At 69.5% G+C, this 45,759-nt stretch carries 39 protein-coding genes (1 of these 39 running past the window's edge); 31 read left to right on the top strand and 8 right to left on the bottom strand.

The genetic code is table 11. The annotated features are described in order from the left end of the window. Window positions 1-1,535: Ig-like domain-containing protein (locus BW991_RS24395; protein ID WP_139335969.1), on the top strand; the 1,535-nt coding region annotated here is incomplete at its 5' end. A 60-nt stretch (window positions 1,536-1,595) separates the two neighbouring features. Here the strand turns inward: BW991_RS24395 and BW991_RS20475 are convergent. From BW991_RS20475 to argS, 5 genes are all read right to left on the bottom strand, one after another. Next, the gene (locus tag BW991_RS20475) at window positions 1,596-6,413 is read right to left on the bottom strand and encodes an NAD-glutamate dehydrogenase (protein ID WP_076603970.1); all 4,818 of its coding nucleotides are present in this window, start codon (window positions 6,411-6,413) and stop codon (window positions 1,596-1,598) included. Between the two features lie 120 nt (window positions 6,414-6,533). Next, window positions 6,534-7,346 (bottom strand): SDR family oxidoreductase, encoded by an 813-nt coding sequence (locus tag BW991_RS20470; protein WP_212566929.1) that lies wholly within the window; start codon window positions 7,344-7,346, stop codon window positions 6,534-6,536. Between the two features lie 44 nt (window positions 7,347-7,390). Continuing rightward, complete coding sequence (locus BW991_RS20465; protein ID WP_076603969.1) at window positions 7,391-8,032, bottom strand: thiol:disulfide interchange protein DsbA/DsbL; 642 nt, start codon at window positions 8,030-8,032, stop codon at window positions 7,391-7,393. Window positions 8,033-8,130: 98 nt separating this feature from the next. Beyond that, a complete protein-coding gene (locus BW991_RS20460) occupies window positions 8,131-8,712 on the bottom strand; it encodes an SPOR domain-containing protein (protein ID WP_076603968.1) in 582 nt (193 codons plus the stop codon). A 15-nt stretch (window positions 8,713-8,727) separates the two neighbouring features. Next, on the bottom strand, window positions 8,728-10,506 hold the full coding sequence (argS, locus tag BW991_RS20455) for an arginine--tRNA ligase (protein WP_076603967.1): 1,779 nt from the start codon (window positions 10,504-10,506) through the stop codon (window positions 8,728-8,730). 190 nt (window positions 10,507-10,696) lie between these two features. Here argS and BW991_RS20450 point away from each other — a divergent pair, with 190 nt between their 5' ends. From BW991_RS20450 to BW991_RS20395, 12 genes are all read left to right on the top strand, one after another. Then, window positions 10,697-11,092 (top strand): hypothetical protein, encoded by a 396-nt coding sequence (locus BW991_RS20450; RefSeq protein WP_076603966.1) that lies wholly within the window; start codon window positions 10,697-10,699, stop codon window positions 11,090-11,092. Between the two features lie 200 nt (window positions 11,093-11,292). Beyond that, complete coding sequence (locus BW991_RS20445; RefSeq protein ID WP_076603965.1) at window positions 11,293-13,344, top strand: TonB-dependent receptor; 2,052 nt, start codon at window positions 11,293-11,295, stop codon at window positions 13,342-13,344. Between the two features lie 93 nt (window positions 13,345-13,437). Continuing rightward, window positions 13,438-14,967 carry a ubiquinone biosynthesis regulatory protein kinase UbiB gene (ubiB, locus tag BW991_RS20440; RefSeq protein ID WP_076603964.1) on the top strand — a complete coding sequence of 510 codons (1,530 nt, stop codon included), beginning with the start codon at window positions 13,438-13,440 and terminating at the stop codon, window positions 14,965-14,967. A gap of 240 nt (window positions 14,968-15,207) precedes the next feature. Beyond that, window positions 15,208-17,364: an ornithine--oxo-acid transaminase gene (gene rocD, locus BW991_RS24390; protein ID WP_076603963.1), complete on the top strand. Its 2,157-nt coding sequence runs from the start codon at window positions 15,208-15,210 to the stop codon at window positions 17,362-17,364. 146 nt (window positions 17,365-17,510) lie between these two features. Further along, window positions 17,511-18,980, top strand: a complete 1,470-nt coding sequence (locus tag BW991_RS20430; protein WP_076603962.1) for a high affinity choline transporter 1 — start codon at window positions 17,511-17,513, stop codon at window positions 18,978-18,980. A gap of 196 nt (window positions 18,981-19,176) precedes the next feature. Continuing rightward, window positions 19,177-19,791, top strand: a complete 615-nt coding sequence (locus BW991_RS20425) for a twin-arginine translocation signal domain-containing protein (RefSeq protein ID WP_076603961.1) — start codon at window positions 19,177-19,179, stop codon at window positions 19,789-19,791. 37 nt (window positions 19,792-19,828) lie between these two features. Then, on the top strand, window positions 19,829-21,397 hold the full coding sequence (locus tag BW991_RS20420; RefSeq protein ID WP_076603960.1) for a GMC family oxidoreductase: 1,569 nt from the start codon (window positions 19,829-19,831) through the stop codon (window positions 21,395-21,397). A gap of 42 nt (window positions 21,398-21,439) precedes the next feature. Continuing rightward, a complete protein-coding gene (locus BW991_RS20415) occupies window positions 21,440-21,835 on the top strand; it encodes a VOC family protein (RefSeq protein WP_076603959.1) in 396 nt (131 codons plus the stop codon). Between the two features lie 238 nt (window positions 21,836-22,073). Next, entirely contained in the window at window positions 22,074-23,729 is a 1,656-nt protein-coding gene (locus BW991_RS20410) for a sensor histidine kinase (RefSeq protein WP_076603958.1), read from the top strand. Next, complete coding sequence (locus BW991_RS20405; protein ID WP_084205172.1) at window positions 23,722-24,387, top strand: response regulator; 666 nt, start codon at window positions 23,722-23,724, stop codon at window positions 24,385-24,387. Before BW991_RS20410 ends, BW991_RS20405 begins: the two co-directional genes overlap by 8 nt. A gap of 173 nt (window positions 24,388-24,560) precedes the next feature. Beyond that, window positions 24,561-24,995, top strand: coding sequence for a hypothetical protein (locus BW991_RS20400; RefSeq protein ID WP_076603957.1), 435 nt, complete (start codon window positions 24,561-24,563; stop codon window positions 24,993-24,995). 237 nt (window positions 24,996-25,232) lie between these two features. Next, window positions 25,233-25,577 (top strand): hypothetical protein, encoded by a 345-nt coding sequence (locus tag BW991_RS20395; RefSeq protein ID WP_076603956.1) that lies wholly within the window; start codon window positions 25,233-25,235, stop codon window positions 25,575-25,577. Between the two features lie 13 nt (window positions 25,578-25,590). Here the strand turns inward: BW991_RS20395 and BW991_RS20390 are convergent, their stop codons facing one another. Next, window positions 25,591-26,694, bottom strand: coding sequence for a substrate-binding domain-containing protein (locus BW991_RS20390; RefSeq protein ID WP_076603955.1), 1,104 nt, complete (start codon window positions 26,692-26,694; stop codon window positions 25,591-25,593). Window positions 26,695-27,006: 312 nt separating this feature from the next. Here BW991_RS20390 and BW991_RS20385 point away from each other — a divergent pair, with 312 nt between their 5' ends. The 4 genes from BW991_RS20385 (at window position 27,007) to ubiT (ending at window position 30,502) form a co-directional block, all read left to right on the top strand. Then, the gene (locus BW991_RS20385) at window positions 27,007-27,831 is read left to right on the top strand and encodes an ABC transporter substrate-binding protein (protein WP_076603954.1); all 825 of its coding nucleotides are present in this window, start codon (window positions 27,007-27,009) and stop codon (window positions 27,829-27,831) included. A 223-nt stretch (window positions 27,832-28,054) separates the two neighbouring features. Next, entirely contained in the window at window positions 28,055-29,068 is a 1,014-nt protein-coding gene (gene ubiU, locus BW991_RS20380) for a ubiquinone anaerobic biosynthesis protein UbiU (protein ID WP_170879141.1), read from the top strand. An 8-nt stretch (window positions 29,069-29,076) separates the two neighbouring features. Beyond that, window positions 29,077-29,973: a U32 family peptidase gene (locus BW991_RS20375; RefSeq protein ID WP_076603952.1), complete on the top strand. Its 897-nt coding sequence runs from the start codon at window positions 29,077-29,079 to the stop codon at window positions 29,971-29,973. A 25-nt stretch (window positions 29,974-29,998) separates the two neighbouring features. Beyond that, window positions 29,999-30,502 (top strand): ubiquinone anaerobic biosynthesis accessory factor UbiT, encoded by a 504-nt coding sequence (ubiT, locus tag BW991_RS20370; RefSeq protein WP_076603951.1) that lies wholly within the window; start codon window positions 29,999-30,001, stop codon window positions 30,500-30,502. 92 nt (window positions 30,503-30,594) lie between these two features. Here ubiT and BW991_RS20365 read toward each other — a convergent pair whose 3' ends face one another. Continuing rightward, complete coding sequence (locus tag BW991_RS20365) at window positions 30,595-31,206, bottom strand: helix-turn-helix transcriptional regulator (protein WP_084205171.1); 612 nt, start codon at window positions 31,204-31,206, stop codon at window positions 30,595-30,597. A 483-nt stretch (window positions 31,207-31,689) separates the two neighbouring features. On the opposite strand from BW991_RS20365, the gene BW991_RS20360 reads away from it, so the two are divergent. From BW991_RS20360 to BW991_RS20295, 14 genes are all read left to right on the top strand, one after another. Then, window positions 31,690-32,841 (top strand): hypothetical protein, encoded by a 1,152-nt coding sequence (locus tag BW991_RS20360; protein WP_076603950.1) that lies wholly within the window; start codon window positions 31,690-31,692, stop codon window positions 32,839-32,841. Between the two features lie 25 nt (window positions 32,842-32,866). Beyond that, window positions 32,867-33,952, top strand: a complete 1,086-nt coding sequence (locus BW991_RS20355; RefSeq protein WP_076603949.1) for a hypothetical protein — start codon at window positions 32,867-32,869, stop codon at window positions 33,950-33,952. Window positions 33,953-33,989: 37 nt separating this feature from the next. Next, complete coding sequence (locus tag BW991_RS20350; protein WP_076603948.1) at window positions 33,990-35,255, top strand: hypothetical protein; 1,266 nt, start codon at window positions 33,990-33,992, stop codon at window positions 35,253-35,255. Between the two features lie 36 nt (window positions 35,256-35,291). Then, the gene (locus tag BW991_RS20345; protein WP_139335968.1) at window positions 35,292-37,274 is read left to right on the top strand and encodes a hypothetical protein; all 1,983 of its coding nucleotides are present in this window, start codon (window positions 35,292-35,294) and stop codon (window positions 37,272-37,274) included. A 33-nt stretch (window positions 37,275-37,307) separates the two neighbouring features. After that, window positions 37,308-37,925, top strand: coding sequence for a hypothetical protein (locus tag BW991_RS20340; protein WP_076603946.1), 618 nt, complete (start codon window positions 37,308-37,310; stop codon window positions 37,923-37,925). Window positions 37,926-37,952: 27 nt separating this feature from the next. Further along, entirely contained in the window at window positions 37,953-39,044 is a 1,092-nt protein-coding gene (locus BW991_RS20335) for a hypothetical protein (protein WP_076603945.1), read from the top strand. Window positions 39,045-39,068: 24 nt separating this feature from the next. Continuing rightward, window positions 39,069-39,902 carry a hypothetical protein gene (locus BW991_RS20330; protein ID WP_076603944.1) on the top strand — a complete coding sequence of 278 codons (834 nt, stop codon included), beginning with the start codon at window positions 39,069-39,071 and terminating at the stop codon, window positions 39,900-39,902. 15 nt (window positions 39,903-39,917) lie between these two features. Then, complete coding sequence (locus BW991_RS20325) at window positions 39,918-40,919, top strand: DUF4438 domain-containing protein (protein ID WP_076603943.1); 1,002 nt, start codon at window positions 39,918-39,920, stop codon at window positions 40,917-40,919. A gap of 124 nt (window positions 40,920-41,043) precedes the next feature. Then, window positions 41,044-42,123 carry a VanZ family protein gene (locus BW991_RS20320; RefSeq protein ID WP_076603942.1) on the top strand — a complete coding sequence of 360 codons (1,080 nt, stop codon included), beginning with the start codon at window positions 41,044-41,046 and terminating at the stop codon, window positions 42,121-42,123. Between the two features lie 74 nt (window positions 42,124-42,197). Then, window positions 42,198-42,512, top strand: a complete 315-nt coding sequence (locus BW991_RS20315) for a (2Fe-2S) ferredoxin domain-containing protein (protein ID WP_076603941.1) — start codon at window positions 42,198-42,200, stop codon at window positions 42,510-42,512. Between the two features lie 3 nt (window positions 42,513-42,515). Then, a complete protein-coding gene (locus BW991_RS20310; protein ID WP_076603940.1) occupies window positions 42,516-43,163 on the top strand; it encodes an alpha/beta hydrolase in 648 nt (215 codons plus the stop codon). A 28-nt stretch (window positions 43,164-43,191) separates the two neighbouring features. Continuing rightward, on the top strand, window positions 43,192-43,803 hold the full coding sequence (locus BW991_RS20305; RefSeq protein ID WP_076603939.1) for a glutathione S-transferase: 612 nt from the start codon (window positions 43,192-43,194) through the stop codon (window positions 43,801-43,803). A gap of 13 nt (window positions 43,804-43,816) precedes the next feature. Next, complete coding sequence (locus tag BW991_RS20300; RefSeq protein WP_076603972.1) at window positions 43,817-44,788, top strand: ATP-binding cassette domain-containing protein; 972 nt, start codon at window positions 43,817-43,819, stop codon at window positions 44,786-44,788. Window positions 44,789-44,800: 12 nt separating this feature from the next. After that, entirely contained in the window at window positions 44,801-45,598 is a 798-nt protein-coding gene (locus BW991_RS20295) for an ABC transporter permease (RefSeq protein WP_076603938.1), read from the top strand. Between the two features lie 11 nt (window positions 45,599-45,609). Here BW991_RS20295 and BW991_RS20290 read toward each other — a convergent pair whose 3' ends face one another. Then, window positions 45,610-45,759, bottom strand: partial view of a DnaJ family domain-containing protein gene (locus BW991_RS20290; RefSeq protein WP_076603937.1) — the final stretch only. It continues 186 nt past the right edge of the window; the window shows 150 of its 336 coding nt (coding positions 187-336); the start codon falls outside the window, past its right edge — the gene reads right to left on this strand; its stop codon occupies window positions 45,610-45,612.

Genomic DNA, 45,759 nt, shown 5'->3' with positions numbered 1-45,759 from the left:
CCGCCAGCGTCAGCGTCGCCGACAACCTGTACACCGATGCGGCCGGCAACCAGGGCACCGGCAGCAGCGACACCGTCCCGGTCGATCGCTCCAACCCGACCCTCGCAGTAGATATCGTCGATGCGGGACTCAACGATATCGATACCAGCTCGGCGGTGACCTTCACCTTCAGCGAAGCGCCGGTCGGATTCACCGCAACCGACATCGTTGCCGTCGGCGGCACCGTAACCGGCCTCACCGCCACGGCGAATCCGCTGGTTTACACCGCCACCTTCACTGCAGATGCAGGATTTACCGGCACCGCGAGCGTGAGCGTCGCCAACGACCTCTACACCGATACCGCGGGCAACCTCGGCAGCGGGGGCAGCGATACGGTACCGGTCACCCTCCCGCCGATCATCTACGACGGCTCCGACTGGCAGGTGCAGAACAACAACATCCAGCCGAAGGGCAACGGCAGCATCACCTTCACGGCCGGAGCCTCGATCCACTTCGACTTCCACGTCAGGGATGGCGATGCAGCACTCGCATTCGACGCCGCGAGCAAGTTCTATCTGAAGACCGGCATGACGGCAACGATCGACAAGATCTTCAACGACAGCAACGAAACGGTGTTCCGCGTCACGCTGACGAACACGACCGCCTCGCAGCTCTCGATCGGCAACAGCGAGCAACTGGGTCTGGTCTGGAGCAACGTCACCAATGTCGCCAACGATGTCTCGTTGATCAACTCCGACGAATACGTGCTGCTCAACAACGACGGCTCGTCGATCAAGGTGGCGACGACTTCGTTCCTTGACACTACCGCCGTCAGCGAAGGCCAGGACTATATCTGGCTGTCGAGCAGCAAGACCGGCCAGGAATTCGTCAAGACGCCGATCTCCACGGGCGAGTCCGGCCAGACGGTCGCGGCCAGTGGCGGTGACGACATCATCTATGGCAATCCCGGCACGAATACCGCCGGACCGACCAACGATACGCTCTCGGGCGGTGCCGGTAACGATCTGATCGATGGTCGTGCTGGCCACGACGTCATTGATGGCGGCGCGGGCGATGATGCGCTGATGGGCGGCTACGGCAACGACACGCTAACGGGTGGTGCGGGCAACGACAAGCTCTGGGGCGACGCAGGCAACGACACGCTTTCCGGTGGAGCCGGTAACGACACCCTGACGGGCGGCCTCGGCGCCGACACCTTCAAGTGGTCGCTCGCCGACGCCGGCACCTCCCCGGTGCCAACCGACACGATCAAGGACTTCAACACCGCGGCCTATGGCTCTGGTGGCGATCGCCTCGATCTGAAGGATCTGCTGGAGGGTCCGTCCGCCGCTACCGACCCGCTGGGGGATTATCTGCACTTCAGCTACAACGCCGGCACGAACTCGACGACGATCGAGGTGCATTCCGGCGGCACCAGTACGCCCGTCAATCAACTGATCGTTCTGGAGGGCGTCGATCTCACGAGCAACAACACACTGAGCGATCAGGCGATCATCACCGACCTCATGACCAAGGGCAAACTCATCACCGACTGACGCCCTGACGATTCGCCCGGTGGCCTCGCGGCCGCCGGGCTTTTTTTGTCCGTGCCCCGCTCACACCATCCCGCGCAGCTCCCTCAGCAGCACCGACAGCATCGGCATCTCGATCGCCTGCGCGATCTTCACGTCGGCGAGCAGGTGGCGGTAGCGGTCGATCTGCTGCGTACGGCGGGCTTCCCACGCGGCGATGAGGTCGTCGGGCTGGCCGAGGTCGGGCGAGGTCTTGAGGATGTCCGCCGCGAGACTGCGGGCGAGGTTCGACAGGTCGACGCGCAGCGCGCCGCGCGCGAGGTTCTGCCAGCGCGTGTCGGCCGGCAGGGCGGCGATCTGGGCGCCGAGCCAGTACAGGTCGAGGTGGCCGCCGAGGGTGAAGTACACCGCGGCCACCGTCCCCTCGGGGCGGCCGGTGTCGGCGACGATCTCGACGAGGTCGAGCGCTGAATACAGCTCGTCGAGCAAGGCGATGCGCAGCGCGAGCTCGCCGGGCACGCCGCGTTCGACGTAGCGCGCGGTCACGGCGTCGAGCTGCGCGCGGTAGTCGTCCGACACCAGGCGGTACAGGTGCTCGGTCAGGGCTTCGACGCCGGGACGGAACCGGGCGAGCGTGGCCTGCAGGTCGGCGAGCGATTCGCGGTGGCGCAGGAACCATGTCGTGCCGCGCTGCACGAGGCGGCCGCAGTCGATGATCATGGCGGTCTGGACGGCGTCGTCGACGCGGTTGTCGAGTTCCTCGATGGCGCGCCAGATCGGCACCAGACCGAAGATTTCGCGCGTGACGATGTAGGCGCGCACGATCTCCCCCGCCGTCGCCCCGAGTTCGCCCTGCAGCCGGCTGACGAAGGTGGGGCCGACGCGGTTGATCATGCTGTTGATGACGTGCGTCGAGATGATCTCGCGGCGCAGCGCATGCCTGGCGATGTGCGCGGCGAAGCGTTCGCGCAGCGGCGCGGGGAAGTAGCGCGACAGTGCGCTGCCGATATAGGGATCCTCCGGCACGTCGGACGCGAGCACCTCGTCGTAGAGTTCGATCTTGCTGTAGGCGAGCAGTACGGCGAGTTCGGGCGTGACGAGGCCGATGCGCGCGGCGGCGCGTTCGGCGATCTCGTCGTCGAGCGGCAGGAACTCGAGCTTGCGGTTCAGGCGTCCGGCGAAACTCAGGCGGCGGATGAACTCGGCCTGCTCGTCGAGCAGCGCCACGCCGCGCGCGCGCGTCACCGACAGCACCTGCGTCTGCGCGTAGTTGTCGCGCAGCACGAGCGCGGCGACCTCGTCGGTCATCTCGACGAGCAGGGCGTCGCGCTGCTTGCCGGTGAGCTCGCCTTCGGCGATCACGCTGTTGAGCAGGATCTTGATGTTGACCTCGTGGTCGGAGCAATCCACGCCGCCGGAGTTGTCGATCGCGTCGGTGTATAGCTTGCCGCCCTTCAGCGCGTATTCGATGCGCCCGAGCTGGGTCATGCCGAGGTTGCCGCCTTCGCCGATCACGCGGCAGCGCAGTTCGGCGCCGTTCACGCGCACCGCGTCGTTGGCGCGGTCGCCCACCGAGGCGTCGGTCTCGCTCATCGCCTTCACGTAGGTGCCGATGCCGCCGTTGTAGAGCAGGTCGACCGGCGCGCGCAGGATCGCGCGGATCAGTTCGGACGGCGTCAGCGCCTCGGCGTCGACGCCGAGCACGGCCTGCATCTGCGGCGTCAGCGCAATCGACTTGGCGCTGCGCGGCCACACCCCGCCGCCCGCGGATATCTTCGTGCGGTCGTAGTCGTGCCACGACGAGCGCGGCAGCGCGAACAGGCGTTCGCGCTCGACGAAGGACGATTCCGCATCGGGATCCGGATCGATGAAGACATGGCGATGGTCGAAAGCCGCAATGAGACGGGTCTTGCGCGAACGCAGCATGCCGTTGCCGAACACGTCGCCCGACATGTCGCCGATGCCGACGGCGGTGAAGGGCTGCTCCTGCGTGTCGATGCCGAGCTCGCGGAAGTGGCGCTTGACCGACTCCCACGCCCCGCGCGCGGTGATCGCCATCTTCTTGTGGTCGTAGCCGGCCGAGCCGCCGGAGGCGAAGGCGTCGCCGAGCCAGAAGCCGTACTCGGCCGCAACGGCATTAGCGTAGTCGGAGAAGCTCGCCGTGCCCTTGTCGGCGGCGACGACCAGATACGGGTCGTCGCCGTCGTGGCGCACCACGTCCGGCGGCGGCACGACGCGGCCCTGCACGAGGTTGTCGGTGAGATCGAGCAGGCCGTGCAGGTACAGGCGGTAGCACGCGATGCCCTCGGCGAGCACGGCTTCGCGGTCGGTCGGCGGCGGCGGGTTCTTGACGACGAAGCCGCCCTTGGAGCCGACCGGCACGATCACCGCGTTCTTGACGATCTGCGCCTTCACCAGGCCCAGCACCTCGGTGCGGTAGTCCTCCATGCGGTCCGACCAACGCAGCCCGCCGCGCGCGACCTTGCCGCCGCGCAGGTGCACGCCCTCGAAGCGCGGCGCATAGACGAAGATCTCGTACATCGGCATCGGCTGCGGCAGGTTCGGGATGCGTTTCGGGTCGAACTTGAAGGACAGGTAGGGCTTGATGCCGCCATGCGGCCCGCGCTGATAGTAGTTCGTGCGCAGCGTCGCCTTCACCATCGCGAGGAACTGGCGCAGGATGCGGTCCTCGTCGAGGTTCGCGACGCCGTTGAGCGCGTCGTCGATGCCCGCGAGCACCCTTGCCTCGTGGCGGGCGCGATCCTCGACGCGGGCGGGATCCATGCGCAGGGAGAACAGCTCGACGAGCTGGCGCGCGAGCCGCGGCCAGGCCGCGAGGGTCTGCTCCATGTAGGCCTGGCTGAACGTGAATGCCGCCTGCCGCATGTGCTTCGCGTAGGCGCGCAGCACCGTGATCTCGCGCCAGGTGAGGCCGGCCAGCAGGGTCAGGCGGTTGAAATCGTCGCTCTCGATCTCGCCGCGCCACGCGCGCAGGAAGGCGTCGTGAAAGAGCGGGCGCAGGGTATCGACGTCGAGCTCCTCCGCTCCCGCGTAGGCCAGCCCGAAGTCGTGGATCCACACGCATTCGCCGTCCTGACGCGCGATCTCGGACGGGCGCTCGTCGATGACCTTCACTCCCATGCGTTCGAGCATCGGCAGGCTCTGCGACAGCGGCACCGGCGCGCCGACGCGGTAGATCTTGAAGTTGAGCCGCCCGGCGGGCGCCTCGAGCGGGATGTAGAGGCTCATCGCGAGGCCGTCGCCGGCCACCGACTCCATCTGCTCGACGTCGAACACCGCCACGCGCGGCGAATACTCCTCGCGGTAGCCGGCCGGGAAGGCGCCGCCGTAGCGGCGCAGCAGGGCCATGCCGCGCTCCTCGCCGCAATGTTCGAGCAGCACGCGCTGTAGTTCGTCCTCCCAGCGCCGCGTCGCGCGCACGATGCGCTGTTCGAGCTCATGCACCTCGAAAGGCGGGATCTCCGAGCCGCGCGTACGCACGATGATCAACACGCGCGCGAGCGCCGACTCGAAGAACTGCACGTCGAAGTCCGAACTCGCGCCGTTGAAGGCTTCCATCAGCACGGCCTGCATGCGCAGGCGCTGGTCGGTGTTGTAGTGTTCGCGCGGCACGTAGATCAGGCAGGAGACGAAGCGGGCGAAGGGATCGCAGCGCACGAACAGGCGCGTGCGCTGCCGCTCCCCCAGGTGCAGGATGCCCATCGCCTGGTGGTAGAGCTCCTCGGTCTCGATCTGGAACAGTTCGTCGCGCGGATAGCGCTCGAGGATGGTCAGCAGCGCTTTCGCCGCATGGCTCTTGGGCATCAGGCCGGCGCGCGCGATCACCGCATCGACCTTGCGGCGCAGGAAGGGAATCAGTTTCGGACTCGCGCTGTAAGCGGTGGACGCCAGCAGGCCGATCACGCGATGCTCGCCGCATACATGGCCATCCGCGTCGAAGCGCTTGATGCTGAAGCGGTCGATGTAGCCGACGCGATGCACCGTCGAGCGCGTGTTCGACTTGGTGACGGTGAGCAGGATCGGCAGATTGGGCAGCGTCGATTTCAGCTCCGCCGGCAGGGCGCCGAACGAGCGCGACTGCCTGTCGCCCTCCTTTTCGCGCAGCAGCCCGAGCCCCGAGCCCGCGACGATGGACAATTCGGGCGTACCGCCGTCGGGCGCGGTCAGCGCATAGTCGCGGCAGCCGAGCAGGACGAGGTTGTCGTCCATCAGCCACTTCAGGAAGGCGACGCTCTCATCGATTTCCTCCGCGGGAACCGGCGGCGGCTTGTGCTCGATCTCGGCGATGACGTCCGCGACGCGCTGCTGCATCGCCGGCCAGTCGGCAACGGCGACGCGCACGTCGGCGAGCACACGCTCGAGGCCTGCGCGCAGCGCATCGAGATCCGCCGCGTCGGTACGCCGGTCCACTTCGACGTGGATGATGGATTCGTAGCGCCCCGCGTCCGCGTCGTCGGCGACGCCCTGGTAGATCCCTTCGGCATCGCGCAGCACGCGCATCACCGGGTGGATGATCAGGTGCAGCGTGAGCCCTTGGCGATTGACCTCCATCGCGATCGAGTCGACGAGGAAGGGCATGTCGTCATTGACGATCTCGATCACGGTGTGGGTCGATTCCCAGCCGTGCTCCTCGAGCTTGGGGTTATACACCCGCAGGCGTGTGCCGCCGCGGTGCTTGCGCGCGAAGTGCCAGTGGCTGAGCACCGCGCCGTACAGGTCGTCGACGGTGTAGTCGGCGATATCCTCGGGCGCGACCTGACCGAACCAGCGCCGGGCGAAGGCCCCGACGGACGCCGCCTGGTCGGCGGGCAGCTTGAGTTCGATCTGCTCCAGGATCGCTTCGAAACTTGCGGCACCGCTTTCTATGTGGCGTGTCTGCATCGCTGTCTCCCGCGTGACGGGGGCTGCGCCGCGACAGGCCGACCAGTCGGGCAACCGCCCACCTTATCCGGGCAACCATACCCGTATCGCGTGCCGCGGGGAAGGGCCCCTGCCGCGACGCTACAGCGGCAGCCCGCGCGGCTTGCGTCCGGCGCGGGCGAACAGGGCGTCGAACACGGGGTTCGGCAGGGCCCGCAGCACGCGCGCGACGACGCCCATCTGCCACGGCACGACGGCGTAGCCGCGGCCCGCATCGATGACTTTCGCCATGCGCCGCGCGGCCTCGTCGGCCTGCAGCATGAAGGGCATCGGATACCGGTTCACGGCCGTCATCGGCGTCGCGATGTAGCCCGGCGCGAGCGTCACGACGCGCACGCCGCTGCCACGCAGCTCGACGCGCAGGCTTTCGAGGTAGGCGATCGCCGCGGCCTTCGACGCGCTGTACGCGCCCGCCCCGGGCAGGCCGCGGATGCCGGCGACCGAGGCGATGCCGACGAGCCGCCCGGAGCCGCGCCGGCGCATCGCCTCGACGAAGGGCTGGAAGCTCGCGACCATGCCGTTCACATTGGTGCGCATGACGCGCTCGAAGGCCGGGAGGTCTTCGGGGCATTCGGTGAGCGTGCCGACCGACACGCCCGCATTCGCGATGACGATGTCGGGCACGCCGACCTGCGCGAGGTAGATTTCGGCCGCGCGCGTGAGGGCATCGCGGTCGCCGACATCGGCCGGCAGCGCGAGATGCGCGCCGGGCAGCTCGGCGGCCAGTTGCGCCAAGGCATCCGCGCGCCGCGCGACGAGGCCCAGCTGCGCCCCGCGCGCGGCGTAATGGCGCGCGAAGGCCTGGCCGAGGCCGCTGGAAGCGCCGGTCAGAAAAACGCGAAGTCCGGCCGGAGCCGGACTTGCGGAGGAAGCAGGACGGGAAACGTGCTTCACGAATATTGGCAGCGCGGGCGCGACAGCGTCCCGCTACGGGCCGGTCAGCCCTTGCCCTTCTCCGAGCGCGCGCGCGCGACCAGCTCGTTCACGGTCTTGAGCATGCCCTCGTGGCTGCCGGCGGTCGAGGCCGACACGATGAAGCGGCCATCGACGGCCATCATCGGCACTCCGCTGACGCGGTAGGCGGCGGCGATCTGGTTCGAGCGCTGCACGCGCGACTGCACGCCGAAGGACTTCCACGTGTCGCTGAAGCGCTTGGAGTCGGTGACGCTGCCAGCCCATTCGAGCAGCACGTCTTCCTTCTGCAGCTGGCGCTTCTGCTCGTGGATCGCGGCGAACACGGCCGGGCCCAGCTTCGCCGCCTCGCCCATCGCTTCGAGCGTGTAGTAGATGCGCGCGAGGTTGGTCCATTCGGGGCGGTTGAAGGTGATGGGCACCTTCACGAAGTTCACGTCGGCCGGCAGCGTCTTCGTCCAGTTGTTGAGCAGGGGCTCGAAGTCGTTGCAGTGCGGGCAACCGTAGGAGAAGAACTCGATCACCTCGATCTTGCCGGCGACCTCGGTCGGCACCTTGGTGGCCAGGGTCTGGAAGGGCTGGCCGGCCTTCTGGGCCCAGGCCGCGCCACCGAGGGCGGAGAGAGCGGTCAGGGCGGACAGCTGCTTGAGTGCGGCACGACGATTCATTCAGTACTCCCGAGTTGATGACAGGGCTTCAGACGGCAGACCCTGCGAGTTGTTCCCGAAATTCTATAAGCATATCCGCTGGCGGTGCGCCACGGGGCTCAGGGATTGCCCTTCACGACCGTGCCGGTGAAGCCGGCCTCGGACAGACGCGCGCGCACCGGATTCATGTCTTCCGGCTTCGCGAACGGGCCGATGCGCACGCGGTGCATGGTGCGGCCGTCCGGGAGCTGCGCGCGCTGCGCGCTCGCCTCGATGCCGCTCAGCGCGAGCTTGGCCTTCAGGTTGTCGGCCTCGGCCGGATTCTCGAATGCCCCGATCTGCAGGTAGAGCTTCTCGGGCGCGGCCGGTGCCGCGGCGGCGGGCGTTGCGGGCTTGCTCTCGGTCGGTGCGCCTTCGCCCTGCGGCAGGATCTTGTAGAACTCGAAGTCCGGCTTCACGACCGGGCGGTCGCCCGGCTTGCCCGGCAGCGACGCCGGCGGCTGATCGCCCGCGGGCGGACGTGCCGCGGCGGGCGCCGGCGCGGCGGGCGTCTGGAAAGGCGAATTGCGCGTGAAATACCAGGCGGCGCCGGCTGCGAACAATGCGCCGAGCACCAGCCCGATGAAGATGCCGACGATCACGCCGCCACGGCTCTTCGCCGGCCGACTCGATTTCCTGCTGGGCTTGCGGTCACGACTCACGGAGTTCTCCGGCGATTACATCGACTGCGGCGCCGACACGCCCAACAGCGCGAGGCCGTTGGCGAGCACCTGGCGCACGGCGGCGGCGAGCGCGAGGCGCGCGAGCTTCACGGCCTCGTCGTCGACCAGCATGCGCTCGGCGTTGTACCAGCTGTGGAACTCGCCGGCGAGATCCTTGAGGTAGAACGCGATCTGGTGCGGCGCGTAGTCGGCGGCGGCGCTCTGGATCAGCTCGGCGAAGGCGCCCAGGCGCGCGCACAGCGCCAGTTCGCGCTCGTTCTCGAGACGCGCGAGGTCTGCCGCGGCCAGCTCGCCGGCCTCGCCACCCCACTGCTGCAGCACCGAACAGACGCGGGCGTGCGCGTATTGCACGTAGAACACCGGGTTCTCGTTGCTCTGGCTCTTCGCGAGGTCGAGGTCGAAGTCGAGGTGCTGGTCGCTCTTCCTCAGCACGTAGAAGAAGCGGCAGGCGTCGTTGCCGACTTCGCGGCGCAGCTCGCGCAGCGTCACGAACTCGCCGGAGCGGGTCGACATCGCCGCCTTCTGGCCGTTGCGGTACAGCACCGCGAATTGCACCAGCGCCACTTCGAGCTTTTCCGACGGCAGACCCAGCGCGGCAATCGCGCCCTTCACGCGCGCGATGTAGCCGTGGTGGTCGGCGCCCCAGATGTCGATGATGCGGTCGAAACCGCGCTCGTACTTGTTGAGGTGGTAGGCGATGTCGGACGCGAAGTATGTATACAGGCCGTTGTCGCGCTGCACGACGCGGTCCTTCTCGTCGCCGAAGGCGGTCGAGCGGAACCACTTGGCGCCGTCCTGCACGTAGATGTGGCCGCGCTTCTCGAGCTCGGTCACCACGCGTTCGACGAGCCCGGTATCGAACAGGCTCTTCTCGGAGAACCACTTGTCGAAATGCACGCCGAACTCGTGCAGGTCGTCGCGGCCGTCGCCGAGCTGCTCGTTGAGCGCGAAGCCATGCACGAAGGGGTAGTCCTCGCCGAGCAGGCGCTTGGCGTTGGCGATCAGCACGTCGAGGTGTTCCTCGCGCTGCTGCTTGGCCTCGTCGTCCTTGCGCTCGGGCGCGGGCAGGCCCGGTGCGCCGTCGAGGATCTGCGCGACGGAGACCTTGGCGAAGCGGTCCTTGTGCCCTTCGCGCATCTCGCGCGCCATCTCGATGACGTAGTCGCCCTGGTAGGCATTGGGCGGAAAATCGATCTCGATGCCGTGGAAGGCGAGGTAGCGCAGCCAGGTCGACAGCGCGAGGATGTCCATCTGCCGGCCGGCATCGTTGATGTAGTACTCGCGCGTGACATCAAAACCGGCGAAGTCGAGCACCGCGGAGAGCGAGGCGCCGTAGGCCGCGCCGCGGCCGTGGCCGACGTGCAGCGGGCCGGTCGGGTTGGCCGAGACGAACTCGACCTGCACCTTGTTGCCGAGACGCGCGCCGCGGCCGAACTCGGCGCCGCGCGCGAGCACGTCGGCGACGACGGAAGTCTTCGCGCCGGAATTCAGCGTGAAGTTGATGAAGCCGGCGCCGGCCACCTCGGCCTTCGCGACCAGCGTCGATTCCGGCAGCTCGGCGAGCAGCATGTTCGCCAGATCGCGCGGGCTGCGGCGCAGCGGCTTGGCGAGCTGCAGCGCGAGGTTGGTGGCGAAGTCGCCGTGACCGGCCTGCTTGGGGCGCTCCAGCTGGATCGGCGTTTCGGTCAGATCGGGGGCGACGCTTTTCAGCGCGGCACGCAGCAGGTCGGCGAGCAGGACTTTGGGATCGGAGACTTTCGGATCGGCGCTCATGGCACTCGGAGAAGAAACTAAACGCGCGATTATAGCGGATCGCCCGACGACGCCCGACGCGCATGTAACCGGACCCGGATTCGCGCGGCACGCGGCCCGTAAACGCAACATAGTTGCAGGGACCGACGGCACCACCTAGAATCGCCGGCCCATGCCCCTCCACGCCGTACCGTCCGCCCCGACGGACAGGATGCCTGCCGGCCTCCTGCCGCGCCCGTGCGCCGCTCGCCGAACTCGCGCGCGCGCGCCGCTGGCGTTCGCGCTCCGGCTGTGCCTCGCGCTGGCGCTGGTGCTCGTGCAGGGCGCGGCCCTCACGCACGTCATCGGCCACACTGCGGAAGTCTCGGCGGCCCGCAGCGGGGAGCGCCCCCGCTTCGACACCGACGACGGCGTGCGCCATCTCGCCTACTGCGTCGACTGCCTGTCCTTCGGCGGCATCGACCTTCCCCTCGCCGACCGCGGCAAGCCACCCGTCGCGTCCGGCGCAGCCCTTGCCCCGGCCGCGTTCCGTTCGGCCGACACCCCCGCCTGCGCCGGCCTTGCGCCGCGCTGCCGCGCCCCGCCCGGCGCCACCCCCGGGGCCTGAGCCCCATCCCCTTTTCTTTTTTCGTAGCCCGGCAGCCGTGTTGCCGTTCGGGCCGAGCCTGTCCTGCGCGCAGCCGGAGGGCTCGGCACGAACGGACACGGCCTGCCGCCCGAACAGCAGTCACCGGCACGCGGCCGCCATGCGGCGCGTGTCGGCCGCGTTCGCCTGCGCCCGGCGAACGCCATTCCCAGGAAAGAACGATGAACACCAAGAATCCTGCATTCCCCCTGCCCCGCCCGGTCGCGCTGTCGCTGCTGCTCGCCTTCGGGGCGGCCCCGCACGTCGCGGCCGCGGCCGACACCACCGAACTGCCGACCGTGACGGTGTCCGCGAGTGCGCTTGCCGTCGGCAGCGATGCGATGAGCACGCCCGTCTCCGTGCTCGAAGGCAAGGAACTCGTCCTGCGGCGCGACGCCACCTTGGGCGAGACGCTCGCGCGCGAACCCGGCATCAATGCGAGCCCCTTCGGCGCCGGCGCGAGCCGGCCGGTGATCCGCGGCATGGACGCGGCGCGCGTGAAGGTGCTGTCCGACGGCGCCGAGATCATGGACGCCTCGACGGTGAGCCCCGACCACGCGATCGCGTCCGAGCCGATGCTCGCCGAGCAGATCGAGGTGCTGCGCGGCCCGTCGGCGCTCGCCTACGGCGGCGGCGCGATCGGCGGCGTCGTGAACGTGCTCGACCGCAAGATCCCGATGGCGATCCCCGCCCGCGGCGTCGAGGGCAGCGTGGAGCTGCGCGGCAACAGCGCGGCGCGGGAAGCCGCCGGCGCCTTCGAGCTGACCGCCGGCAGCGGCAGTTTCGCCGTCCATGCCGAAGGCCTGAAGCGCGACGCACGCGACTACCGCGTCGGCGATGGCTGGTCCGGCGGACGCCGCGTCGACGGCAGCTTCAACGAGACGGAAACCGGCAGCCTGGGCCTGTCGTGGGTCGGCGCGCGCGGTTATCTCGGACTCGCGTACACGCACCAGCGCAACGACTACGGCCTGCCCGGCCACGCGCACGGCATCGAGGAGTGCGCGGCCGCCGGCAATGCGCTCGCGTGCCCCGAACACGAGGAAGGCGAGGAGGCGCATGAGGAGGAAGGCGGCGTACCGGTCGTGAAGCTCGACAGCGAGCGCTGGGACCTGCGCGGCGAATACCTGGAGCCCTTCGCCGGCTTCACGCGCCTGCGCCTGCGTGCGAGCCACACCGACTACCGCCATCACGAAGTCGAGGACGGCACCATCGCGACGACCTTCCGCAACCGCGCCCACGACGGCCGCGTCGAGCTCGAGCACGCCCCGCTGGCCGGCTGGCGCGGCGTGCTCGGCCTGCAGACCTCGCGGCGCGACTTCCGCGCGCTGGGCGAAGAGGCCTACGTGCCGCCGACGCTCACGCGCAAGGACGGCGCCTTCCTGGTCGAGGAATACACCCGCGGCGACTGGCGCTTCGAGGCCGGGCTGCGGCGCGAATGGCAGGATATCGACGTCGATGCCGCCGCGCGCGACCGCAGCCATGACGGCAGCTCGCTCTCGCTCGGCACGGTGTGGAACTTCGTGCCGGGCTACGCGCTGGGCCTGTCGCTGTCGCGCGCGCAGCGCCTGCCGACCGCCGAGGAGCTCTACGCCGACGGCCTGCACCTGGCCACTGCGACCTTCGAGCGCGGCAACCCGGAGCTGAAGGCCGAGACCTCGCACAACATCGACCTCAGCCTGCGCAAGACGGCCGGCGACACGACCTTCGGCGTCGGCATCTACCGCAACCGCGTCTCCGACTTCATCTTCGCGCGCACGCTGGATGCGCTCGAAGGCCTGCAGCTGGTCGAGTACGCGCAGCGCGATGCGGTGTTCACCGGCGTCGAAGGGCAGATCCGCCAGCGCCTCGATGCGATCTTCGGCGTGACGCTGTTCGGCGACTACGTGCGCGCGCGCTTCGATGGCGGCGCCGGCGACCGCGATCTGCCGCGCATCCCCGCGCATCGCGTCGGCGTGCGCCTCGACGCCCGCTGGCAGGGCTGGGACGGCGAGCTGGAGTGGTACCGCGTCGGCCGCCAGGACCAGGTCGCCGCGTTCGAAAGCAGCACCCCCGGCTACACCATGGTGAACCTCGCCGCGAGCTATAGCGGCCGCTTCGGCGCACAGCCGTGGCAGGTGTACGTGAAGGCGGGCAACCTCGGCGACGAACTCGCATTCAGCCATACGTCCTTCATCAAGAACGCCGCGCCGCTGATGGGACGCAACCTGACGCTGGGCGTGCGCGTGCCGTTCTGAGCGCAGGCGCGCGCGCGGAAAGCGCCCTGCCGCACTTTCCTCGCGCGCGCCTTCCGGCTAAAGTCCGGCCTTTCCCCCGCCCGGCAATCCAAAGTGCGTCTCTTCCGTCTTGCCAAGATCATCACCGTCGGCCTGCGCTTCGGCCTCGACCAGATGGTGCTCGAAGCCGACTCGAGCGGACGCCTGACGAAGCTGTGGCACGTGGTGTTCTTCTGGCGCCACCCCAAGGCGCCGCGCGGCGAACGCCTGCGCCGGGCGCTGGAATCGCTGGGCCCGATCTTCGTCAAGTTCGGCCAGATGCTGTCGACGCGCCGCGACCTGCTGCCGCCCGACCTCGCCGACGAGCTCGCGCTGCTGCAGGACCGCGTCCCGCCCTTCCCGAGCGAGCAGGCGCTGCAGGTGCTGCAGGACTTCTACGGCAAGCCGGTCGACGAGGTCTTCGTCGACTTCGAGCGCACGCCGGTCGCCTCCGCGTCGGTCGCGCAGGTGCATTTCGCGCGCCTGCCCGACGGCACCGACGTCGCGGTGAAGATCCTGCGGCCGGGCATCGAGCCGGTGATCGCGCACGATCTCGCGCTGCTCGACACCGCGGCGACCCTGCTGGAGAAGCTGTGGCCCGAGGCGCGGCGCCTCAAGCCGCGCGAAGTCGTCGCCGAGTTCAGCAAGTACCTGCACGACGAGCTCGACCTGATGCGCGAGGCGTCGAACTGCTCGCAGCTGCGGCGCAACTTCACGAACTCCAGGCTGCTGCAGGTCCCCGAGGTGTACTGGGACTGGTGCGGCAAGTCGGTGATGGTGATGGAGCGCATGCGCGGCGTGCCGATCTCGCAGCTCGACGCGCTGCGCGCGCAGGGCACGGACCTCAAGGCGCTGTCGCGCGCGGGCGTCGAGATCTTCTTCACGCAGGTGTTCCGCGACGGCTTCTTCCACGCCGACATGCACCCCGGCAATATCTTCGTGCACGCCGACGGACGCTACATCGCGCTCGACTTCGGCATCGTCGGCACGCTCACCGAGGTGGACAAGAGCTACCTCGCGCAGAACTTCCTCGGCTTCTTCAAGCGCGACTACAACCGCGTCGCGCGCGCCCACATCGAGGCCGGCTGGGTGCCGGCGCACACCCGCGTGGACGAGTTCGAAAGCGCGATCCGCGCGGTGTGCGAGCCGATCTTCGACCGCCCGCTGAAGGACATCTCCTTCGGCAAGACGCTGCTGCGTCTCTTCCAGACCGCGCGCCGCTTCGAGATGGAAGTGCAGCCGCAGCTCGTGCTGCTGCAGAAGACGCTGCTCAACATCGAGGGGCTCGGCCGCCAGCTCGACCCCGATCTCGACCTGTGGAAGACCGCCAAGCCTTTCCTGGAACGGTGGATGGACGAGCAGATGGGCTGGCGCGGCCTGCTGCGCAACCTCAAGGACGAGGCGCCGTCCTGGGCCGGCACGCTGCCGCAGATCCCCCGCCTCGTGCACCGCGTGCTCGACTCGACCGCGCACCGCCACGAGGTGCAGAGCGGCGAGCTGGAACGTCTCGCCAGTGCGCAGCGGACCCAGGCGCGCGCGCTGTGGGTCGTCGGCCTGCTGCTCGCGGCGCTCGTCGGGCTGGAGCTGTACCGCTTCCTCGGCTGAACCCTGCCACCAACCCATTCATTTGGAACCGGCAGGCGATTACGCGGTGCGAGGTTGAGTGCTGCACGGTCGCCCCTCCCCTTCAAGGGGAGGAACACGGTTCCCGCGCTGCCGACGCGAAATCCGTCACGCGTCCGAACACACGCACCGCAAGCGCCCGAACGAATCCCTGCCGCCTGCGTCGAACGCATAAGCGCATCGACTATTCGTCCGCACCCGCTGCGGGCAGGGAGGATGGCCATGACTCACTCCGCGCCGCTTCACGTCCCGCCGCATGCCGACATGCGCGCCGTCGTGCAGGTCATCGGCGTCGCGTCCGCACTGGGCGCCCCCGGCGACGGTCCGGCCGCCGGCCCCGCTGCGCTCGAACGCCATGGCCTGCTGCAGCGGCTCAAGGGAACCGGCATCGGCGCGAGCTGGCAGGAAACGCTCGAGCCGGTCACGACGCCTCCGGCCGGGGCGCTGATGCGCGAACGCCTGGACGCGGTCGGCGCACTCGCGCAGCGCGTCGCGGACCACCTCACCGCCCTCGCGCCCGAGGTGTTCCCGCTCGTGATCGGCGGCGACCACGCCGTGGGCATCGGCACCTGGCGCGGCGTCGCCAGCCGCATCGCGCCGCGCGGCGCGCTGGGCCTGATCTGGATCGACGCCCACCTCGACAGCCACACCGAGCGCAGCACGCATTCGGGCAACATCCACGGCATGCCGCTCGCGGCCCTGCTGGGCGAAGGCGACGCGGCGCTGTCGGGCGTCGCCGGACCCAGGCTCGACCCGGCGAACGTCGTCATCATCGGCGCGCGCGCGTGGGAGCACGAGGAACACGAACGCCTGACGCGCCTCGGCGTGCAGGTCTTCGACATGGCGGAAGTGCGCGAACGCGGCATGGGCGCCGTGTTCTGCGACGCGCTCAGCGTCGTGCGCGAGCGCACCGCGGGCTTCGGCGTCAGCATCGACCTCGACGCGCTCGACGCCGCCGCCTTCCCCGCCGTGACCTGCCCGGAAACCGAGGGCATCGCGCCCGACGAGCTGTGCGCGGCGCTGCTCGCACTGCGCGGCTGCGGCGATTTCGTCGCGATGGAGATCGTCGAGTACCTGCCCGATCGCGACCCCGGCGGGATGTGCGCGGACTGGGTCGCGAACATCGCCTGCGCGGCGTTGGGCCCCTCGACCTATCTGCTGCGTGCGAAGGAGCGCGAGTTCGGCGCGCACAACTATGCGCCGCTGCCTGTCGTGTTCCACCACGGCAAGGGCATCTGGCTGTGGGACGTCGAGGGGCGGCGCTACCTCGACATGATGAGCGCCTACTCGGCGGTGAGCTTCGGCCACGCCAATCCGCGCCTGCTGCACGCGCTCAACGACCAGGCGCAGCGCCTCGCGTTGACCTCGCGCGCGTATTCCAACGACCGCCTGCCGCTGCTGATGGAGCGCCTGTGCGGCCTGCTCGGCTACGACCGCATGCTGCCGGTGAACACCGGCCTCGAGGCGGTCGAGACCGCGCTCAAGACGGCGCGCAAGTGGGGCTACAAGGTCAAGGGCATCCCCACCGACAAGGCGGAGATCATCGCCTGCGAAGGCAACTTCCACGGCCGCTCGATCACCATCGTCGGCATGTCGTCGGAAGAGCAGTACCGCGACGGCTTCGGCCCCTTCCCCGCCGGATTCAGACGCATTCGCTACGGCGACGCGGATGCGCTCGAAGCGGCGATCACGCCGGACACCGCGGCCTTCCTCGTCGAACCGGTGCAGGGCGAAGGCGGCATCCTCGTGCCGCAGGCAGGCTACCTCGCACGCTGCGCCGAGATCTGCCGGCGCCACAACGTGCTGCTGATCGCCGACGAAGTGCAGACGGGACTGGGGCGCACCGGGCGCCTGCTCGGCTGCGACCACGAGGGCGTGCATCCGGACGGGCTGATCCTCGGCAAGGCGCTGGGCGGCGGCCTGCTGCCGGTGTCGGCCTTCCTCGCCGACGCCGCGGTGATGGACGTGTTGCGGCCGGGCGACCACGGCTCGACCTTCGGCGGCAATCCGCTGGGCGCGGCCGTCGCGCTGGAAGTGCTCGCCATCCTCGAAGAGACGCGCCCCTGGGAACATGCCGCACGCCTGGGCGAACGCCTCATGGCGCGCTTCCGCGACGCGCACCTGCCCTGCGTGCGCGAGGTGCGCGGGCGCGGCCTGCTGGTGGGCATCGAGCTCGACCCGGCCCAGCTGCGCGCGACAACTGCGGCCGAACTGCTGCTCGCACGGGGCATCGCGACCAAGGACACGCACAACACGGTGCTGCGCTTCGCGCCGCCGCTGGTGATCACCGAGGCCGAGCTCGACGCGGCCGCCGACGTCGTGATCGACACGCTCGCCGCCGCCTGCGCGCATCGCGGGCAGGCACCGCTGCAGCCCTGAAGCGGGCGTCGTCCGCTGCACCAGAAAGGTGCGTCAATGCCAAGCCGCGCAAGGGATTCGGGTCCCCGCGCGGCCGCATTCGTTGCTAAACTTTGCGCCCGCCGTTTTTGTTCAACCTCCATCCTTTATCGCGCAAAGGTCCACGCATGCTGGTCGGCTTCGTCATCGCTTATCTCCTGCTCTCGATCGGCGTCGGCCTGTACGCCGCCACGCACGTCAAGAACACCTCGGACTACGTCGCCGCCGGCCGCCACCTGCCGCTGTACATCGTCACCGCGACGGTGTTCGCAACCTGGTTCGGCGCCGAGACCGTGCTCGGCATCTCGGCCACCTTCCTCGATGAAGGACTCCGCGGCCTGTGGTCCGACCCCTTCGGCGCCTCGCTGTGCCTGATCCTCGTCGGCCTGTTCTTCGCCCGGCCGCTGTACCGCCTGAACCTGCTGACGCTCGGCGACTACTACCGCATGCGCTACGGCCGCACCGTCGAGGTGCTGTGCTCGAGCGCGATCGTGATCTCCTACCTCGGCTGGGTCGCCGCGCAGATCACCGCGCTGGGCCTGGTGTTCAACATCCTCTCCGACGGCTCGATCTCGAACGAGACGGGGATGCTGATCGGCGCCGGCATCGTGCTCGTGTATACGCTCTTCGGCGGCATGTGGTCGGTCGCGCTGACCGACTTCATGCAGATGACCATCATCATCATCGGCCTGTTCTACATCGCGTGGCTGATCGGCGACATGGCGGGCGGCGTCGGCACCGTCATCTCCCACGCCAACGCGGCCGGCAAGCTCAACTTCCTGCCGGCCTTCGACGCCAAGGACATGATCGCCTTCCTCGCCGGCATCCTGACCATGGGTTTCGGCTCGATCCCGCAGCAGGACGTGTTCCAGCGCCTGAACTCGGCGCGCGACGAGAAGACCGCCGTGCGCGGCACGTTGCTGGGCGGTTCGGGCTACTTCGTGTTCGCCTTCGTGCCGCTGTTCATCGCCTACTCGGCGACGCTGATCGACCCGGCGCTGGTCGCGCAGTATCAGGAAAGCGACAGCCAGCAGATCCTGCCGCAACTGATCCTGCAGCACACGCCGATCTTCGCGCAGGTGATGTTCTTCGGCGCGCTGCTGTCCGCGATCATGAGTACCGCCTCGGGCACGCTGCTCGCCCCGTCGGTGACCTTCTCCGAAAACATCCTGCGCGGCACCTTCCCGCGGATGAGCGACCACAAGTTCCTGTGGCTCACGCGCGGCGTCGTCGTGGTGTTCGCGCTGCTGATCACGTGGTACGCCACGCACACCGACGAGAGCATCCACGGCATGGTCGAGAACGCCTACAAGGTCACGCTGGCGACGGCCTTCGTGCCGCTCGCCTTCGGCCTGTACTGGAAACGCGCGACCACGCAGGGCGCGCTGGCGTCGATCTTCATCGGCCTCGTCACCTGGGTGCTGCTCGAGATCGTGGCGGCGGAAGCCGACGTGCCGCCGCACTTCGCCGGCATGCTGGCCGGCATCGCCGCGATGCTCGCCGGCTCGCTGCTGCCGCAGACGCTGGTGAAGCCGACCCACGGCCACGTCGCCGAACACCTGCACACCACGCATTCGACAACCCACGCCGGACGCTGAAGCGCTTCGGCGCGCAAAAACGGTTCGCACCTCGCGCCGCCAATGCCTATGCTACCTGCAGGGGCATTGGCGGCGCGGCGACATCGCGGCAACGCCGCCGGCGCAGATACCGGCGTGAGTCCCGCACGCCGGAACGCGATGGAAGACTGCTCCGCACTCAGGGCACCCAGACCCCGATGCAACGAGGAGACGAACCATGCAAGCAATCCGGATCGCCGCGGCGAGCCGCGGTGCAGCGTCGACCGCGACTGCGGGGCACCAACTGCCGCTGACGCGGCGCGAGTTCCTTAGAGGCACGGGCCTCCTGCTCGGCACCCTGGCGATCGGCACCCCGATCGCCGCGCTCGCGCCCTCCCGGGCCTGGGCGCTCGAGCTCAAGGCGCTCGACACGGCCACCGGCGACACCCTGCTCAAGTTCGGCCGCGTGCTGTATCCGCACCCGATACTGCCCGACGCCGTCTACGCCCTGCTGGTCAAGGACCTCGACGCCATGGCCGCGGCCGACCCGAAGATGGCCGCGCAACTGCGCGACGGCGTCGCGGGCCTCGACCGGGCGACCGGCGGCGCGTTCGCCAAGGCCAAGCCCGCGGCGCAACTCGCCGCCGTGAAGGCGATCGAGGGCAAGCCCTTCTTCGCGACGGTGCGCGGCAAGTGCGTGACCGCGCTGTACGACAACGAGATGACGTGGACGGCCTTCGGCTACCCCGGCGAGTCCTTCAGCAAGGGCGGCTACATCCGGCGCGGCTTCCAGGACCTGAAGTGGCTGCCCGACCCGCCCGCGGACGCGAGCCCGCCGCCCCATCTGGGCTGATCGCACCCCCGCAAACCACGGCATCCGGAGGCAGGACATGGCGAAGATCGCATTCGACGACGACTCCGCGGTCGTCATCATCGGTTCAGGCGCGGGCGGCGGCACGCTCGCCAACGAGTTGTGCCAGAAAGGCATCAAGGTGGTCGTGCTCGAGGCGGGCGCGACGCAGTCGGTCGCGAATTTCATCAACGACGAGTGGAAGTCCTTCTCGCAGCTGGCGTGGCTCGACGCGCGCACGACCTCGGGCAGCTGGCGCATCGCGAAGGATTTTCCGGGGCTGCCGGCATGGATCTGCAAGACCGTCGGCGGCACGACGACGCACTGGGCGGGCGCATCGCTGCGCCTCCAGGAGCACGAGTTCAAGGTCCGCACGCATTACGGCGCGATCAAGGGCGCCAACCTGATGGACTGGCCGCTGACGCTGCAGGACCTGGAGCCCTGGTACGACAAGGCCGAGGACAAGATGGGCGTGACGCGCACCCACGGCATTCCGGGCCTGCCGGGCAACAACAACTTCAAGGTGATGCACGCCGGGGCGACGAAACTCGGCTACAAGGAGGTGCACACCGGACGGATGGCGATCAACAGCCGGCCGCGCGACGGCCGCGGCAGCTGCCAGCAGATCGGCTTCTGCTTCCAGGGCTGCAAGAGCGGCGCGAAGTGGTCCGTGCTCTATGCCGAACTGCCCAAGGCCGAGGCGACCGGCAACCTCGACCTGCGCCCCGAGTCCCACGTCACCCGCATCGAGCACAACGCGGCCGGCAAGGTGACCGGCGTCATGTATGTCGACAAGGCCGGGCAGGAGCAGCGGCAGAAGGCGCGCGTCGTGTGCGTCGCCGGCAACGCGATCGAGACGCCGCGCCTGCTGCTGCTGTCGGCGAGCGACAAGTTCCGCGACGGCCTCGCGAACTCCTCGGGCCAGGTGGGGCGCAACTACATGCGCCACATGACCGGTTCGGTGTACGCAGCCTTCAAGGAGCCGGTGCATATGTATCGCGGCACGACGATGGCCGGCATCGTCAGCGACGAGGCGGGCAACAAGCCGAAGCGCGGCTTCGTCGGCGGCTACGAGATGGAGACGCTGTCGCTGGGCGTGCCCTTCATGGCGGCCTTCCTCAATCCCGGCGGCTGGGGCGCGGAATTCGCGTGGTGGATGGAGCACTACAGCCAGCTCGCCGGCATGTGGCTGGTCGGCGAGGACATGCCGCGCGAGACCAACCGCGTCACGCTCAATGCGAACGTCAAGGACAAGTACGGCAATCCGGTGCCCAACGTGCACTTCGACGATCACGCGAACGACATCGCGATGCGCAACCACGCCTACACGCAGGGCGAGCGCATCTACAAAGCCGCCGGCGCGATCCGCACCTTCCGCACGCCGCCCTACCCCTCGACGCACAACCTCGGCACCTGCCGCATGGGGGCCTCGCCCGCCGACAGCGTGTGCAATGCGTACGGGCAGACGCACGACATCCCCAACCTGTTCATCTCGGACGGCAGCCAGTTCACCACCGGCGGCGCGGAGAACCCGACGCTGACGATCGTCGCCCTCGCCATCCGGCAGGCCGATCACATCGCCACCCGGATGAGCCAGCGGACGCTGTGAGCCTGGTCCGCCCCCGTCTTACCCCAGCACACCGGAGTCTCCATGGCCAAAATCATCCACAGCATGATCCGCGTGCTCGATCTCGACAAGGCGATGCGCTTCTACGCCGACGTCCTCGACCTGCGCGAAGCGCACCGCCTCGACTTTCCCGACTTCACGCTGGTCTATCTGCGCAACCCCGAGAACGATTTCGAGCTCGAGCTGACGCTCAACAAGGGGCGCGAGGAGCCCTACACCCACGGCACCGGTTACGGCCACATCGCGGCGGTCGTGCCGGACGTGACCACCCGCCACGCCGAGCTGCTCGCCAAGGGCTACGAACCGGCGCAGGTCAAGGAATTCAAGCGCGGCGACGAACTGCTCGCGCGTTTCTTCTTCATCCAGGATCCGGACGGCTACAAGATCGAGGTGCTCGAGCGCCACGGCCACTACCGCTAGGGACGTGCCGCCTGCCCCTCCCTGGCCTGACCGGAACGCCCCGAACTCCCGCCGCCCGGCGGAAGTCGGGATGAGGACTTCCTTAACAGCGCACTGCGCGATTGTTGCCAGTCGCGACCCGAAGCCTCTATGCTGCAGAGCAGCACAAGCCGAACGCGCCGCGCACCGGTCATCCGGACCGTCCCCGTGCCGCGCCGCGTGCTTGCCTCCAGCGCAGTCGTCGAGATGAGGCCCGAACATGGTCGCCGTGCGATGTCGAACCCGCGGTCGCGCACTTCTGGATCCGGCATGCCTGGCGCTCCTGTATTTCGCCGGCGCACAGGTCGGGCTGGTCTATGCGGTGATCGGCGGCGCGATATCGCTGGTATGGCCGCCCAGCGGAATCGCGCTGGTGGCCATGCTCGCGCTCGGCACGCGCGTCGCCCCCGGCATCGCCGCCGGCTCGTTTCTGGCCAACGTGTCGGTGGATGTACCCATCCCCGCCGCGGCCGGCATCGCCATCGGAGCCACCCTGGCGACCCTGGCCGCCACGCACCTGCTGAAGGAGCGCGCCCGCTTCCAGATCGCCCTGACTCGCACGCGCGACGTCCTCGCCCTGATCCTCCTCGCCGCGATGCTCGGCACGACCATCAGCGCCTTCGTCGGCGTAAGCGCCCTCTTGGCGGGCGGCGTCGTTCCGCCCGCCGACTTCGCCTCGGCATGGCTGAAATGGTGGCTCGGCGACATGATCGGCGTGCTCGTCGTGGCCCCGCCGCTGCTGGTGTGGCTCAGTCACGCGCAGCCGATCACCTCTGCACGCAGGGCCATCGAGGCGGCGGCCCTGACCGTGGCCCTCGGCACCGTCAGCTATCTGATCTTCGGCGCTCCCGAACTTGCCGGCCACGGCTACTATCCGGCCGCGCTCGCGATCGTGCCCTTCGTGATCTGGGCGGCGCTGCGCTTCGATCACTGGGGCGCCAGCCTGGCCATCCTCGCGATTTCCATCGCGGCCATCTGGGGCACCACCGCCGGAACCGGCCCGCTCGCCGCGGACTCGCCCGTGGACAGCCTCGTGCGCTGGAGCACCTTCGTCAATCTGCTGGCCGTGACCGGCTTGCTCCTCGTTGCCTCGCATGCCGAAACCCAGCGCGCACAGGCCGAACTCAGGGCCTCGCTTGCGGAGCTCGAGCAGCGCGTGCGCGAGCGCACCGCCAGCCTGGCGCGGACCAATGCCGAGCTGATCGAGGAAATGAGCGGCCGCAGGCGCCTCGAACGCAGGCTGGTGCGGGTCAGCGACGAGCAGCTGAAAGCCACCGGGCGCGAACTGCACGACGGACTCGGTCAGCACCTGACCACGATCGGCCTGTACGGTGCAGCCCTGGCGCACAAGCTCGGCGCCCGGCGGCACCCGGAAGCGGGCGACGCGCAACGGCTCGTGACCCTCGTCGAACAGGCCGCCGACATGATCCGGGCCATCGCGAAGGGGCTCTATCCCGCCTCGCTGGAGTCCGCGGGCCTCGTGGCCGCGCTCAGGAACCTCGCCGACAGCACGCATTCGCTCAAGCAGGTCGACTGCATCCTGCATGCCGCACCGGACGTGAAGGTCCGAGACTCGCTGGTCGCGATCAACCTCTACCGCGTGGCCCAGGAGGCGATCAACAACGCACTCAAGTACAGCGGAGCGCGCCACATCTGGATCGAACTGCAATGCCACGACGGCATGCAGATGCTGTCGGTCAGTGACGACGGCATCGGTATCGATCCGCAAGCGGTCGATCGCAGCGAGGGCCTCGGCCTGCACAACCTGCGCCACCGCGCGACCCTGCTAGGAGGGACGTGCGCGATCTACCGCAATGCGCAGGGCGGCACGACGGTCGCGATTACCTACCCGGAGGAGGCCCAGAGCAATGAGTGACGCGACCCAGCCGGTCATGCGGCGCCGCATCCTGATGGTGGACGACCACCCGATCGTGCGCGAGGGCATGGCGAAGTTCCTCAACCTGCAGGACGACCTGCATCTGTGCTGCGAAGCCGGCAGCGCCCAGGAAGCGCTCGCAATGCTGCAGGAGTGCAATCCGGACCTCGCGATCGTCGACATGACGCTGCGTGGCGACTCGGGACTGGAACTCGTCAAGGCCTTCCGCCACCGCCATCCGCAACTGGCCATCCTGGTCATGAGCATGCACGACGAAGGTCTGTTCGCCGAGCGCGCGCTGCGGGCGGGCGCCAACGGCTACCTGATGAAGCTCGAGGCCACCGCGCATATCCTCGCGGCCATCCGCCAGGTGCTCGCCGGCAACATTTATCTCAGCGAAACGATGCACAACCGCATCGCGCAGCGCCTGCTCGCGCCGGGCAAAACCGCGAACGGCCCGATCGCGAGCCTGACCGAGCGCGAGTTCGAAGTCCTGCACCTGATCGGACTCGGCTTCGGCACCCGCCAGATCGCCGAGAAGCTCAGCCGCAGCATCAAGACCATCGAGGCCCATCGCGCCAATCTCAAGGAAAAGCTGAATCTCCCGCACGGCCCCGACCTGGTGCGCTTCGCGGTGCAGTGGCTCGACCGCGATTGAGCGGGCGCATGTCTTTCGAATAGGGGATTCCACTAGACGGAATCGGGGACCACCCCTGATATGCACATGTGCTGGCAACACGTACATTGGCATCGAGCCTGCACCGAAACCCAAGCGGTGCTTGCCCGAATTCACCGATGTAACCGGGTCACGCACACGGCAAGGAGATCCCCATGAAACTCGAAACGACGCTGCTGGCCATTGCGGCCGCGACCTTCGCGACGCTGGCCGGATCGGCGCTTGCCGGCCCCGACAGCGCGCGGGGAGCCGGACGGGCGCGCGCACCGATGGCCACGCCGGCCCTGGCAACAAAAGGCGCCTGCGTCGCGAGCCCTGCGCTTGCAGTCACTGCGCTGCCCGCCGCCGATGGCGCCGCGACAGTCGCCACCAAGCGCGCGAAGAGCGCACACGGCGCGGGGCGCGCCCGCGCATCCGCCGGTACCCGGGCCCTCGTCGCGGCCGGCACCTGCGAGCGGATCGCCGGTGCCGTGCTTGCCGACAAGCCCGACACCGTCCCGACGGGGCTGCCGGCAAGCAAGGGCGCGAAAGGCGCAGGCCGCGCCCGGGCACCCAGCACGACGAAACCCCTGACCGCATGGTGGGGATGAGCGAGCCCGCACAGGGGCGCAACGGGACGCCCCTCGCCCGCGCCCCGTCTCGGCGCCAAAGGCTTTTCTTCACCGGCCGCGCCCGGTCATCCGCCTCCCCACTCCTTGAGTCGCTGCCGAAACAATCGATTTCAGGTTTCCCCCGGTGACGTTTTTGCCGGATGAGATCAAAGTATCGGTTCGCCGTCGATGCGCGGCGAATGCGATCCGGCGGCAACGCGACCGAGGGGGGTGGAAATGGACACGGGGATCAACGGGCGCGGCGCGGCGCCATCCTTCGGATATCTGCTCTATCGCTACATCTGGCCCTTCCAGTACTTCCGCGACGTCACATGCGGCGGCCGCATGGAGCGCCAGCAGAACTACCGCCACAACCGCGCGATGCGCCGCTACCTCCCCGGCTTCATCGCGAAATGGAGTTTTCTGACGGTGCTCGCGATGTCGGTCGGCAGCGCACTCGAGCAGTTCGGCCTGGCCATCCCCGCTGCCGGCTGTTTCATCTTCGCGACCTGGACGCTCCTCGTCGCACTCCTGCTCGCCGTCGACTGGCTATGGCTGGAACGCTTCCCCGAGCTGTACTAATGTTTCGCAGCCGCTACTTGTACCAGGGCAGCGTGCGCCGCAACGACACGATCTCGCCCCCGCCGGCCGCATCGTAGCCCGGCTGGGCCTCGACGAGGCGGCGGAACCCGTCGCTGCGCAGGGCGTCGAGCACCGCGCGCATGCCCGGCAGCTCCAGCCCATCCTTGAGGCACACGAGGAAGTACTGTTCGTGCATCAGCGGCACGAAATCGAGGCCGAAACGCCGCGCCGCGGCGCGCAGCCCGAAGCCGCAGTCGGCACTCCCCGCCGCGACGTGCGCCGCGACCGACAAGTGCGTGTGCTCCTCGGTCGCATACCCTGCGATCGCCGCCGGCGCCATGCGCGCCCGCGCCAGCAGCTCGTCGAACACCAGTCGCGTGCCGGAACCCTTCAGCCGATTCACGAACACGATGTCCGTCCGCGCCAGATCCTCCAGCGCCGCCAGTCCGCGCGGGTTGCCGGACGCGACGATCAGGCCCTGCTCGCGCCGCGCGAAGCGGATCAGCTTGTGCACGCCCAGGCGCAGCTCGCGTCCGATCGCAGCGTGGATCAGCGATCCGCGCCGGCACAGTTTTTCGTCGTCGAGCGGCAGGTGGATGCCGGCGAGCGTGCATCCGCCCGCGTTGAGCCGCTGCAGCGCCTGCGTGCTGCCGACGTACTCCACGTCCAGCAGCACCCGCGCATCGCGCAACATCGCGTCGCGCAGCCCGCCGAACAGCAGATCGTGGCTCGCGGCGCTCGGCAGCACGTCGAGTCCGGGATCCACCGCCAGCAGCAGCTCGCGGTCGAGCAGGCCCGCGAGGGTTTCCGCCTGCGGCAGCAGCCGCGCCAGCGCCCGCTTCTCGGCCCACAGCAACCTTTCCCCGAATTCCGACAGCCGCGCCGCGCGCCCCTGTCCGCCGGCGATCAGGTCCTGGCCGAACGCCGCCTCGTGCCGCCGCAGTTCGCCCCACAGGTGGCGGTAGGACACCCCGAGCTGCTCCGCGGCCTTCGCGATCGAGCCCTGCACACGGATCGCGTCGAGCATCGCCGTCAGCGGATTGCTCAGCTGCAGGGGACCGCCCGGCTGCGCATCCTCGCTGCCGGCGACGAAACGGTAATCGAGTGTCACGCCCATGCATCGAGCTTAACCGAAAATTCCCGCGCCCCTGGCTGCGGCGCTGCGCGTGCGCGTGCGCGCCGACAGCGCCTGCACAAAAAGCAACACGCATTTCTGCCGGACCGGTCTGCGCCACGCCAGACGGATCGAGCGATTCCCCGATCGCGACCGCTGCCGCACCCGACGTGGCGGCGAACCAACCTATGCACGACCATGCATAAGTCACCGGATCACACACCACGTCATCCGCCACCGCCCGCGCACGTTTTGATACAAGGACTCCTGCCCCGCGCGTGAGGCGCGATCGATAAAGAACCACGGAGACCCTTCATGGCAAGTCTGTTCCGTCCCCTGCTGCTCGCCTGCGCCTGCCTGCTCGGCATCGCCGGCGCCCATGCCGAAGACAGGTTCATCACCGTCGCATCGACGACCTCGACCGAACAGTCCGGCCTGTTCGGCCACCTGCTGCCGCGCTTCGAGCAGCAGTCGGGCATCAAGGTGCGCGTCGTCGCGCTCGGCACCGGCCAGGCGCTCGACACCGCGCGCCGCGGCGACGCCGACGTGGTGTTCGTGCACGATCGCGCCGCCGAGGAGAAATTCGTCGCCGAAGGCTACGGCGTCGAGCGCAAGGAAGTGATGTACAACGACTTCATCCTCGTCGGCCCGAAGGCCGACCCGGCCACGGTCGCCGGCGGACGCGACATTGTCGAGGCGCTGAAGAAGGTCGCGGCCGCGAAGGCGCCGTTCGTGTCGCGCGGCGACAAGAGCGGCACCCACGCCGCCGAGCTGCGCCTGTGGAAGCTCGCCGGCATCGACCTCGAACAGGCCAAGGGCCCGTGGTACCGCGACTCCGGCTCCGGCATGGGCCCTGCGCTCAACATGGCCGCCTCGCTCGGTGCCTACATCCTCGCCGACCGCGGCACCTGGCTGTCGTTCAAGAACCGCCAGGATCTCGTGATCGCGGTCGAAGGCGACAAGCGTCTGTTCAACCAGTACGGCGTGATCCTCGTGAATCCCGCGAAGCACCCGCACGTGAAGCGCGAACCCGGTCAGCAGTTCATCGACTGGATCGTCTCGCCCACCGGGCAGAAGGCCATCGCCGAGTACACGATCGGCGGCGAGCAGCTCTTCTTCCCCAACGCCGCGCATGATTGACCGGTCAACGAAAGACCGTTCGGGCTGAGCCTGTCGAAGCCCTGCCATTACCCTTCGACAGGCTCAGGGCGAACGGATGTAGTAGCGACAAGGTACGCGGGCACGCGCAGCGGCCGTGCGCGCGGCGATTTGTGCCGCCGACGGGCACACCCCTTGATTCGCGTCAACGCGGGCCGGACGCTGCGGCACTATGGTTGCGGAGCTTTTTTCCCCAGCCCCCGCCATGACCTCCAATACGAAAATCGAACTCGTCTGCCCGGCAGGTAGCCTGCCGGCGCTGAAGACGGCCGTCGACCATGGAGCCGACTGCGTCTACCTCGGCTTCAAGGACGCGACCAACGCGCGCAACTTCACCGGTCTGAACTTCGACGCCAAGGCGATGACCGAAGGCGTGCGCTACGCCCACGACCGCAAGCGCAAGGTGCTGGTCGCCCTCAACACCTACCCGCAGGCCGGCAACTGGTCCGGCTGGACCGCCGCCGTCGACCGCGCCGCCGATCTCGGCATCGACGCGATCATCGTCGCCGACCCCGGCCTGATGGCCTACGCGCAGAAGAAGCACCCGCAGCTGCGCCTGCACCTGTCCGTGCAGGGCTCGGCGACCACCTACGAGGCGATCAACTTCTACGCCGAGCGCTTCGGCATCCAGCGCGCGGTGCTGCCGCGCGTGCTGTCGCTGCCGCAGGTGCAGCACGTGATCGCCAACACCCAGGTCGAGATCGAAGTGTTCGGCTTCGGCGGCCTGTGCGTGATGGTCGAGGGGCGCTGCGCCCTGTCCGCCTACGCGACCGGCGAATCGCCCAACTGCAACGGCGCCTGCTCGCCGGGCAAGCACGTGCGCTGGGAACAGACCCCCAAGGGCATGGAAACCCGCCTCAACGGCATCCTCATCGACCGCTTCGACGACGGCGAGCGCGCCGGCTACCCGACGTTGTGCAAGGGCCGCTTCGACGTGAACGGCGAGACCTACTACGCGATCGAGGAGCCGACCAGCCTCAACACGCTGGAACTGCTGCCGGATCTCGCCCGCGCCGGCGTGCGCGCGATCAAGATCGAAGGCCGCCAGCGCAGCCCCGCCTACGTCGCGCAGGTCACGCGCGTGTGGCGCGAGGCAATCGACCGCGTGATGCGCGACGCCGACAGCTTCGCCGTGCAGCCGGCGTGGATCGCCGAACTCGACAAGGTCTCCGAAGGCCGCAGCCATACGCTCGGCGCGTACTACCGGCCGTGGAAGTGAAAACCACCATGAAAATCGCTCTGGGTCCCCTGCTCTACTACTGGTCGCGCCAGGAAACGCTCGACTTCTACGCGCAGATCGCGCAAAGCCCCGCCGACATCGTGTATCTCGGCGAAACGGTGTGCTCGCGCCGCCACGAGCTGCGCGCCGACGACTGGCTCGACGTCGCGGCGATGCTCAAGGCTGCCGGCAAGGAAGCCGTGCTGTCCTCGCAGTCGCTGATCGAATCCGAATCCGACCTCAAGGCCCTGCGCCGCATCGTCGCGCAGGACGAATTCCGCGTCGAAGCCAACGACATGTCGGCGGTGCAGCTGCTGGCGAAGGCCGGACGGCGCGACTGGATCGCCGGGCCGACGCTCAACATCTTCAACCCGCACACGCTGTCGATGCTGGCCGAAGCGGGCGCGACGCGCTGGATGGCGCCGCCCGAGATGTCGGGCGCGGTGCTCGCCGAGCTCCTCGCCTCCGGCGCCCCCGCGATCGAGACCGAAGTGCTCGCCTGGGGGCGGCTACCGCTCGCGCACTCGGCGCGCTGCTTCACCGCACGCCACTTCAACCTGCAGAAGGACACCTGCGAGTTCCGCTGCCTCGGCATGAAGGACGGCCTGGTGCTGCGCACGCGCGAGGGCGAGCCCTTCCTGACGCTGAACGGCGTGCAGACGCAATCCGCACGCGTGCACAACCTGCTCGGCGACCTGCCGCAGCTGCGCGAAACGGCACAGGTACTGCGTGTGAGCCCGCAAGGCGACGACACCGTGCGCGTGCTCGAACTCTTCCGCGACGCGATCGCCGGCACGCTGTCGCCGCAGGACGCCTTCGGCCAGAGCAAGGCGCTGATGGTCGAAGCGCCGTGCAACGGCTTCTGGCACGGCCGCCCCGGCGTCGAACAGTACGTCTCCGCCTGAATCCGTCTTCCTGGAGTACACACCGATGAGCAGCTTCCGCATCCCGGCCTTCACGCTCCCCGCGCCGCTCGCGCGCATCGCGTCGTACCTGCCGCAGCGCCCGCCGACCCTTGCGCTGACCACCGCGCTGAACCTCGCGCTCGGCCGCGTGTTGTCGCGCGAGGACCTCGAACCGCTGACCGGCCGCCACCTGCGCATACGGGTGCGCGACGCCGGCCTGACGCTCGACTTCACGCTCGGCCCGCGCGGCTTCGTGCCGCTGTCCGCCGGCGGCGAGCCCGACCTCACGCTGACCGCCAACGTGCGCGACTACATCGCGCTGGCGCTGCGCGAGGAAGATCCCGACACGCTGTTCTTCGGTCGCCGCCTGCTGATGGAAGGCGCGACCGACCTCGGCCTGCTGGTCAAGAACACGCTGGACGCCATCGACTGGGACGCCCTGCACGCCGAGTATGCGCCCGCCAGCGTGCTGCGCCGCTTGAACCCCCTCACGCGCAGCCGTCCGCAGCACTCGCTCGGCGCTCACTGACGCACGCACGGGGCGCCGGCCGCCGGGCCGCGCCCCGCTCCCCGCCCGTTTCCGGGCGATCATCGCCCTCGCGTCCACGGGCTGGCGCCGCTTCATTCGACCCGCTCGGTCCCGCCGTTGAAGTTCTTCATGTAGCGGAACACCAGCGCCGCGCGCGAACGCACCCCCAGCTTCGCATAGACCGTCTTGAGGTAGGAGCGCACGGTGAACTCGCTGATGCGCAGCCGATCGGCCACCTGCTTGGTGAGATAGCCCATGCACAGCAACTGGACGATCTGGAGTTCGCGGCTGGTCAGGACCTTGGCAATGTCCGACGCCGCACTGGAAACGGGATCGGCGGACAATTCCGCGTCGCCACGCGCGGCGGGCTCCGCGACCACCGCGTAACGGTGTCCCTCGAACTCGAAGTGGGCGACCTCGCCGTCGACATAGGTCAGGCGCACGCCCTTGGCACCCGCGGTGGTGCGGTGGCCGGGAATCAGGCCGTCGACCAGCACGACGCGGCACATGCGGCCGGCGAGTTCGATCTGCCCGATTTCCCGCTCGGCGGCGACGCACACCGCCCCTGACGCGGCCTCCCGGACATGCCGGCCCGCGATCGGCCGGAGTTCGTCGTCGCGACGGACCGTCACGGCAGAGACACCCGTGCGACGCCAGACGGTGCCCGATGCACGGTCCTGCAGAAACTGGGCTGCATGACTCATCCTCTTGCCTGTCCGCAGGAACACGCACGCTCCCCCGCAAGCTCTTCGCTCGCGGCACACGCGTTCTCACGGAATGTCCGACGCAGCACCTTGAGAGCACAGGCAAGGCTGCGCTCGGCTGCTAGGCCGGGGCGACCCGTCGTTCTGCCGGGGGGTGCGACGCATCCCTTTGGTATGAAGTTTTTGTCTTTTTGGCATAGACCGGGGGAAAGCGCAACCCCCAGAAGACGGTATAAACGGGCTACTCAAATTGGGCTAGCGCGCACGTGCGCAGGCATCCGCGCGCCCCTTTCCCACTGTGCCCGTGGGGGCCCGTGCAAATCCCCGCGCGCACGTCGGCGCCCCCGCTCGCACTAGCGGCAACGTGCGATTTCGCGACCCGCCGGACCTGCCTAGAGTGCAGCCATGGCGGGTTCGGGCACGTGCCCCACGGTGGGCCGGGCCGTTCCCTCCCTTCGTCCGAATCGATTGCGGAGGCATGCGATGGGACCATTCGACACGAACATGATGGATGAGGCGGACGCGGTCGGTGACGACATGGGCGAACCCGCTGCGTTCGACGAGGCGGACCCCGGCGACGGCTACGGCGCCGATCCGTTTGCCGACGAGTATGACGCGACCTCCGGCGACGAAATGTCCGGCGACGAAGCCGACGCGATGGACGACACCGCCATCGACCTGGGGGACGGTGCGGCCGAGGGCGTCGACGACATGGCGCTGTGGAACGCGTTCGAGGAAGAGGTAGCGGACGCGCTGGATGCGGCGGACGACGACGAATTCTTCGGCCGCCTGCTGGGCGGACTGGGGCGCGCCGCCGGCGTGCTGAGCCGCGGACTGGGCGGCGCTGCCGGCGTCGCCGGTCGTGCCCGCGGTCTGGCGCGCCAGGCGGGACGTGTTGCCGGACGGGTCGGCCAGGTGGCCGGGGCGGTGTCCCCGGCGGCGATGGCCGCCGCGCGGCTGGCCGGCATGCTCGGCGCACCGGGCGCGGCCAGCGCCCTCGGACAGGTCGGCCGCGTCGCCCAGGGCGTCGGACGCGCGGCGGGCCACGCCCGCGGGCTGGCCGGCTCCTTCGGTCAGGCGGCCGGCGGCGCGCAGGGACTCTTCGGCCAGCTCAGTCAGCTGCTGAGCCAGAGCCAGGGCTCGGACGACGCCTTCGATGCGGTCGCCGATCTCTATCTCGAGGACGGCATCGACGAGGCCTTGCCCGCGGCGGTCGGCCTAGCGGCACGTGCGGCGGCCCGCGGGCTGGGGTTCCGCAACGTCGGGCAGCTGTCGATGGCGTCCCGCCGGGCGCTGGTGCGCGGTGTGGCCGCCGCGGCGCGCGAACTGGTGCGTTCGCGCGGACCGCAGGCCGTGCGCGCGCTGCCGCGCCTGGCCCGCTCGGCGACACGCGTGGCGCAGCGTCAGGTGCCGACGCCGCAACGCGCCGTGCAAGTGGTGCGCCGCGGCCTGCCTCAGGCGGCGCGGCGCGTCGCCCGAAGCCCGCGCATGGTCCGCCAGCTAAGCCAGCCGCGCAGCCCGCAGCCGCTCGCCCGCCCCACGGACATCGGCCACGGCATGCCCACCGGCGCCCCCGCCGGGCGCCGCACCCTCCACATCGACGGGCCGGCCACGCTGACGATCACCCCCCGTTGACCCTTGCCGCTGAAAGGAGAACACCATGGACCGATTCGAAACGGATGTGATGGACGACCTCATGGACGAGGCGGCCGAGGGACCGAGCCGCAGCTCGATGGATGCCTACGACGAGTTCGAGGATGACGCATTCGACTCGGGCGATTACGGCGACGAGGGGGACGACGAGTTTCTCGGCCGTCTGCTCGGCGGCGTCGGGCGCGTGGCGGCCGGATTGTTCGGCGGCGGCGCGGGAGGTGGAGCGGGAGGTGGCGCCGAGTTCGATGAATACGATGAAGGCGACGAGTTCGAGCTCGCCGACGCGGGCGACGACTTCGCCGCCGACGACTGGGATGCCGCCGAGGACATCGACGCGATGGACGACGCCGTAGCGGACGCGATGGACGCAATCGACGGCGACGAGTTCTTCCGCCGTCTCGGGCGCATCGCCCGTGGTGTCGGCCGCGGCATCGGCCGGGCGGCACGCGTGGTGGGCCCGATCGCGAGCATGCTGCCGATCCCGCAGGCACAGCTGATCGGCCGTCTTGCCAACGTCGCCGGGCGCCTGCTCGCCGACGGTGCCGACGAGTTCGAGGTCTTCGACGAACTGGTCGATGGCCTGGACGAGGACGGCATCGACGCCGCCGCACCGGTGCTTGCCGGGATGGTGGTCCGCCGCGCGCTGCCGGCCGTCGCCCGGGCGGCGCCCCAGGTACGTCGCGCCGTCGTGCGCGGCGTGGCGCAGGCGGTACGCACCGCCGCCAGGCGCCAGGGCCCCCAGGCGGCACGCGCCGTGGCACGCGCGGTGCGCGCAACGCGGCGCATCGTGCAGCGTCGGCGCATCGCACCACGCGCCGCCGCGCGAGTGGCGACGCGCGTCGCACAGCAGGTCGCGCGCCAGCCGCAGGCCGTGCGGCGGCTGGCACGTCCGCTGGTCGCCCCGGCACGCCGCGCCACACCGCGCGGACAGGCTGCACAGGTGGTGGCGCGCACGATCACGCCGGTCGCCCGTCAGCTCGCGACGACGGTCACGCGCCGCGCGCCGGCTGCGATCGTCGCCGGCTGCCCGCACTGTGGCGTGCGCACGATGCGCCTGCGCGGGCCGGTGACCATCACGATCCGCGGACGCTGAAGCGGACGGCGTTCGAGTGCCACGGGGAGCGGACATCATGGACCTGCGGCGATTCCTCCAGGCCAAAATCAACGGGCTGTCGGCCCGCCTGTCGCGGCTCGCGCGGATCGACAATGCCTTTGTCGGCCTGCGGCCGCAGGACATGCCTTACGCGCCGTCGCCGCGCCACTTCGAGGTCGCCAACGAGCACCTGGCAACCGTCGAACAGCGGATCCGCGCGCGCTTCGCGACCCTGCACGACGGCTGGGAACGGCGCCCGCCGCAGCGGGTGCTGATCGACGTCGCGCTGGTCGAGCGAGAACTCGATCGCGCACGGCGGCTGTTCGGGATGTTCTACGAAGTGTTCGCCCAGCGCGGCACGAGCTTCGGCCCCGCGCTGGCCGCCCACGACGCCATCGCCGAGGACTGCTACCAGGCGATCCGCCAGGCCGCCCCGCGCATCTTCGACGCGCCGCTGCTCAAGCCCGTGTGCTACATGGAGCACGGCTATTCGCCCGCGACGATGCGCCGCGGCGTGCAGCTGTCGCGCCTGCTGGGCGAAGCGAACCCCTTCCCGCTGATCCGCATCCCCTGGGATCGCGACCAGCCCTGGCAGTCGGTGTTTTTGCACGAGGTCGCGCACAACCTGCAGGCCGACCTCGGCATCTGGCAGGAGAACCGCCAAGCCGTGTTGCGCCGGATCATGGGCAGGGCGCGCGATCCCTTCCTCGCCTCGGTGTATGGCCGCTGGCACAAGGAGATTTTCGCCGATCTCGCGGCGATCCTGCTCGGCGGACCGGCAGCGGCATGGGGGATGGCGGACTTCCTCGCCCACCCGCAGCCGCGCACGATGACCTACCGCCCGGGCGGCGCGCATCCGACTGCCTACCTGCGGGTGTATCTGCTCGCCGAGATGATGCGGCGGATGGGCTTTTCCGGCGACGCGACGAAACTGCTGCGCGTGTGGCAGGAACTCTACCGGCCGCAGCGCGGCCACCGCATCCCCACCGCCCTGATGAGCAGCGCGCCGCGGATCATTCCCGACGTCGTCGACGAGATCGCGTTCCAGACCCGGCGCAATCTCGCACAGCGGGCGCTCGTCGACATCATCCCCTTCGGTCGCGAGGACGAAGCCGCGATCCGCGAAGGCGCGCGCGAGATCGAAGCCGACGGGCGGCCGCAGCTCGCGCCACGCCATCTGGTCAGTGCGGCGCACTACGCGCTGGGGCGCGGCCGCATCACGGCCCCGGTGCTCGCGCGACGCGTGATCGCGCAACTCAACGGGGCGAACGCGCAGCGCGCACCGCTGCGACTGGTCGCATAGCGCAGGTCCAGCCTGTCCCACCACGAGGATCCCAACATGCCCAGCTACGCCTCTCCCTCATCGAATGCGACTGCCCTCACGACCAGTCAGGATCGTCTGGTGCTGGACAACCTGATCCGGCGCGAACTCAAGGTGGGCGATCCGAGCGACCCGCAGCAGGTCGCGCAGGCGCTGCTCGAACGCTACCGCGGCGACCCGCGCGCCCAGGCCATCACGCAGGAATCGCGCGGCCTGCCCTTCCTGCAGGCGATCGCGCCGGTGGCGAGCGTGGCGGCACAGTCGGCGGCCTGTGGCGCCGAGTGGCAGCAGGCGACCGACGACATCGAGAGCGACCTGCGCAGCCTGACCGCGGACGCGATCCTCAAGGACGTGAAGCCCGAACTGCACGGCTGGGCGCAGGCGATCCGCTCCGCGCTGGCCGAAGGCTACAACGCCGCGAAATTCGCGCTCGACCCGCGCAACCGCGACAAGGGCCTCGCGATGCGCCGCCAGCTCAACGACTACGCGCGCCTCGCGCGCCTCGTCGGCGCGCACACGCCGGCGCTGGTCGCGAACTTCCGCAAGTTCGCGCAGAGCCTCGACGAGGCGGCCAACCTGCTGCTGGTGATCATGGGCGAGGCGCTTGCCAACGTGGGTTTCGGCGGCGGGCGCTACCTGCCGCAGGTGGCCTACAGCGAACTGCAGACGCGGCGCGACGCGGCGATCTACGCGCTGCGCAACCTCGTCGGCAGCACGCAGATGGCCTACGGCCCGGAAGACTGGCCGCGCGGGCTGGACGCCTACCGCCAGCTCACCGAACTGCTGGAGGCACAGGGCCAGAACGACCTGCGTTCGCTGCTGGTGGAAACGGAACTGGCGCGCACGATGGACGAACTGGTGCAACGCAGCGGCGACACCACCGCCGACGGGCTGCGCGCGGTCGGCTCCACGGCCCTGCTCGCGCTCGAGCGCTTCCGCCGTATGGTGCGGGTCGCGCGTCGCGGCATCAGCCCCGAGTCGCCCGCGCTGTATGCCTACCTCGAGGCGCTGCAGCTCTTCGCCTCGGCCTTCGACTCGGCGGGCGGCTTCCGCCTGATGAAGATCGCCCGTCCGCCGATCCTGTTCTACGGCCTGTACGGCAACACCGGCATGGACGACGCCGACCGGCGCCTCGTGGACCTGATCACCCGCCGCGGCATGCTCGCCGAGACGCTCGATTGCCTTGCCGAAAGCTGCTGCACCAGCAACCGTAGCTGCCTCGTGCTGCTCGACAAGGTGCTGTACGACCTCGACCGTGCGATCGACCTGTACGCACTCGGCTTCGCGAACTTCGGCGCGACCGAACGGCGCGCGTCGGCCTACGGTTTCGTGATCGATGCCGTGGTCGATGCGGCCGGTCCGTGCCGCACGCCGGCCGCGACGGCGCTCGACCAGAAGCTGATCGACCGTCTCGAGGATCTGGCGGACGACGTGCTGCGCCCATCGATCGACATCGCGACCGACGAAGGCATGCGTAGCGCGGTGCGTCGCATCCGCGATCTCGCAGCACAGATCATCGCGGCACTGGGGACCGCCGGTCTGCCCGACAGCGACGACGTCGCGAACCGGCGGGCAGCACTGCCCGCAGCTTCGACCGGCAGCACCGACGCCATCGCGCTGACGCGCCTGTACGCGGCCATCGTACGCAGCGACGCGCGGCTGCGGGCGGCCGACGTCTTCGTCGAGGGCGACGGCGAGGTCACGGCCTACGTCGGCGTGATCGAGCAGGAGCTGTGCCTGCAGCGCGAGATGGAGACGCGCTGGGACAACCTCGTGCATACGATGGTCGCGAACTGCGGCACGATCGACGTCTCGCTCGGCCAGTTGCGCGAAGTGGTCGACTTGGCGACACAAGCGGTCGTCGGCGAGGTGTGCCGCGAAGAGGCACCGATCGACCTGCCGCCCGCACTGGAAACCTCGTTCGACACCCTCGTCGACAGCGTCGAGCGCACCGGCCTCGGCCGCCCGAACCGCGTCGCGGCGCTGCAGAAACGCCGCTAGGCATCCCGCGTCGAGATCGCAAGGAGTCACGCCATGCTGGCCTACATTCCCAAGTTCCACGAGCGCGTCGATCGCGCCCTGTCGCGCGCCGTGGGCGGCAGCGTCGGCGCGCTGTCGGACATCCGCAGCGCCGTCGTCACCAAGCTGCCCGCTGCGATTGCCTCCGTGGCGCAGGACACCGCCGAGATCCGCGGCAAGGTCGATGCGATCCCGGCACGCATCGACCAGGCCACGACCGACACCCTCGTGCAGGTCAAGGCCGATCTGACAACCACCGCCGACCGCATCGTCAGCGAGCTCCGGCCCCAACCGGTACCGCCCCCGCCCTCGGACATCGATGCACGGCTCGCCCCCGCGCTGCGGATCCTGATCCAGGCGCAGGCCATCGCGCTCGACGCCACGCCGGACGAGACCGTGGGCAAGTCGAAGCAGTTCAAGGACGACGTGGCGATCGAAGCGCTGCGCACGTCGGACGCTGCCGGCACTGCAAGGGAGGTCCTTACGGAAACACTGAAGGACCGCTTCGACCAGGCCTTGAAAAAATTCGACGACCCCACGCCCGCCCACCGCGCCCGGCGCTGGAGCGAAATGCAGCAGCTGTGCGCGGAGATTGCCGCGCTGCGTATCCAGGACGACCAAGGAAACGCCTGACGCCCGTCTGCCCCCAGGAGCGAAACCATGAGCTTCCAGACCACCGAAACCATCCAGCGCCTTTGGGAAACCTTCCTGCGCGACCAGCTGGCGAACCTGCCGCCCGAGCAGCGCCAGCCCTTCGAACAACAGTTCGAACAGCGCTTCGGCGAACTGCTCAAGGGCGCGGCCAACGGCAGCGGGCGCGACGGCTTCCTCGACCTGATCGGCTTCGGCGACGACGGTGCGCCGGAGTTCGACCAGATCGCCTATCCGTACATCCAGCCCGACTTCGACGACGCCGTCGTGCCCAGCCAGCTGCACGCGGCGGCCGAGCTGTACTACATCTACCAGCACGAGCGCATGAAGATCTTCCAGGTCGTCGAGGTGCTGCTGCGCCTCTTCCGCCTCGGCAAGATGCGCATCCAGCGCGGCCCCGGCGCACGCGGCCTGTACCTGCTGCAGAAATGGACGCCGCTGCGCTATACGCTCAACGACCGCATGATCGCGTACCGCCGCGCCTTCAACTACGGCACCGCGCAGGCGCCGGCGGGCGCGGTGGTGAACCGCAACTTCCATCGCCAGATCGTCGGCTTCATGGTCGCCGTCGGCCAGTACTTCCGCGACCTGCTGATCGGCGAGGTGATCCGCGGCGGCCAGCTCATCGAGCAGCGCCCCTTCGGCAGCGTCGCCACGGTGCAGCGCATCGGGCTGGACCTGCGCTACGCGCTCGACCGCTCGACCTACGGCAACATCTTCGCGCTGGCGATGGAGACCGGGCATTACCTGAAGACCGTGCTGCAGCTCCTCGACGCGCCCGACATCAAGAAGGCCTTCGACGCCAACACGAAATGGGACGTCGTCGAGATCGTCTCCAACCGCCACCTCGGCGGCGTCGCCGAACCCTCGCAGCGCGCCAAGATGGCCGAGAGCGGGCGGCGCATCCTGCAATTCGTCGCCGACAACGACTTCAAGACGGCGATCGACCCGATCCTGTTCCAGAGCGTGATCCGCCCGATGGGGGCCCACGCCGAGGCCTGGGTCGCCGCCTACCGGATGACCCCGGAAGGCCGCGGCTTCCCGGGCGTCACGCCGGCGCTCAAGAGCGTGCTCGGTGTGCCTCAGCCGGTCAGCGCCTGAACGGCGACCGCGGGATGACGTGCGATGCTGGCCGACGATCTCCTCGTCTCGGTGCGCAGCCGCAAGCTCGCGTGCGTGCTCGATCCCGCGCTGGTGCTGGGCTCGTCCTGGGGCCTGGAGCTTGCGCTGCGGCTCACCTACGTCACCGAGCCCTGGCTCACGCGCGCCTTCTGGCAGCTCATCGATGCGAGCGAACTGCTGATGCCGCGCCTCGCGCACGAGGATGCGCCCGATCTCCTCGCCCCGCGCAGCGAGGTCCTGCAGGCGTGGATCACCCTGCGCGACCGCACCGACGCCGGCTCCTGGCCGTTCCGCTGGGTCGGCGACCGCTTCGCCGAATCCCAGCTCAAGGACCATGCCGACGCGGGCCTGGTCGACCGCTACGAACGCCTCGCCGAGAGCCTCGCCGACCGTGCGGGCGACGCGGGCAGCGACATCGCGCGCGGCTGGCCGCCGCTGTGGGACCCGCTGCAGGCGAGCCTCGACACGCTCGCCCTGTCCGCAGCCCTCGACGCCGCCATGGTGCTGACGGCACGCGTGCGCGACGAGGAACCTTGGCCCGTGCGCGCGCTGCACCGACTCGACCTCGACACGGCGCTGCTCGACCCGGTTCCGCCCGAATCGCTGTTCGCCGCCGAACGGACCCTGCTGCGCGACGCCCTGGCGGCGGCGGGACTCGCCAGCATGGCGCAGCGCCTGCCGCGTCTCGCGGTCGTGCACATGATGACCGGGGACGCAGGATCCCTCTCGCAGCCGGCCCCCGCGGGAGGCGTCGATGGCGAAGACGCGACCGCCAAGCCCCCCCGCGCGGCGGCCGACCCGTGGCGCGATGCCCGCGCCTGGTGGTACTTCGTCTAGCAGAACGGGAATGGCATGAACCCCCGGACACCATCCTCCGCACCACGGCTCAACACGGACGAGCTCGTCGCCGTGTCCGTGCAGGGCCAGGTCGCCCACCCCGTCGCCCGTGCGTCGGCCTACCGCATCGGCCACGACGGCGTGCCGCGCGTGCTCCCCGGGACCGGCGGCATCGTGCTGAACAAGCGCATCGGCGACCCTTGCGTCGGCCTCGCCGGCGATCACATCGAGCCGGGCGCGGCGCTGCACAACAACGGCCGCGAGGTGGTCGGACCGCGCGACGGCCCCAACAACGCCCTCATCACCTACGCCTGCGTCGGCAACCTCGCGCGCATCGTCAGCGGCCCCTGCACGGGCAAGACGGGACTGGTCACCGGCAAGCACGGCGGCGTGAATCACGTGCTCGTCGACTTCCCGACCGAAGTGCTGCGGCGCCTGCAGATCGGCGACCGGGTGCAGATCGTCTCGCACGGCCAGGGTCTGCGCCTGACCGGGCATCCGCGCATTGAAGTGCTCAACTGCGCGCCGCGCCTGCTGCGCCGCTGGGGCCTCCTCGAACGTGACGGACGCCTGCACGTGCCGGTCACCCATCTCGTGCCGGCCCGCATCATGGGCTCCGGCCTGGGCAAGAACACCGCCTGGCGCGGCGACTACGACATCCAGCTGGCCGACCGCGCCACCCGCGCGCGCTACCGCCTGGGCAGCCTGCGTTTCGGCGACATGGTCGCGATCACCGACGCCGACACCCGCCGCGGCCCCGTGTACGCGTCCGGGCGCGTCACGATCGGCGTGATCGTGCACGGCGACAGCACGGTGAGCGGACATGGCCCCGGGGTCACGCCCCTGCTCACCGGCCCCGCTGCGCTCCTCCACCCCGTGCACGATGCGCGCGCCAACCTCGCCGAGATCTTCGGCATCCGTCCCGCCGCGAGCCCGCGCGAGCGCCCCACCCTCACCGAGGCCGACCGCCGGCAACGCTGCATCGTCCAGGAAGCGCCGCCGCGGCTGGCGTTCTGATCGCAGGGGGGCGTTCCTGCCGGCGCCAGCCGCAAACCCGCGCCGATACGCGGAACGGCAGGCCCGGTCGGCATGCTGTTCGGGCTAGAATCGGGTCTCCCGACTCTAGCACCCGGACCCGCCGATGCCCCACGCGCGTGCCGTTTCATCCCTGCCGCGCCACCTCGCCGTCGCCTACGGACTACTGATCGTCTACGCCTGCCTGCACCCGCTGACCGGCTGGCGACCGACCGGGCTGCCGCTGCTGGACTTCCTCGCCGCGCCCTGGCCCAAGTACTACCGCGGCGCCGACATCGTCCTCAACGTGCTCGGCTTCCTGCCCTTCGGCTTCGTCCTCGCGCCATCCCTGCCGCTGCGGCTCGGACGCGGCGCGGGCGTCGCGGTCGCGACGCTGCTCGCGACGCTGCTGTCCTTCGGCATGGAAGTGACGCAGAACTTCCTGCCCACGCGCGTCCCGTCGAACGTCGACCTCGCCTGCAACACGGCCGGCGCCCTGCTCGGCGCGCTCGCCGGCGCGCGCTGGGGCCACCCGCTGTTCGACCAGAGCGGCTGGCTGCACCGCTGGCGCTCGGCACGCATCATCCCCGGGCACATGGGCGACCTCGGGCTGATCCTGCTGGGGCTGTGGCTGCTCGCGCAATTCACGCCCGACCGCGTGCTGTTCGGCAGCGGCGATCTGCGTCAGCTGCTGGGCCTGCCGACGCCGCTGCACTTCGAACCGGACCGCTACATCCTGCTCGAGACCGTACAGGTCGCGATCACGATCGTCGGCGTGGGCCTGTTCGCGCGCTGCATGATGCGCAGCGCCTCGCCGTGGCCGGTCGCGCTGCTCCTCGCGCTGGGCATCGGCGCCAAGTCGATCGCGACCGCGTCCTTCTACATTCCCGGCGAAGCGCTGCTGTGGCTCACGCCCGGCACGCGCCAGGGGCTGCTGCTGGGCCTGCTCGCGCTCACCGCCACGCTGCTGCTGGCGAGCGTGCTGCAGCACGCGCTGGCCGGCGTCGCGCTGCTCGCGGCCACCAGCCTCACCAACCTGCTGCCCGAGAACCCCTATTTCGAGGTCGGCCACCGCATGCTCGGCCAGGGCAACTTCCTCAACTTCCACGGCCTCACCGAACTCAGCGCCAACCTGTGGCCCTTCCTCGCGCTCGCCTACCTGTCGGCAGTGGGCCTGTGGCGCGGGGAGCATCTCACGCAGCGTTGAGCGGCCCCGCGGCTATAATCGGTCGCATTGCGGAGCGGCCCGGCGCCGCGCCCCGTCCCCTCCCGGAGTACCTGATGAGCTATTTCAAGCACCACGTGTTCTTCTGCTGCAACCAGCGCGAACCCGGCAACACCTGCTGCAACGACCACAAGGCGACGGTGATGCAGACCTACGCCAAGGACCGCATCGCCGCGCTGGGGCTCAAGGGCCGCGGCAAGATCCGCATCAACAAGGCCGGCTGCCTCGACCGCTGCGACGACGGTCCGGTGCTGGTCGTGTATCCGGACAACGTCTGGTACACCTACATCGACAAGGACGACGTCGACGAGATCATCGACGAGCATCTCGTGCACGGCCGCATCGTCGAACGCCTGCGCCTGCCGGATTAAACCATGACGAGGCCGCAGGCTCCCGAGAGCGTCCTGCTGCGCGGACGCGACGGCGCGATCGAGGCGCTGATCGACACCCCCGACACGGTGCGCGGCATCGCGCTGGTGTGCCATCCGCACCCGCTGTTCGGCGGCACCAACACCAACAAGATCGTGCACACGCTGGCGCGCACGCTGCGCGAGCTGGGCTACGCGGTCGTGCGCCCGAACTTCCGCGGCGTCGGCAAGAGCGAAGGCGAGCACGACCACGGCAACGCCGAGACCGAGGACATGCTCTCGGTGATCGCGTGGATGCAGTCGCGCTGGGGCACGCTGCCGCTCGCGCTGGGCGGCTTCTCCTTCGGCGCCCACGTGCAGACGCGCGTGGCCGCGCGCCTCGCCGACGGCATGACGCCCGCGCACCGCATCGTGCTGGTCGGCACCGCGACCGGCGAAGTCAGCGGCGCGCGCAGCTACGCGACCGGCCCGGTGCCGAAGGACACGCTGGTGATCCACGGCGAGGAAGACGACACGGTGTCGCTCGCGAACGTGCTCGAGTGGGCGCGGCCGCAGAACCTGCCGGTCGTCGTCGTGCCCGGCGCGGACCACTTCTTCCACGCCCGCCTCACCCTCATCCGCGACATCATCCTGCGCAACTGGACGCCGCTGTGAACCGCGCGCCACTTCACCGGAGAATGCCATGAAGCTTTTCGCCTCGCTGACCAGCCCCTACGCACGCAAGGTCCGCATCATCCTCGCGGAAAAATCGCTGCTCTGCGAGCTCATCGTCGATTCGCCGTGGGAGGCGAACACGCGCGTGCCGAGCGTGAACCCGCTCGGCAAGGTCCCGGCGCTGGAGACCGACGCGGGCGAGATCTTTTTCGACTCGCCGGTGATCGCGGGCTACCTCGAGACGCTCGACGCGGCGCCGCAGCTGCTGCCGGCCGACCCGCTCGAACGCGTGCGCGTGCGCCAGATCGAGGCCCTCGCCGACGGCGTGACCGACGCCGCGGTCACGGCGCTGCTCGAGTCGCGCCGCCCCGAGGGCCTGCGCAGCGAACCCGAGATCGACCGCCAGATCGACAAGGTAGACCGCGCGCTCGATGCGCTCGAGGCGCGCGCGAGCGGACGCGACTGGATGTACGGCAACGCCCTGAGCCTGGGCGACATCGCCGTCGCCGTCGCCCTCGGCTACCTCGACCTGCGCTTCCCGCAGCATGAATGGCGCCGCGAGCACCCCTCGCTGGCGGCGCTCGCGCGGCGCATGTTCGCGCGTCCGAGCTTCACCACGACGAAGCCGCCGGTCGGCTGATGTCGTGACCGGCATGCACGCCGTACCGCGCGGCCTCGCCCTCGCGAGCCCGCTGGAAATCCGCGGCCTGCGCAAGCGCTATGGCGACAACGAGGTCGTCGCCGGCATCGACCTCCGCCTGAACGCGGGCGAGTGCTTCACGCTGCTGGGCCCCAACGGCGCAGGGAAGACCACGACGCTGCGCTGCGCGCTGGGCCTCACGCGCCCGTCGGGAGGGGAAATTTTCCTCGCCGGCCTGCCGGTGCCCGAACGCGCGCGCGAGGCGCGCATGCGCGTCGGCGTCGTGCCGCAGCAGGACAACCTCGACCCGGACTTCACCTGCGCCGAGAACCTCCTCGTCTACGGGCGCTACTTCGGCCTCGACGACGCGACCATCACCGCGCGCATCCCCGAGCTGCTCGCCTTCGCCGGGCTCGAAAGCAAGCGCGACGCGCGCATCCAGTCGCTGTCCGGCGGCATGAAGCGGCGCCTGACGCTCGCGCGCGCGCTCGTGAACCGCCCCGACCTGCTGATCCTCGACGAACCGACGACCGGCCTCGACCCGCAGGCGCGCCACCTGATCTGGGAGCGCCTCAAGCAGCTGATCCGCAACGGCACCACGGTGCTGCTGACGACGCACTTCATGGACGAGGCCGAGCGCCTCGCGGACCGGCTGGCGATCCTCGACGCCGGGCGCATCCTCACCGAGGGCAGCCCGCGCGAGGTGATCGCGGCGCAGATCGAGGCCCAGGTCGTCGAGGTGTATGGCGACTGGAACGGCGCCGCCCGCAACGGCACGAGCGGCGCGCAGGCGTGGGCCGAGGCGCATGCCTGCGCGTTCGCACGCCGTTACGAGGTGAGCGGCGAGACCGCCTTCTGTTACCTCGACGACGCGGCGCCGCTGATGGCCCACCTCGCGCAACAGTCCGGCTTGCGCTACCTGCGCCGGCCGGCGAACCTCGAGGACGTGTTCCTCAAGCTCACCGGGCGCGACCTGCGCGACTGAGAAGACCGCTCGATGGCAACGACCACCCCAAGCTCGACCTTCCGCGCGCCGCGCATCACACACCGCTTCGTGCCGGTATGGCGGCGCAACTTCCTCGTCTGGCGCAAGCTCGCGCTGCCCTCGGTGCTGGGCAACCTCGCCGACCCGATGATCTATCTCTTCGGCCTGGGCTTCGGCATCGGCATGCTGGTGCCCGAGATCGGCGGCGTGTCCTACATCAGCTTCCTCGCCGCCGGCATGGTGTGCTCGTCGACGATGAACAGCGCGTCCTTCGAGGTGCTGTACTCGTCCTTCTCGCGCATGCACGTGCAGCGGACCTGGGACGCGATCATGAACGCGCCCGTGGACCTCGACGACATCGTGTTCGCGGAACTGGTGTGGGCGGCGTCGAAGGCGCTGCTGTCGGGCGTCGCGATCCTCATCGTGATCGCCGTGTTCGGCCTCGTCGACAGCCGCTACGTGCTGTGGCTGCTGCCGCTGATCTTCCTCGTGGGCCTCAGCTTCGGCGCGCTCGGGCTGGTGATGACGTCGGTCGCACCGAGCTACGACTTCTTCATGTACTACTTCACGCTCTTCATCACGCCGATGACGCTGATCTCGGGCGTGTTCTTCCCCGCCGAACAGCTGCCCGCGGCAGTTCAGGTGGCCGCCTCGCTGCTGCCGCTGTCGCACGCCGTCGAGCTCGCGCGGCCGCTGCTGCTGGGGAAGGTCCCGTCCGATGTCGTGCTGCACCTGGTGGTGCTCGCAGCCTACGGTGTCGGCGGCTTCTGGGTCGCGTTGGGGCTCACGCGGCGACGCCTGCTCGGGTAGAGCGGCCCGCCTCAGCGACGCAGCAGCGATCCGAGCGTGACGATCAGCATCCCGAGCCGGCGCCGGATGTGCGCCTTTTCGGTGTCGTCGGCCGCCTCGCCTTCCCCGCCTTCCCCTGCGTGCGCGAGCGCCTCGCGCAGCGCCGCGATCTCGCGCCGCTG

The sequence above is a fragment of the Aromatoleum tolulyticum genome, from assembly GCF_900156155.1.
In the GTDB taxonomy this organism is placed as follows: domain Bacteria; phylum Pseudomonadota; class Gammaproteobacteria; order Burkholderiales; family Rhodocyclaceae; genus Aromatoleum; species Aromatoleum tolulyticum.
This window is presented reverse-complemented; position numbering and strand designations above follow the sequence as displayed.

Bases quoted from the DNA above. Each gene is read 5' to 3' on its own strand.
- BW991_RS20475 (WP_076603970.1), bottom strand. From the start codon at position 6,413: ATGCAGACACGCCACATAGAAAGCGGTGCCGCAAGTTTCGAAGCGATC.
- BW991_RS20465 (WP_076603969.1), bottom strand. From the start codon at position 8,032: ATGAATCGTCGTGCCGCACTCAAGCAGCTGTCCGCCCTGACCGCTCTC.
- argS (WP_076603967.1), bottom strand. From the start codon at position 10,506: ATGAGCGCCGATCCGAAAGTCTCCGATCCCAAAGTCCTGCTCGCCGAC.
- BW991_RS20450 (WP_076603966.1), top strand. From the start codon at position 10,697: ATGCCTGCCGGCCTCCTGCCGCGCCCGTGCGCCGCTCGCCGAACTCGC.
- BW991_RS20445 (WP_076603965.1), top strand. From the start codon at position 11,293: ATGAACACCAAGAATCCTGCATTCCCCCTGCCCCGCCCGGTCGCGCTG.
- rocD (WP_076603963.1), top strand. From the start codon at position 15,208: ATGACTCACTCCGCGCCGCTTCACGTCCCGCCGCATGCCGACATGCGC.
- BW991_RS20430 (WP_076603962.1), top strand. From the start codon at position 17,511: ATGCTGGTCGGCTTCGTCATCGCTTATCTCCTGCTCTCGATCGGCGTC.
- BW991_RS20425 (WP_076603961.1), top strand. From the start codon at position 19,177: ATGCAAGCAATCCGGATCGCCGCGGCGAGCCGCGGTGCAGCGTCGACC.
- BW991_RS20420 (WP_076603960.1), top strand. From the start codon at position 19,829: ATGGCGAAGATCGCATTCGACGACGACTCCGCGGTCGTCATCATCGGT.
- BW991_RS20415 (WP_076603959.1), top strand. From the start codon at position 21,440: ATGGCCAAAATCATCCACAGCATGATCCGCGTGCTCGATCTCGACAAG.
- BW991_RS20410 (WP_076603958.1), top strand. From the start codon at position 22,074: ATGGTCGCCGTGCGATGTCGAACCCGCGGTCGCGCACTTCTGGATCCG.
- BW991_RS20405 (WP_084205172.1), top strand. From the start codon at position 23,722: ATGAGTGACGCGACCCAGCCGGTCATGCGGCGCCGCATCCTGATGGTG.
- BW991_RS20400 (WP_076603957.1), top strand. From the start codon at position 24,561: ATGAAACTCGAAACGACGCTGCTGGCCATTGCGGCCGCGACCTTCGCG.
- BW991_RS20395 (WP_076603956.1), top strand. From the start codon at position 25,233: ATGGACACGGGGATCAACGGGCGCGGCGCGGCGCCATCCTTCGGATAT.
- BW991_RS20390 (WP_076603955.1), bottom strand. From the start codon at position 26,694: ATGGGCGTGACACTCGATTACCGTTTCGTCGCCGGCAGCGAGGATGCG.
- BW991_RS20385 (WP_076603954.1), top strand. From the start codon at position 27,007: ATGGCAAGTCTGTTCCGTCCCCTGCTGCTCGCCTGCGCCTGCCTGCTC.
- ubiU (WP_170879141.1), top strand. From the start codon at position 28,055: ATGACCTCCAATACGAAAATCGAACTCGTCTGCCCGGCAGGTAGCCTG.
- BW991_RS20375 (WP_076603952.1), top strand. From the start codon at position 29,077: ATGAAAATCGCTCTGGGTCCCCTGCTCTACTACTGGTCGCGCCAGGAA.
- ubiT (WP_076603951.1), top strand. From the start codon at position 29,999: ATGAGCAGCTTCCGCATCCCGGCCTTCACGCTCCCCGCGCCGCTCGCG.
- BW991_RS20365 (WP_084205171.1), bottom strand. From the start codon at position 31,206: ATGAGTCATGCAGCCCAGTTTCTGCAGGACCGTGCATCGGGCACCGTC.
- BW991_RS20360 (WP_076603950.1), top strand. From the start codon at position 31,690: ATGGGACCATTCGACACGAACATGATGGATGAGGCGGACGCGGTCGGT.
- BW991_RS20355 (WP_076603949.1), top strand. From the start codon at position 32,867: ATGGACCGATTCGAAACGGATGTGATGGACGACCTCATGGACGAGGCG.
- BW991_RS20350 (WP_076603948.1), top strand. From the start codon at position 33,990: ATGGACCTGCGGCGATTCCTCCAGGCCAAAATCAACGGGCTGTCGGCC.
- BW991_RS20345 (WP_139335968.1), top strand. From the start codon at position 35,292: ATGCCCAGCTACGCCTCTCCCTCATCGAATGCGACTGCCCTCACGACC.
- BW991_RS20340 (WP_076603946.1), top strand. From the start codon at position 37,308: ATGCTGGCCTACATTCCCAAGTTCCACGAGCGCGTCGATCGCGCCCTG.
- BW991_RS20335 (WP_076603945.1), top strand. From the start codon at position 37,953: ATGAGCTTCCAGACCACCGAAACCATCCAGCGCCTTTGGGAAACCTTC.
- BW991_RS20330 (WP_076603944.1), top strand. From the start codon at position 39,069: ATGCTGGCCGACGATCTCCTCGTCTCGGTGCGCAGCCGCAAGCTCGCG.
- BW991_RS20325 (WP_076603943.1), top strand. From the start codon at position 39,918: ATGAACCCCCGGACACCATCCTCCGCACCACGGCTCAACACGGACGAG.
- BW991_RS20320 (WP_076603942.1), top strand. From the start codon at position 41,044: ATGCCCCACGCGCGTGCCGTTTCATCCCTGCCGCGCCACCTCGCCGTC.
- BW991_RS20315 (WP_076603941.1), top strand. From the start codon at position 42,198: ATGAGCTATTTCAAGCACCACGTGTTCTTCTGCTGCAACCAGCGCGAA.
- BW991_RS20310 (WP_076603940.1), top strand. From the start codon at position 42,516: ATGACGAGGCCGCAGGCTCCCGAGAGCGTCCTGCTGCGCGGACGCGAC.
- BW991_RS20305 (WP_076603939.1), top strand. From the start codon at position 43,192: ATGAAGCTTTTCGCCTCGCTGACCAGCCCCTACGCACGCAAGGTCCGC.
- BW991_RS20300 (WP_076603972.1), top strand. From the start codon at position 43,817: ATGCACGCCGTACCGCGCGGCCTCGCCCTCGCGAGCCCGCTGGAAATC.
- BW991_RS20295 (WP_076603938.1), top strand. From the start codon at position 44,801: ATGGCAACGACCACCCCAAGCTCGACCTTCCGCGCGCCGCGCATCACA.